The 57,265-nt window shown below is 62.3% G+C and carries 53 protein-coding genes and 1 tRNA gene (2 of these 54 only partly in view); 31 read left to right on the forward strand and 23 right to left on the reverse strand.

Translation table 11 applies throughout. The features are described from left to right. From thiL to L0963_RS12065, 3 genes are all read left to right on the forward strand, one after another. Window positions 1-919, forward strand: the 3' portion of a protein-coding gene (gene thiL / locus L0963_RS12055) for a thiamine-phosphate kinase (RefSeq protein ID WP_234179759.1). The gene continues 14 nt to the left of window position 1, outside the view; only the last 919 of its 933 coding nucleotides appear in the window; its start codon lies off the left edge, out of view; it ends in the stop codon at window positions 917-919. Window positions 920-1,094: 175 nt separating this feature from the next. Beyond that, window positions 1,095-3,197, forward strand: a complete 2,103-nt coding sequence (locus L0963_RS12060; protein WP_003039517.1) for a sodium-translocating pyrophosphatase — start codon at window positions 1,095-1,097, stop codon at window positions 3,195-3,197. Window positions 3,198-3,331: 134 nt separating this feature from the next. Next, complete coding sequence (locus L0963_RS12065; protein ID WP_202988338.1) at window positions 3,332-5,389, forward strand: alpha/beta hydrolase family protein; 2,058 nt, start codon at window positions 3,332-3,334, stop codon at window positions 5,387-5,389. Between the two features lie 17 nt (window positions 5,390-5,406). Here the strand turns inward: L0963_RS12065 and L0963_RS12070 are convergent, their stop codons facing one another. After that, the gene (locus L0963_RS12070; protein WP_234179761.1) at window positions 5,407-6,228 is read right to left on the reverse strand and encodes an SDR family NAD(P)-dependent oxidoreductase; all 822 of its coding nucleotides are present in this window, start codon (window positions 6,226-6,228) and stop codon (window positions 5,407-5,409) included. 312 nt (window positions 6,229-6,540) lie between these two features. Here L0963_RS12070 and L0963_RS12075 point away from each other — a divergent pair, with 312 nt between their 5' ends. Then, the gene (locus L0963_RS12075) at window positions 6,541-7,071 is read left to right on the forward strand and encodes a CarD family transcriptional regulator (RefSeq protein WP_003039510.1); all 531 of its coding nucleotides are present in this window, start codon (window positions 6,541-6,543) and stop codon (window positions 7,069-7,071) included. A 56-nt stretch (window positions 7,072-7,127) separates the two neighbouring features. Here L0963_RS12075 and truA read toward each other — a convergent pair whose 3' ends face one another. Next, window positions 7,128-7,868, reverse strand: coding sequence for a tRNA pseudouridine(38-40) synthase TruA (truA, locus tag L0963_RS12080; protein ID WP_234179764.1), 741 nt, complete (start codon window positions 7,866-7,868; stop codon window positions 7,128-7,130). Next, complete coding sequence (fmt, locus tag L0963_RS12085; RefSeq protein ID WP_186402409.1) at window positions 7,865-8,785, reverse strand: methionyl-tRNA formyltransferase; 921 nt, start codon at window positions 8,783-8,785, stop codon at window positions 7,865-7,867. The genes truA and fmt overlap by 4 nt, the downstream gene beginning before the upstream one ends. Window positions 8,786-8,906: 121 nt before the next feature. On the opposite strand from fmt, the gene recR reads away from it, so the two are divergent. Both recR and def read left to right on the forward strand, forming a co-directional pair. Further along, window positions 8,907-9,503 (forward strand): recombination mediator RecR, encoded by a 597-nt coding sequence (gene recR, locus L0963_RS12090; RefSeq protein WP_186402408.1) that lies wholly within the window; start codon window positions 8,907-8,909, stop codon window positions 9,501-9,503. A gap of 31 nt (window positions 9,504-9,534) precedes the next feature. Then, window positions 9,535-10,068, forward strand: a complete 534-nt coding sequence (gene def, locus L0963_RS12095; protein WP_062900349.1) for a peptide deformylase — start codon at window positions 9,535-9,537, stop codon at window positions 10,066-10,068. Window positions 10,069-10,192: 124 nt separating this feature from the next. Here the strand turns inward: def and grpE are convergent, their stop codons facing one another. The 5 genes from grpE to L0963_RS12120 are packed head-to-tail and all read right to left on the reverse strand — an operon-like array spanning window position 10,193 to window position 14,153. After that, complete coding sequence (grpE, locus tag L0963_RS12100; protein ID WP_062900348.1) at window positions 10,193-10,744, reverse strand: nucleotide exchange factor GrpE; 552 nt, start codon at window positions 10,742-10,744, stop codon at window positions 10,193-10,195. Window positions 10,745-10,748: 4 nt separating this feature from the next. Continuing rightward, complete coding sequence (hrcA, locus tag L0963_RS12105; RefSeq protein ID WP_062900347.1) at window positions 10,749-11,792, reverse strand: heat-inducible transcriptional repressor HrcA; 1,044 nt, start codon at window positions 11,790-11,792, stop codon at window positions 10,749-10,751. Between the two features lie 9 nt (window positions 11,793-11,801). Continuing rightward, window positions 11,802-12,989 carry a glycosyltransferase family 4 protein gene (locus L0963_RS19825; RefSeq protein ID WP_234179766.1) on the reverse strand — a complete coding sequence of 396 codons (1,188 nt, stop codon included), beginning with the start codon at window positions 12,987-12,989 and terminating at the stop codon, window positions 11,802-11,804. Between the two features lies 1 nt (window position 12,990). Continuing rightward, window positions 12,991-13,461 (reverse strand): GtrA family protein, encoded by a 471-nt coding sequence (locus tag L0963_RS12115; protein ID WP_186402407.1) that lies wholly within the window; start codon window positions 13,459-13,461, stop codon window positions 12,991-12,993. Further along, complete coding sequence (locus tag L0963_RS12120) at window positions 13,458-14,153, reverse strand: ferritin-like domain-containing protein (RefSeq protein WP_186402406.1); 696 nt, start codon at window positions 14,151-14,153, stop codon at window positions 13,458-13,460. Before L0963_RS12120 ends, L0963_RS12115 begins: the two co-directional genes overlap by 4 nt. A 186-nt stretch (window positions 14,154-14,339) precedes the next feature. On the opposite strand from L0963_RS12120, the gene L0963_RS12125 reads away from it, so the two are divergent. The 5 genes from L0963_RS12125 (at window position 14,340) to L0963_RS12145 (ending at window position 18,831) form a co-directional block, all read left to right on the forward strand. Next, window positions 14,340-15,140, forward strand: coding sequence for a dienelactone hydrolase family protein (locus L0963_RS12125; protein WP_186402405.1), 801 nt, complete (start codon window positions 14,340-14,342; stop codon window positions 15,138-15,140). Between the two features lie 45 nt (window positions 15,141-15,185). Beyond that, on the forward strand, window positions 15,186-15,902 hold the full coding sequence (rph, locus tag L0963_RS12130) for a ribonuclease PH (RefSeq protein WP_186402404.1): 717 nt from the start codon (window positions 15,186-15,188) through the stop codon (window positions 15,900-15,902). 1 nt (window position 15,903) lies between these two features. Next, complete coding sequence (gene rdgB, locus L0963_RS12135; protein WP_186402403.1) at window positions 15,904-16,527, forward strand: RdgB/HAM1 family non-canonical purine NTP pyrophosphatase; 624 nt, start codon at window positions 15,904-15,906, stop codon at window positions 16,525-16,527. A gap of 155 nt (window positions 16,528-16,682) precedes the next feature. Beyond that, window positions 16,683-17,828, forward strand: a complete 1,146-nt coding sequence (gene hemW / locus L0963_RS12140; protein ID WP_234179769.1) for a radical SAM family heme chaperone HemW — start codon at window positions 16,683-16,685, stop codon at window positions 17,826-17,828. A 109-nt stretch (window positions 17,829-17,937) separates the two neighbouring features. Then, entirely contained in the window at window positions 17,938-18,831 is an 894-nt protein-coding gene (locus L0963_RS12145; RefSeq protein WP_234179772.1) for a tyrosine-type recombinase/integrase, read from the forward strand. Here the strand turns inward: L0963_RS12145 and L0963_RS12150 are convergent. The 4 genes from L0963_RS12150 to rsmI are packed head-to-tail and all read right to left on the reverse strand — an operon-like array spanning window position 18,828 to window position 21,628. Continuing rightward, the gene (locus tag L0963_RS12150; RefSeq protein WP_003039464.1) at window positions 18,828-19,436 is read right to left on the reverse strand and encodes a DedA family protein; all 609 of its coding nucleotides are present in this window, start codon (window positions 19,434-19,436) and stop codon (window positions 18,828-18,830) included. The genes L0963_RS12145 and L0963_RS12150 overlap by 4 nt on opposite strands. Window positions 19,437-19,458: 22 nt before the next feature. After that, window positions 19,459-20,409 carry a glutathione synthase gene (gene gshB / locus L0963_RS12155; protein WP_234179774.1) on the reverse strand — a complete coding sequence of 317 codons (951 nt, stop codon included), beginning with the start codon at window positions 20,407-20,409 and terminating at the stop codon, window positions 19,459-19,461. Window positions 20,410-20,420: 11 nt separating this feature from the next. Beyond that, window positions 20,421-20,771 (reverse strand): YraN family protein, encoded by a 351-nt coding sequence (locus L0963_RS12160; protein WP_234179776.1) that lies wholly within the window; start codon window positions 20,769-20,771, stop codon window positions 20,421-20,423. Beyond that, entirely contained in the window at window positions 20,768-21,628 is an 861-nt protein-coding gene (gene rsmI, locus L0963_RS12165; protein ID WP_217372463.1) for a 16S rRNA (cytidine(1402)-2'-O)-methyltransferase, read from the reverse strand. The genes L0963_RS12160 and rsmI overlap by 4 nt, the downstream gene beginning before the upstream one ends. 10 nt (window positions 21,629-21,638) lie before the next feature. Between rsmI and L0963_RS12170 the strand changes: the two genes are divergently transcribed. Then, window positions 21,639-22,826, forward strand: coding sequence for a penicillin-binding protein activator (locus L0963_RS12170; protein ID WP_186402550.1), 1,188 nt, complete (start codon window positions 21,639-21,641; stop codon window positions 22,824-22,826). Window positions 22,827-23,011: 185 nt separating this feature from the next. Continuing rightward, complete coding sequence (gene infC / locus L0963_RS12175; protein ID WP_003039450.1) at window positions 23,012-23,548, forward strand: translation initiation factor IF-3; 537 nt, start codon at window positions 23,012-23,014, stop codon at window positions 23,546-23,548. 10 nt (window positions 23,549-23,558) lie between these two features. Here the strand turns inward: infC and L0963_RS12180 are convergent, their stop codons facing one another. Continuing rightward, the gene (locus L0963_RS12180) at window positions 23,559-24,254 is read right to left on the reverse strand and encodes an NRDE family protein (protein ID WP_234179779.1); all 696 of its coding nucleotides are present in this window, start codon (window positions 24,252-24,254) and stop codon (window positions 23,559-23,561) included. Between the two features lie 128 nt (window positions 24,255-24,382). Between L0963_RS12180 and L0963_RS12185 the strand changes: the two genes are divergently transcribed. Beyond that, window positions 24,383-24,820, forward strand: a complete 438-nt coding sequence (locus L0963_RS12185; RefSeq protein WP_234179781.1) for a hypothetical protein — start codon at window positions 24,383-24,385, stop codon at window positions 24,818-24,820. 104 nt (window positions 24,821-24,924) lie between these two features. On the opposite strand, the gene L0963_RS12190 is transcribed toward L0963_RS12185, so the two are convergent. Beyond that, complete coding sequence (locus L0963_RS12190; RefSeq protein ID WP_217372460.1) at window positions 24,925-26,430, reverse strand: S10 family peptidase; 1,506 nt, start codon at window positions 26,428-26,430, stop codon at window positions 24,925-24,927. Between the two features lie 97 nt (window positions 26,431-26,527). Continuing rightward, complete coding sequence (uvrB, locus tag L0963_RS12195; protein ID WP_186402549.1) at window positions 26,528-28,714, reverse strand: excinuclease ABC subunit UvrB; 2,187 nt, start codon at window positions 28,712-28,714, stop codon at window positions 26,528-26,530. A 50-nt stretch (window positions 28,715-28,764) separates the two neighbouring features. Here uvrB and L0963_RS12200 point away from each other — a divergent pair, with 50 nt between their 5' ends. From L0963_RS12200 to L0963_RS12240, 9 genes are all read left to right on the forward strand, one after another. Next, window positions 28,765-29,328: a DUF3617 domain-containing protein gene (locus L0963_RS12200; RefSeq protein ID WP_186402394.1), complete on the forward strand. Its 564-nt coding sequence runs from the start codon at window positions 28,765-28,767 to the stop codon at window positions 29,326-29,328. A 519-nt stretch (window positions 29,329-29,847) separates the two neighbouring features. After that, on the forward strand, window positions 29,848-31,608 hold the full coding sequence (locus L0963_RS12205) for a tetratricopeptide repeat protein (protein ID WP_234179783.1): 1,761 nt from the start codon (window positions 29,848-29,850) through the stop codon (window positions 31,606-31,608). A 222-nt stretch (window positions 31,609-31,830) separates the two neighbouring features. After that, on the forward strand, window positions 31,831-32,067 hold the full coding sequence (locus tag L0963_RS12210; protein ID WP_003039428.1) for an acyl carrier protein: 237 nt from the start codon (window positions 31,831-31,833) through the stop codon (window positions 32,065-32,067). A 169-nt stretch (window positions 32,068-32,236) separates the two neighbouring features. After that, entirely contained in the window at window positions 32,237-33,496 is a 1,260-nt protein-coding gene (fabF, locus tag L0963_RS12215; protein WP_058811978.1) for a beta-ketoacyl-ACP synthase II, read from the forward strand. A 129-nt stretch (window positions 33,497-33,625) separates the two neighbouring features. Further along, the gene (gene mltG / locus L0963_RS12220; RefSeq protein WP_234179785.1) at window positions 33,626-34,558 is read left to right on the forward strand and encodes an endolytic transglycosylase MltG; all 933 of its coding nucleotides are present in this window, start codon (window positions 33,626-33,628) and stop codon (window positions 34,556-34,558) included. 2 nt (window positions 34,559-34,560) lie between these two features. Beyond that, complete coding sequence (locus tag L0963_RS12225) at window positions 34,561-35,322, forward strand: alpha/beta fold hydrolase (protein WP_234179788.1); 762 nt, start codon at window positions 34,561-34,563, stop codon at window positions 35,320-35,322. A gap of 230 nt (window positions 35,323-35,552) precedes the next feature. After that, window positions 35,553-36,038 (forward strand): 2'-5' RNA ligase family protein, encoded by a 486-nt coding sequence (locus L0963_RS12230; protein ID WP_234179792.1) that lies wholly within the window; start codon window positions 35,553-35,555, stop codon window positions 36,036-36,038. A gap of 59 nt (window positions 36,039-36,097) precedes the next feature. Further along, window positions 36,098-36,174 (forward strand) — tRNA-Met (locus tag L0963_RS12235). Between the two features lie 158 nt (window positions 36,175-36,332). Next, window positions 36,333-36,665, forward strand: a complete 333-nt coding sequence (locus L0963_RS12240; RefSeq protein WP_186402386.1) for a DUF4102 domain-containing protein — start codon at window positions 36,333-36,335, stop codon at window positions 36,663-36,665. A gap of 2 nt (window positions 36,666-36,667) precedes the next feature. Here the strand turns inward: L0963_RS12240 and L0963_RS12245 are convergent, their stop codons facing one another. From L0963_RS12245 to L0963_RS12255, 3 genes are all read right to left on the reverse strand, one after another. Further along, the gene (locus L0963_RS12245; RefSeq protein ID WP_234179793.1) at window positions 36,668-38,569 is read right to left on the reverse strand and encodes an AsmA family protein; all 1,902 of its coding nucleotides are present in this window, start codon (window positions 38,567-38,569) and stop codon (window positions 36,668-36,670) included. Between the two features lie 165 nt (window positions 38,570-38,734). After that, the gene (locus L0963_RS12250; RefSeq protein ID WP_234179795.1) at window positions 38,735-40,549 is read right to left on the reverse strand and encodes a DUF885 domain-containing protein; all 1,815 of its coding nucleotides are present in this window, start codon (window positions 40,547-40,549) and stop codon (window positions 38,735-38,737) included. 92 nt (window positions 40,550-40,641) lie between these two features. Next, window positions 40,642-41,883, reverse strand: a complete 1,242-nt coding sequence (locus tag L0963_RS12255) for an NAD(P)/FAD-dependent oxidoreductase (RefSeq protein WP_234179797.1) — start codon at window positions 41,881-41,883, stop codon at window positions 40,642-40,644. A gap of 427 nt (window positions 41,884-42,310) precedes the next feature. Between L0963_RS12255 and L0963_RS12260 the strand changes: the two genes are divergently transcribed. The 4 genes from L0963_RS12260 to L0963_RS12275 all read left to right on the forward strand — a co-directional run bounded on the left by L0963_RS12260 (window position 42,311) and on the right by L0963_RS12275 (window position 45,723). Continuing rightward, window positions 42,311-43,573, forward strand: a complete 1,263-nt coding sequence (locus tag L0963_RS12260; protein WP_267960660.1) for a phage integrase — start codon at window positions 42,311-42,313, stop codon at window positions 43,571-43,573. A 90-nt stretch (window positions 43,574-43,663) separates the two neighbouring features. After that, the gene (locus L0963_RS12265) at window positions 43,664-44,278 is read left to right on the forward strand and encodes a T4SS efffector SepA family protein (protein ID WP_234179801.1); all 615 of its coding nucleotides are present in this window, start codon (window positions 43,664-43,666) and stop codon (window positions 44,276-44,278) included. Window positions 44,279-44,433: 155 nt separating this feature from the next. Further along, window positions 44,434-45,030, forward strand: a complete 597-nt coding sequence (locus L0963_RS12270; RefSeq protein WP_234179803.1) for a DUF6088 family protein — start codon at window positions 44,434-44,436, stop codon at window positions 45,028-45,030. Window positions 45,031-45,156: 126 nt separating this feature from the next. After that, the gene (locus tag L0963_RS12275) at window positions 45,157-45,723 is read left to right on the forward strand and encodes a nucleotidyl transferase AbiEii/AbiGii toxin family protein (RefSeq protein WP_234179805.1); all 567 of its coding nucleotides are present in this window, start codon (window positions 45,157-45,159) and stop codon (window positions 45,721-45,723) included. A gap of 68 nt (window positions 45,724-45,791) precedes the next feature. On the opposite strand, the gene L0963_RS12280 is transcribed toward L0963_RS12275, so the two are convergent. Both L0963_RS12280 and L0963_RS12285 read right to left on the reverse strand, forming a co-directional pair. Then, window positions 45,792-46,181: a DUF3768 domain-containing protein gene (locus tag L0963_RS12280; protein ID WP_234179807.1), complete on the reverse strand. Its 390-nt coding sequence runs from the start codon at window positions 46,179-46,181 to the stop codon at window positions 45,792-45,794. After that, window positions 46,178-46,366, reverse strand: a complete 189-nt coding sequence (locus tag L0963_RS12285; RefSeq protein WP_234179809.1) for a hypothetical protein — start codon at window positions 46,364-46,366, stop codon at window positions 46,178-46,180. Before L0963_RS12285 ends, L0963_RS12280 begins: the two co-directional genes overlap by 4 nt. Window positions 46,367-47,005: 639 nt before the next feature. Here L0963_RS12285 and L0963_RS12290 point away from each other — a divergent pair. From L0963_RS12290 to L0963_RS12300, 3 genes are read left to right on the forward strand one after another with little or no spacing between them, the layout of a single operon-like run. After that, entirely contained in the window at window positions 47,006-49,807 is a 2,802-nt protein-coding gene (locus L0963_RS12290) for an SNF2-related protein (protein ID WP_234179811.1), read from the forward strand. Between the two features lie 5 nt (window positions 49,808-49,812). Further along, a complete protein-coding gene (locus L0963_RS12295) occupies window positions 49,813-51,627 on the forward strand; it encodes a site-specific DNA-methyltransferase (protein ID WP_234179976.1) in 1,815 nt (604 codons plus the stop codon). Continuing rightward, window positions 51,620-54,316: a DEAD/DEAH box helicase gene (locus L0963_RS12300; protein ID WP_234179813.1), complete on the forward strand. Its 2,697-nt coding sequence runs from the start codon at window positions 51,620-51,622 to the stop codon at window positions 54,314-54,316. Before L0963_RS12295 ends, L0963_RS12300 begins: the two co-directional genes overlap by 8 nt. A 136-nt stretch (window positions 54,317-54,452) precedes the next feature. Here L0963_RS12300 and L0963_RS12305 read toward each other — a convergent pair whose 3' ends face one another. The 3 genes from L0963_RS12305 to L0963_RS12315 form a co-directional block, all read right to left on the reverse strand. Further along, a complete protein-coding gene (locus tag L0963_RS12305) occupies window positions 54,453-54,965 on the reverse strand; it encodes a sigma-70 family RNA polymerase sigma factor (RefSeq protein ID WP_234179816.1) in 513 nt (170 codons plus the stop codon). Further along, the gene (locus tag L0963_RS12310) at window positions 54,962-55,453 is read right to left on the reverse strand and encodes a hypothetical protein (RefSeq protein WP_234179818.1); all 492 of its coding nucleotides are present in this window, start codon (window positions 55,451-55,453) and stop codon (window positions 54,962-54,964) included. Before L0963_RS12310 ends, L0963_RS12305 begins: the two co-directional genes overlap by 4 nt. Before the next feature lie 449 nt (window positions 55,454-55,902). Next, a complete protein-coding gene (locus tag L0963_RS12315; protein ID WP_234179821.1) occupies window positions 55,903-56,823 on the reverse strand; it encodes a nucleotidyltransferase and HEPN domain-containing protein in 921 nt (306 codons plus the stop codon). Window positions 56,824-57,155: 332 nt separating this feature from the next. Here L0963_RS12315 and L0963_RS12320 point away from each other — a divergent pair, with 332 nt between their 5' ends. Beyond that, window positions 57,156-57,265 carry the beginning of a HipA family kinase gene (locus L0963_RS12320; RefSeq protein ID WP_234179824.1) on the forward strand. Its footprint extends 628 nt past the window's final position, so 110 of the gene's 738 nt are visible here — the first part of the coding sequence; the start codon lies at window positions 57,156-57,158; its stop codon lies beyond the right edge, outside the window.

The following is a 57,265-nucleotide window of genomic DNA, read 5'->3' on the forward strand; positions in this document are numbered from 1 at the left end:
TTTCATCGCCCGTCTGCGTGCCATCGCGACCGATCCTGCGGCGCGCGGGCTGGCCGATGACACGGCGCTGCTCGGCGACCTTGTGCTGACGCACGACATGATCGTCGAGGGCGTCCATTTCCTGCCCGACGACACGCCGCAGGACATTGCGTGGAAACTGGTTGCGGTGAATCTGTCGGACCTTGCGGCGAAGGGCGCAGCGCCGCTCGGCGTGCTGCTCGGCTATAGCCTGTCGGGCGATGCGGCGTGGGACGCCGCCTTCGTCGCGGGGCTGGACGATGTGCTGCGCCGGTTCGACGTGCCGTTGCTCGGCGGCGACACGGTGCGCCCGCCCGCCGGCGCGCCGCGCAGTTTCGGCCTGACCGCAATCGGCCGCGCGCCCGCGACCGGAGCGCCGGCGCGCAGCGGGGTAAGGCCGGGCGATCAGATCTGGGTGACGGGGACGATCGGCAACGCGGGCGTCGGCCTCGCGATGCGGCTCGGCGAGATCGAACCGGGCGCAACCTGCATGGCCGCCTATGCCCGGCCCTTGCCGCAACTGGCGCTGGGCGCGGCGCTTGCGCCGCATGTCCATGCGATGATGGATGTTTCCGACGGCCTGCTGATCGACGCCGAGCGGATGGCGGCGGCAAGCGATTGCCAGATCGCGCTGATGCTGGAGGTGGTGCCGCTGTCGGCGGCGCTGCTCGCGGTGCGTCCCGACGTTCTCGACACGCGGCTCGCAGCGGCAACGGCAGGCGACGATTATCAATTGCTCTTCGCGGCGGACTCGGGGCAAGCCGATGCAATCCGGGCGCATGCGGCCGCCGAAGGCGTCGCCGTGACGGCGATCGGCCATGCCGCCGTCGGCGCCGGATTGCTGCTGACGCACCGGGCGCAGCGCGTCGCGCTGCCGGAGCGTCTCGGTTTCGCGCACTAGGCGCGGAAAAGGGCGAAAAAACCGGGCTTGCCAAAGGGCGAGGTTTCTTCCCATAACGCGGCGTCCAGAATTTGGGGCGGTCGCATCAGGGGAGAGAGCGAACCGGCATCAATAAGTCGGACGTTCGACAGCTATCCTGTGTCCGCCCCCTTCATTGGGGAAGGAACAGACACGCATGAATCCGGTTTTGATCGCGATAGCGTGCGGCCTATTGGCCGTGCTCTATGGGTTCATTACCTCGCGGCAGGTGCTCGGCGCCTCGGCGGGGAATGACAAGATGCAGGAAATCGCCGCCGCCATTCAGGAAGGCGCGCAGGCTTATCTGAAACGGCAATACAGCACCATCGCCATCGTCGGCGTCGTCGTCGCGGTGATCGTCGCGGGGGCACTCGGACCCGTTTCGGGGACGGGTTTCGTCATCGGCGCCGTCCTGTCCGGTGTCGCCGGATTCATCGGCATGAATATTTCGGTACGCGCGAACGTCCGTACCGCGGCCGCTGCGCAAAAGGGGCTGCAGGCCGGGCTGACGCTCGCCTTTCGCGCCGGTGCCATCACCGGCCTTCTCGTCGCCGGGCTCGCGCTGCTTGCGATTGCGGTATTTTATTGGGTGCTGACGGTCCAGATGGGCAAGACGGTGGGCGGCGATGACCGCACGGTCGTCGACGGGCTCGTCGCGCTGGCCTTCGGCGCTTCGCTGATTTCGATCTTCGCGCGTCTCGGCGGCGGCATCTTTACCAAGGCCGCCGACGTCGGCGCTGACCTGGTCGGCAAGGTCGAAGCGGGCATCCCCGAGGACGATCCTCGCAACCCCGCGGTCATCGCCGATAACGTCGGTGACAATGTCGGCGACTGCGCGGGCATGGCGGCCGACCTTTTCGAAACCTATGTCGTCACCGTCGGCGCCACCATGGTGTTGACCGCGCTGCTGCTGAAAGGGGCGGGCGATCTGCTGCCCGGCCTGATGTCGCTGCCGCTGCTGATCGGCGGGGTGTGCATCATCACCTCGATCATCGGCACCTATTTCGTCCGCCTCGGCGGCTCGAACAATGTCATGGGCGCGATGTACAAGGGCTTCCTGGTTTCGGCGATCCTCGCGGTCCCCGCGATCTGGTTTGCGACCAGCCACGCGCTGGGCGGGATGGAAACGGCGGTCACCGGCACCGACTTTACCGGGCGCGATCTTTTCTATTGCTCGCTGCTCGGTCTGGTCATCACCGGCCTGATCATCTGGATCACCGAATATTATACCGGCACGGGCTTCCGTCCGGTGCGGTCGATCGCCAAGGCCTCGGAAACGGGCCATGGCACGAACGTGATCCAGGGCCTCGCGATCAGCCTCGAAGCCACCGCGCTGCCGACGCTGGTCATCGTTGCTGGCATTATCATCGCCTATCAACTCGCGGGGCTGATCGGCATTGCCTATGCTGCGACTGCGATGCTGGCGCTCGCCGGCATGGTCGTCGCGCTCGACGCTTATGGCCCGGTGACGGACAATGCGGGCGGCATCGCCGAAATGGCGGGGCTGGACGACAGCGTGCGCGAAAAGACCGACCTGCTCGACGCCGTCGGCAACACCACCAAGGCGGTGACCAAGGGTTATGCCATCGGTTCGGCGGGCCTCGCCGCGCTGGTGCTGTTCGCGGCCTATACGACCGACCTTCGGGAATTCTTCCCGAGCCTGACGGTCAATTTCAGCCTCGAAAACCCCTATGTCATCGTCGGGCTGCTGCTCGGCGCGCTGCTTCCCTATCTGTTCGGTGCGATGGGCATGACCGCCGTCGGCCGCGCGGCGGGGGACGTGGTGAAGGATGTGCGCGATCAGTTCGCGGGCGATCCCGGCATCATGGCGGGCACGTCGAAGCCGAACTATGCGCGCACGGTCGACCTCGTGACCAAGGCAGCGATCAAGGAGATGATCATTCCCTCGCTGCTGCCGGTGCTGGCGCCGATCGTCGTCTATTTCGTGATCTCGGCGGTTGCGGGTCAGGAGAACGGCTTTGCCGCGCTCGGCGCCCTGCTGCTCGGCGTGATCGTCGGCGGCCTGTTCGTTGCCCTCTCGATGACCTCGGGCGGCGGCGCATGGGATAATGCCAAGAAATATATCGAGGACGGCAATCATGGCGGCAAGGGCAGCGAAGCCCATAAGGCAGCCGTGACGGGCGACACCGTCGGCGATCCCTACAAGGATACCGCGGGTCCGGCCGTCAACCCGATGATCAAGATCACCAACATCGTCGCGCTGCTGCTGCTCGCGGCGCTGGCGGGACACGCGATGTAAGCATCGCATCCCTCAGGGTGAAAGAATGGCCTCGCCGGAACGATCCGGCGGGGCTTTTTCGTGGTGGCACGAGAGGGGGGCTTGAGTCACGCAGCGACTGCGCTAGAGTTCCGGTAGCAACAGGAGATTGTCCCTTGAAAAGAACGCTGTACCGCAAATTGGCCGTTTCTTTGATCGCGGTGGCCGCGTTGACGGCGAATGCTCCCGGTGGTGGCAATGTCTTCGCCGCCGAACCGCGAGCGCAAGATATTGCGGATATGCAGGTTCCGATTACGCAGTTCGCGACGCGTGCGTCGTTACAGCAGCCGCGTCTCTCGCCCGATGCGACGAAAATGGTCGCCAAGGTCGGGTACAAGGGAGTCGAATATCTTGTGGTATTTGATCTTACAGGCAAAGCGCAGCCGGATTATTTTCTGAAAACCGAAGCGTATCAGGAATTCGGCGATCGACGAATTATTAGCTGGCAGTGGGTCGGTAATCGTACCTTGGTCATAACAGCTGCATCTGGCGAAATAGGAATGTTTGAAGGCGAGATGGGGCGTCTTTTCAGCTATGATATTGAAGGAAAGAAGCTCAAGCCGCTAGGTTGGGAAGATGCTGCAGGCAATGCAAGTGACGTCATTCATGTAGATCACCGCAACGAGCACATTCTTTTATCGAGAACTTCCTTGGCCTACGGCTACGAGCTTATCGGCCGTCCTGAAGTGATGGATATCGACGTGCGCACCGGTCGAATGAAACTGGTGCAGAAGCCGAACATATTGGTTGGACAATGGGCGTCGGATGGCAAAGGCGTGGTGCGGATGGGTGTTGGATACGACCGGGATTCAGGTAAGACACGGGTGCTGTATCGCGAAAAAGACGGCGATAATTTCAAAACGATTTATGACAAGGCAGACCCGAGCTTTTCGGGTGAATCGCTCGTGCCCGAGATTTTTCTTGATGAACCCGGTAAGGCCATAGTTACGAGCAATCAGGACGGTTTCAACAAAGTTTACAAGGTTGATCTGTCGACGATGGAACTTGGTAAGCCGCTATTTGAAATCGAGGGTTACGATGTCGGGGGGGTTGGCTGCAACGAAAGTTGCGACAAATTGCAGTCGGTGTGGGTTACCGAGGATCGGTTGAAGATTTATTGGATGGATGACCGCCTGAAAGAAGTGCAGGCGATGTTCGAGGAACAGTTCGGCAAAGGGAACGCACGGATCGTTTCTACCGATCTTGGCGATCGCAATATGTTGATATGGGTTGGTAAAGCCGATCAGACCGGAACCTATTATTCATTCAACACCGACAGTGGCAAGGTTGTGCGTGTTGGCTACGCCAACGAACTGTTTGGTGATACGGAAATGAATCCTACCCACACGATAGTCTATCCGGCGAGCGATGGCCTCCGGATTCACGCGGTGGTCACCATGCCGCGACATCGTAAGGCGCAAGGCAAACTGCCGGTCGTAATGATTACGCACGGCGGTCCGTTCGGCGTCCGTGACGAAGAGGGGTTCGGTCCATTTCCTTGGCATCAAGCCATAGCAGAACTCGGCTACGTCGTCGTTCAGCCAAATTATCGTGGTTCGGGCGGCTATGGTCGCGATTTCATTAAAAAGGGACGCGACGACGGCTTTGGCCTTCGCATGCAGGACGACCTTAATGACGCCATCGACTATCTTGCAGCGCAGGGCATTGTGGATCCCAAGCGTGCTTGCATGATGGGGTGGTCCTATGGAGGCTATGCGTCCGCGCGCGCGGCTCAGCGGGATGCCGCGCGCTGGCGCTGCACGATCGCCGGTGCGGGCGTTTATGATCTTGGCGAAATGCGCAAATATGACCGCAATTATCTCGGTAGATTTGGCGCAAATTATCTATCGAAGGGCGTCGCGGACCTGGATACGGTATCTCCCGCGCAGAACGCGAAAGGCAGCTGGTCTCCAATATTGATTGTCCATGGCGAGAAGGACCAGCGCGTGCCGCTGGCGCAGGCCAAGCGGTTGGTCAGCGCGCTGGAAAGCTCTGGCAAAGTGAAGGGCAAGGACTTCGACTATCTTTACCAACCGGATAATACGCATAATTTTCCGGCGCCAAGCGACGAGGCGCAATTTCTCTCGGCAGCGGAAAAATGGCTTGAGCGCTTTAACCCCGCGTACGTGCCAGGCGATGCTGACAGGGCTCCGCCGACCATGGATGCCCCATAGGAAGGCCGGGACCGAGTTCAGTCGGCGCGGACTGTAGCCTCCATCTGCTTGGCATAGCCCGCCTGCACCATAGCGTTCATCCGGTCGAACAACGCGTTCGGGTCGCTGCGACGAAGGGCGGCGATGGCGGCTTCGGCGCCTTCGGCGACCACCAGTTCGCGCGTTCCGGCATCGACTGCGGCGAGCATCTGTGCCGCAGCATCGTCGGGCGACAGGCCGTTGTCGATTGCCGTATCGCTCGCGCCGCGGACGCTGCCGTCGGCGTTGAGCGCGTTGCGGCTGACGTTAGTGCGCACCGATCCGGGTTCGACCACCAGCACCTTCAGCCCCAGATGCTCATTTTCGGCGCGGACGCTGTCATGATAGCCGATGATGCCGTGCTTGGCCGCCGAATAGGCGCTGCGCAGCGGCACGCCGGCAACCCCCGCGACGCTCGATATGGCGATGATCTGACCGCCGCCGGCCGCAATCATGCGCGGAAGCAGCGCCTGGGTGAGGGCAATCGGCGCAAGCAGGTCGACGGCGATGATCTTTTGATAGACAGCAAAATCGGTTTCGACCGCCAGGCTGCGCTGCGAAATACCGGCATTGTTGACGAGACCGTCGATGCGGCCGCCCCAGGCCCAGGCCTGTTCGACAAGCCCGGGAATCGCGTCATAGTCGGTCGCCTCGAAGGGCAGGATCATCGTGCCCGCGCCGCAATCCTTCGCCACCGCTTCGAGCGCGGCGACGTTGCGACCCGACAGAATCAGCCGCGCGCCGCGCGCCGCAAGGCCGCGCGCCAGCGCCGCGCCGATACCCGACGAAGCCCCTGTAACCCACCAGATTTGATCTTTCATCTTGGCATCCCCATCTGTGTTTCCGTCTCAAGGTGAAACGCGTTTTAGGGGGCGTCAAGCCGCCGACCCGCGGATTTCCGTGCGGGGTGGCAATTTTGTTGCGAATCTGATATAATAAATATCAACGCGTCGACAGCTTGCCTCTTTCCATCGCCGGAAAGGCACCCTGCGGCGTCCTGATGGAGCCATATCCCTTGTCACTTTGACTGGCTAGCGCCGACCGCCTTGCTTCGATCCCCCTCCGACGAGGGCGGACGTACCCGGCCTTTTCGCGCTTTTCCGGTCCCGACGGGGCAAATGAAAGGAACCTGCATGTCCGCAAACACGCTCGTCTTTGAAGTCGGTGACTATGTCGTTTATCCCAAACATGGCGTGGGGCGCGTCATTGAACTGCAGAAGTCGGAAATCGCCGGCATGCAGCTCGAACTTTATGTCCTGCGCTTCGAAAAGGAGAAAATGACCCTGCGCGTCCCGACCAACAAGGCCGAGGGCGTGGGGATGCGCAAGCTGTCGTCGGACAAGACGCTGAAGGAAGCGCTTCAGGTCCTGACCACGAAGCCGAAGGTGAAGCGCACCATGTGGTCGCGCCGCGCCCAGGAATATGAAGCGAAGATCAACTCGGGCGATCTCGTGTCGATCGCCGAAGTGACCCGCGACCTGTTCCGCGCCGACGATCAGCCCGAACAGAGCTATTCGGAGCGTCAGATCTTCGAAGCGGCGTCGAGCCGCCTCGCGCGCGAACTCGCCGCGATGGAAGAAAGCGACGAAAAGACCGCGCAGGCGAAGATTCTTCAGATCCTCAACGAGCATGCGCCGCTCTATTACGCCGAAAAGGCGCTCTGAGCCTTTCTGCCGAGACGTGAAGGGGGCGGTCCGCAAGGGCCGCCCTTTTTCGTGGGTCAGGGATATCTTGCTTCGATGAAATAGAGGCCGTCGGGCGGTGCGTTGAGGCCGAGAGCCTGCCGGTCGGCGGCATCGAGCGCGGCTTTCAGGTCGCGCGCCGACCATTTGCCTTCGCCGACGAGGGCGAGGCAGCCGACCATCGATCGAACCTGATGATGCAGGAAGCTGCGCGCCGCGGCTTCGATGACGATTTCGTCGCCATGGCGGCTGATCGACAGGCGGTCGATCGTCTTCACCGCGCTTTCGGCCTGGCAATGCACCGAGCGGAAGGTGGTGAAATCGTGCCGCCCCACCAGCGCCTGCGCCGCGCCGTGCATCGCTTCGGCGTCGAGCGGCTTTGCAAATTGCCAGGCGAGTCCCTTGTCCCAGGTCAGCGGCGCGCGGCGGTTGACGATGCGATATTCATAGGCGCGGCCGATGCACGAAAAGCGCGCGTGCCAGTCGTCGGCGACCGTCTCGCACGCAAGGATGGCCACCGGCGCGGGGCGAAGCTGGGCGTTCAGCGCTTCCATCAGGCGAAAGGGCTGGATGGCCTTTTCGATGTCGACATGCGCGCGCATCGCGATCGCATGGACCCCGGCGTCGGTGCGCCCGGCGCCGTGAACGGGGGCCGTTTCGGCGGTGATGCGGGTGACGGCTTCCTCGATCGCCTGCTGAACGCTGGGGCCATGCGACTGGCGCTGCCAGCCCATGAACGGGCGGCCGTCATATTCGATGGTGAGGGCGAAGCGGGTCATGCCAGCCGCGTCCCCGCAGCTATCGGTCGACCGCGCAGCAGTTCGGCCGCATCCATTGCCGGCTTGCCCGCGCGCTGCACCCGGGTGGCGCGGATCGCGCCGGGGTTGCAGGCGATGGTCAGCGTATCGTCGAGCGTGACGCCGGGCGCGGCTCCGGCGACGGTGTCGGCGGGATGCACGACATCGGCCGCGAGAATCTTGTACCGCTCGCCCTCCAGCTCGAAAAAGGCGCCGGGTGCCGGGTTGAACGCCCGTATCTGGCGTTCGGTCTGGGTCGCGCTGACCAGAAAATCGAGCCGCGCCTCGCTCTTGTCGATCTTGGCGGCATAGGTGGCGCCGTCATCGGGCTGCGGCGCGGGCGGACAGGCGGACAGGTCGGCCAGCACCTTGACCATCAGCGCCGCGCCCATTGCGGCGAGTTCGTCGGTCAATTCGCCCGCGGTCTTGTCCGCGACCGGTGTGCGGCCGATCAGGCGCATGCCGCCCGTATCGAGCCCGGCATCCATCTGCATGATGGTGACGCCCGTTTCGCTATCGCCCGCCAGAATCGCGCGCTGTACCGGTGCCGCGCCGCGCCAGCGCGGCAGGATCGAGCCATGGACGTTGAGGCAGCCTTCGCGCGGCGCGTCGAGGATCGCCTGCGGCAGAATGAGGCCGTAGGCGGCGACCACCGCGACATCGAGGTCGAGCGCGGCGAATTCGCCCTGCGCTTCTTCGGTCCGCAGGCTCTTCGGCGTGCGGACGGGCAGGCCGTGCGCCTCCGCCCAGAGATGCACCGCGCTCTGCCGAAGTTTCTTGCCCCGCTGCGCCGGGCGCGGCGGCTGGGTGTAAACCGCCACGATCTCATGCCCCGCCGCGTGGAGCGCGGCGAGCGTCGGCACCGCAAACGGCGGCGTTCCCATGAAGACAATGCGCATGGGCAGCGCCTTTGGCGGAGGATGCGATGTTGTGCAAGGTCGATGGCTGGAGATTGCTTTGTCGCTGCGCTCACAATGACGAATGTTGCGGGCCACGCTGTGGGTCATTACCACCCTACCCATGGCGTCCACCGAAATCGAAGCCCTCGTCCAGCAACTCGCCCGGCTCCCGGGCCTTGGCCCGCGGTCGGCGCGGCGCGCGGTGCTGCATCTGATGAAAAAGCGCGAGAGCAGTTTCGCGCCCTTGCTCGCGGCGCTCCAGACCGTGTCCGAGCGGCTGGTGACGTGCGGTATCTGCGGCAATGTCGATACCAGCGACCCCTGCGCGATCTGCGCCGATCCGCGCCGCGACCCGCGCAGCCTGTGCGTGGTCGAGGAAGTGTCGGACCTGTGGGCGCTTGACAAGTCGCGGCTGTTTCCCGGCAAATATCATGTGCTGGGTGGCCGCCTGTCGGCGCTGGAAGGCGTGCGGCCGCAGGATCTGAGCATCGACGCGCTCGTTGCGCGCGTCGCCGCGGGCGGCATCGACGAGGTGGTCCTCGCGATGAACGCGACGCTGGAGGGGCAGACGACGGCGCATTATCTCGCCGAGCGACTGGAGGGCTATTCGGTGCGGCTGACGCAGCTCGCGCATGGTTTGCCGGTGGGCGGCGAACTCGATTATCTCGACGAGGGAACGCTGGCGCAGGCGCTGAGGGCGCGGAGACCGGTCTCTTGACGGAAGCGCCGTCAATCCATACCTCGCACCCATGGCCATCCTACCCATCATAGAGACCCCCGATCCGCGGTTGCGCGTCATTTCAAAGCCCGTCGAGACGTTCGACGCCGAGCTGAAGCAGCTCGTCGCCGACATGTTCGAGACGATGTACGACGCGCCCGGCATCGGGCTGGCGGCGATTCAGGTCGGGGTGCCGAAGCGCATTCTCGTCATCGATCTTCAGGAACCCGATCCCGAGGACGAGGAAGGCAAGAAGGTGATCCGCGAGCCCCGCGTCTTCATCAATCCCGTCTTTTCGGACGAGAGCGAGGAGCATAGCGTCTATCAGGAAGGCTGCCTGTCGGTCCCCGAACAATATGCCGATGTGACGCGTCCCGCCGAAGTCACGGTCGATTGGCAGGACGTGGACGGCAAGCACCACCAGGAGCGCATGACCGGCCTGATGGCAACGTGCATCCAGCACGAGCATGACCATCTGGAAGGTATTCTCTTCATCGACCATCTGTCGCGGCTGAAGCGCGACATGGTGCTGAAGAAGCTCGCGAAGCTGCGCAAGGCGGCCTGAGTGCCCGCGTCGCGATAGTGTGTCCCCGCGAAGGCGGGGACCCATCTTCTGACGGCGCAAATCTGAAACGGTCGGCGATGGACCCCCGCCTTCGCGGGGGAACACGTTGTAATTATACGCGGGGTTATTCCGCCTTCTTCGCGACCCCCACCATCGCGGGGCGCAGCAGGCGGTCCTTCATCATATAGCCAGCCTGCATTTCCTGCACGATCGTGCCGGCGTCCTTGTCGCTGGGGATTTCGAGCATCGCCTGATGCTGGTTCGGGTCGAGCGGCAGGCCGATCGCGGCGATGCGCGTGATGCCGTGGCGTTCGAACACGCTCATCAGTTCGCGCTCGGTCGCCTCGAGCCCCGTGAGCAGCGGCTTGATCGCCTCGTCGGCGCGCTGTTCTTCGCTGAGCGAAGCGAGCGCGCGGCCGAGATTGTCGGCGACCGACAGGATATCGCGCGCGAATTTGGTCGCGGCATAGGCGTGCGCGTCGGCGACTTCCTTTTCGGCGCGGCGGCGCACATTCTGCGTTTCGGCGCGCGCGTAGAGCAGATCCTGCTGCACCGCGGCGAGTTGTTCGGCGAGCTTGCCCGCTTCGTCCTGCGCGGGGGCCTCGGCAGTCGCTGCCGCTTCGGTTTCCGGGGCCTGGCCGTCTTCGACCGGCGTTTCGTTTTCGATGTTCGTCATAACCCTATCGTATCAGTCTTGAGAGCGATTGTGCTGTAAAATCCACCATGGGAACGATGCGCGCATAGTTCAAGCGGGTCGGGCCGATAACCCCGACGACGCCGACCACCCGTCCATCCGATCCGCGATAGGGCGCGGCGATAACCGACGATCCCGACAGCGAAAAGAGCTTGTTCTCCGACCCGATGAAAATGCGCGTCGCGCTGCCTTCGCGCGCGCTGTCGAGCAGGCCGGCGATGTCCTGCTTTGTTTCGAGCTCGTCGAGCAGCTGGCGCACCCGGTCGAGATCGCCGACCGCGCTGTCGTCGAGCAGATTCGCCTGCCCGCGAACGATCAGAACCGGCCGATCGGCGCCGTCGACCGACCAGATGGCCAGCCCGCGCGCGACCAGATCGGCGGCGGCGCGGTCGATCGCGATCCGTTCGTCCTCTATCTCGCGCCGCACCCGCGCCATTGCCTCGGCCAGCGTCAGGCCGCCGAGCATGGCCGAGATATAATTGCCTGCTTCGACCAGCGCCGACGGCACCAATCCGGCGGGCAGGTCGATGACGCGGTTTTCGACCGATCCATCGCCCGCGACGAGGACAACTAGCGCCTGACGGTCGGCCATCGGAACGAAGGCAACCTGTTTGAGCACGCGTTCATGCTTGGGGACGAGGACAAGGCCAGCGCAGGCCGAGAGGCCGGACAGCGTGGCCGTCGCCTGCGCCAGCGCGCTTTCGATCGGGCCGCCTTCGGCGAGGCTCGCCTCGATCTGCGCGCGATCCTCGGCCGAGGGTTCGGCGACCTGCATCATCCCGTCAACGAACAGACGCAGCCCCTGTTCGGTCGGCAGGCGTCCGGCGCTGGTGTGCGGACTCGCGAGCAGACCGAGCTCTTCAAGATCCTGCATGACATTGCGGATCGACGCGGGTGACAGGTTGAGCGTCGCCAGCTTCGAAAGCGTACGCGACCCGACCGGCTGCCCATTTTCCAGATAGGCATCGACGACGAGCCGGAACACATCGCGCGCGCGCGTCGTCAATTCGGTGATCGGCGGGGTCGTCATGGCATGGATTTAGGGATGCGAAGGGGCGGGGGCAAGGATGGCGCTGACGCCGTCGCCGTCCGGCCGGGCCTGCCGAGGCGGCGCGAGGATCGTGCGATAGAGGCGCGCGACGCTTTCGGATGCGGCGTGCCAGGAAAAGGCGGCGCTTCTTGCGCGTGCGGCGGCGCCCATTGCGCGCCGCGCGTCGCCGTCCGCAATGAGCCGAACGAGCGCGTCCGAATAGGCGCGGCGGTCGCCGGGCGCGCATAGATGACCCGTTTCGCCCTCCGCGATCAGCGCGCTCGCGCTCGGCGCGTCGGCGCTGACCACGGGCATGCCCGACGCCATCGCCTCGAGCACGACATTGCCAAAGGCTTCGGTCGTGCTCGGGTTGAGCATGATGTCGGCGCTGGCAACCGCGTGGGCGAGTTCCTGCCCATCAAGATGACCGGTCAGCACCGCAGAGGGGAGCGCAGCAAAGGCCTCGGCCGCCGGTCCTGCGCCCACCACCAGCGGCGTGACTGGGTGGCTGGACAGCAATTCGCGCAATATCGCGACATATTCCTCGACGCCCTTTTCCAGCACCAGGCGGCCGAAGAAGAGGATGACGATCCGGTCGTCGGCGATTCCATGCGCGCGGCGCCATTCGAGACTGCGATGCGACGGCGAGAAAAGGTCGCGATCGACGCCGCGACTCCACAGGCTGACTCGGTCATCGCCGCGCAGCGTGCGCATCTCGTCGACAAGGCCCGGAGTTGGGGCGAGCACATGATGGGCGCGGCGATAGAAACGATGGATGTGACGGTCGACCACCGGCCGCAGCCAGTCGAGGCCGTAATAGCCAAGATAGGTTTCGAACCGCGTGTGCAGGCTGACGACAAGCGGCGTGCCGCGATCGAGGGCGAAGGTCTGCGCGCGGGTGCCGAGAATATCGGGGGTCGCGACATGGATGACGTCGGGAGCGAACCGCGTCAGGTCGCGGCGGGTCGCGCGGGGCAGGCCGAGCGCGAGCCGAAATTCGCTGCGCACCGGCAGCGCGATCGACGGCACCGGGACCAGGTCGCCCGCCGGTTCGAACGCCGGCGTGTCGGTGACGGGGGAATAGACCCGTACCGCGGCGCCCGCATGCTGCTCGAGATGCGCAACAAGGCGGTTGAGCGCCTGGTTCGCGCCTTCGCGCACATAATTGTAATTTCCCGTAAATAGCGCGATTCGCACCTTACACCTGTCGAAAATTGAGCACCGCGTTCAGCACGAACATCGCGAGCCCGGCAAAGACGGACACGATCACGCGGGCGACGAGATAGTGGATGGCGGTCCATTTGAGCAAGGCGGCAAAGAGCAGGATGGTGATCGCCATGCCCACCCCCGCATTGACCAGAAAGATCAGATAGCCCGACCCGATGGCGCGATCGGTGCCGCGAAATATCCACGAACGGCCGAGCGCATAGTGCAGGCTGTTCGAAGTCAGAAAGCCGATCGCCGCCGCGGGGACCGCCTGCATCCTGCCCCATTGCACCAGGCCCCAGAGCACGGCGAGCCCGACCAGAAAGACGGCGCTGCTGACCGCCGTGTTCTTGAGCAGCATGCCGCCGACGCGGCGATTGAACAGGCGCGACGCCAGCCCGGCTTCGCCCGCCGGAGCCTGTCCGTTGGCGGGCAGTTCCACCCCTCCGCTATAGTCGGTCATGCAGCAGCGTGGGCGCGAGCGGGGAGCGGGTGATCGCCATAGGCTTCATCATCGCGCGCATCGGGCCAGGCGGTGCGGCGCCCCACCCAGGGGTTGAGGAAAAGCCACGGCAGCTTGATGAACAGCAATTCGGAATGGATGAAAGCATCGATCGCCCGTTCCCACCAGCGCGGGCGCCGGCGCCCGTGCGCGACGAGCCACGCCTCATAGGGGGCCCAATGGCTCGGTTCGTCCTTGTGGATGATCCGGAAAATCCGCGTCAGGATCGGATCGTCGAGCACGAAACGGTTTTTCAGCAGGGTTTCGACCTGTTTGTAACCGCGCCGTTCGGTCAGCGCGATAACGCGGCAAAGGCGTTCGAACAACTCGTCGCGATCGATGACCGCCTGCGTATCGAGCTTGTCGATCGGCGTGCGAAAAATGATTTCGACGAAGCGGTCGATATGCCCGAAGGTGCGATCCACATCGAGCGGCATTGAACCGCGCCGTTCGAACCAGCGGCGAAACATCATATAATGTTTGCGCTCGTCGACGCGGTGGCTTTCGATCGCGGCGATCAAGGCCAGATCGTCGGGCGTCCGCGCGCGAACCGCTTCGATAACCCGGTCGATCGCCGTATAGCCACGATGTTCGTTATAAATATAGATCGACCCGAGTACGAGCAGATAGCGTTCGCGCAACCAGCGCAGCATAGGCATCTCCCACCAAAGCGACTGATTATCACCCTTCGCGGCGCTAGTCGAATGGCGCTACGACGCCTCACCGTATTGCGATACCGAAATTGGGCCGAGCGCGCGACGAAAACAGGTGCATCGGGCGCATCTTCTGCCTAGCCTTTGCCCAGACCCAGGGGGCGACCGGGGGGGGGGGAGAGAAATATGACCACACGACCGCTCGATCGCGACGATCCGCTCGACGATTTCGACCGGCGGATGATCCGCCTGCTCGGCACCGACCGGCTCGTCTATGTGACGGGCGGCGGCCCGGCGGTGATCGTGATGACCGAAATGCCGGGAATCAGCCCGCATGTCGCGCGGTTCGCGCGCTGGGTCCGCGATGCGGGCTTCACTGTCTATATGCCGCATATCTTCGGGAAGGACGGCGCCGTGCCGCGCATGCCGGGCGCGCTGCTCACGATGATCGGGGGTTGCATCAGCCGCCAGTTCCGCGCCTTTCAGGCGAATGAAAGCTCGCCCGCGACGCGGTGGCTGCGCGCGCTCGCGGCGCTGGCGCATGAAGAATGCGGCGGCAAGGGCGTCGGGGCGATCGGTATGTGCTTCACCGGCAATTTCGCGCTGTCGATGATGCTTGAGCCCGCGGTGCTGGCGCCGGTGCTCGCGCAGCCTTCGCTGCCGCTGAATGATCCCGCGGGGATGCATATCGCACCCGATGAACTGGCGGCGGTGAAGGCGCGGATGGAGGCCGAGGATCTGACCGTACTCGCCTATCGCTTTGCGGGCGATAAGTTCTGCAAAGCGGCGCGCTTTGCGGCGTATGCGGACGCGCTGGGCGAGCGCTTCGTCGGCCGCGTCCTGCCCGACGAGGCGGCGAACCCCGACAGTCCGATGAAGAACCCGCACAGCGTCGTCACCATCCACCTGATCGACGAGGCAGGCCAGCCGACGGTGCAGGCGCGCGACGAAATCCTCGATTTCTTCAAGATGCGGTTGAGTGGATGACGGCGCGCGCCTAAGAGCCGCGCCTTCAAAGATGAAAGGAATATCATGCGACCCTCCGGCCGCGCGCCCGACCAGATGCGCCCCATCGCCATCGAAACCGAATTCACCATCCACGCCGAAGGCAGCGTGCTGGTGAGCTTCGGCAACACCAAGGTGCTTGTCACCGCCAGCGTCGAGGAAAAGGTGCCGCCCTTCCTGCGCGGCAAGGGCCAGGGCTGGGTGACCGCCGAATATGGCATGCTGCCCCGCGCGACGCACACACGCGGCAGCCGCGAGGCGGCGAAGGGAAAGCAGTCGGGACGGACGCAGGAAATTCAGCGGCTTATCGGGCGCAGCTTGCGCGCCGTCGTCGATATGAAGAAGCTCGGCGAGCGCCAGATCGTGATCGATTGCGACGTGATCCAGGCCGACGGCGGCACGCGCACGGCGTCGATCTCGGGTGCGTGGGTCGCGCTGCGCCTCGCGGTCGACAAGCTGATCGCGGCCAAGGCGATTGCCGAAGATCCGATCGAGGACAAGGTCGCGGCGATTTCGTGCGGCATGTATCAGGGCGCCGCCGTCCTTGACCTCGATTATGACGAGGATTCGAACGCCGAAGCCGACGGCAATTTCGTGCTGACCGGCAAGGGCCAGATCGTCGAAGTGCAGGCGAGCGCCGAAGGCGCGACCTATGACGAGGAAGGCCTGCTGCGCCTCCTCCGCCTCGCGCGCATCGGCTGCGGCGAGATTTTCGCGGCGCAGGCGAAGGCGGTGGGACGCTGACATGACGCGCCAGCTCGCTCCCGGCAAACTCGTCATCGCGAGCCATAATGCGGGCAAGGTGCGCGAAATTCGCGCGCTGCTGTTGCCTTATGGCATCGAACCGGTGTCGGCGAGCGACCTCGGCCTTCCCGAACCCGCCGAAACCGGGACGACCTTCGCCGAGAATGCGTTGTTGAAGGCGCATGCGAGTGCGTCGGCTTCGGGTCATCCCGCGCTTGCGGATGACAGCGGGCTAGAAGTAGCGGCGCTGGGCGGGCGGCCCGGCGTCTATACGGCCGACTGGGCCGAGCGGCAGTGGTTCGAGGGCGAAAAGGGCCGCGACTGGTATATGGCGATGGGCAAGGTCGAGGGGTTGCTCGCCGAGCAAGGACCGGACGTCGACCGCAGCGCCTGTTTCGTTTGCACGCTGGCGCTCGCCTGGCCCGACGGGCATGCCGAGATTTTCGAGGGGCGGGCAGGCGGCAGCCTGACCTGGCCGCCGCGCGGTACGCTGGGGTTCGGTTATGATCCGGTCTTCGTGCCGACTGGCAAGTCCCTGACTTATGCCGAGATCGATCCGGCCGAGAAACATGCGATCAGCCACCGGGCCGATGCTTTTGCGAAGCTGGTGGCGGGGGTGTTTTAGAGCGCTGGCGTCCCGAGTTTCGTCGTCCTGAACTTGTTTCAGGGTCCATGGGCCACCCCTGTCTTTGAACACCGCACGAAAATCGAGCTCGGGCCAGGGATGCTGAAACGAGTTCAGCATGACGAAGTGAGATGGGCATCGCTATATTCCTTGGTATGACCGAACCGCTCGCCCTGTATGTCCATTGGCCCTTTTGCGTCAGCAAATGCCCCTATTGCGACTTCAACAGCCATGTCCGCGAAAGCGTCGATCAGGCGGTCTGGCGCGATGCGTTGCTTGCCGATTTGCGGCATGAGGCGGCGCTGTTGCCGGGGCGGCGGGTGTCGTCGATCTTCTTCGGAGGCGGCACGCCCAGCCTGATGCCGCCTGCGACGGTGGCGGCGGTGATCGCCGAGGCGGCGGCGCTGTGGGGCCTGACCGACGACTGCGAGATCACGCTGGAGGCCAATCCGAACTCGGTCGAGGTTGCCGCCTTCGCCGATCTTGCGGCTGCGGGGGTCAATCGGGTGTCGATCGGGGTTCAGAGCTTCGATCCGCAAGTGCTTGAATTTCTGGGGCGCGCGCACGGCGGCGACGAGGCACGACGGGCGATTGCGGCAGCGCAGGCGCATTTCCGCCGTGCCAGCTTCGACCTTATCTACGCGCGGCCGGGCCAAGGGCTTGCCGATTGGGAGCGCGAACTTGCCGATGCGCTGGGGTTCGGCACCGGGCACCTTTCGCTCTATCAATTGACCATCGAACCCGGCACGCGCTTCGCGACGCTCGCTACCAGGGGCGAGCTTCTCCTGCCCGACGGCGATGCGGCCGCGGACCTGTTCGACGCGACGCAGGCGATGACGCGCGCGGCGGGGCTGCCGCGTTACGAAGTGTCGAACCATGCACGGCCGGGCGAGGAAAGCCGCCATAATCTGACCTATTGGCGCTACGGCGATTATGCTGGGGTCGGGCCTGGCGCGCATGGACGGCGGCTTGCCCAGGCGAGCGAGCGCCACAAGAAGCCCGAGAATTTCATCACGGCGGTCGAACGCAACGGCCACGGCCTGAAGGTCGAGACCGACCTGCCGCCGCACGAACGCGCGACCGAGGCGATGCTGATGGGCCTGCGGCTGAGCGAGGGCATCGATCTGGCGCGGATCGAGGCACGGAGCGGGTTGGGGCGCGACGCGTTCGTCGATGCCGCCGCGGTGGCGCGGCTGATCGGGCAGGGGCTGATGCGGCAGGCCGGCGACCGGCTGGGCGTGACCGACGATGGTATATTGCTGCTCGACTCGATCCTTTCCGAGGTGGTGCGAACAGGCTAGACGACTGCAAAGCCCGTTTGCCCTGAGCTTGTCGAAGGGCCGTTCTTCTCTTTTGAAGGCTGAAAGAAGGGACGGGGCTTCGACAAGCTCAGCCCGAACGGAGTGGGTTTTGGTTGACCTCCTGATCCGCGACTGGGACGCCCATCTGGCGCATGAAAAGCGCCGGTCGGACCATACGCGGCGCGCCTATATTGCGACCGCCGAGCGCTTTTGCGGCTTTCTGGCGCATCATCGCGGCGGGGCAGTCGATGCGCGCATGCTGAAAGGCCTGACCCCGAACGATCTGCGCTCCTATCTTGCCGATCGCCGGGCCGACGGGCTGGGCAATGCCTCGGCCGCCCGCGAATTGTCGGCGCTGCGCAGCTTTCTGCGCTTCGTCGGCGGGTCGAACGCCAGCGTACCGCAGGTGCGCGGCCCGCGCGTCAAAAAGGGACTGCCGCGCCCGGTCGCGCCGGCCGAGGCGATGCAGCTTGCGCAGGATGTCGAGGACAATGCCCGCGAAGCATGGGTCGGCGCGCGCGATTTTGCCTTGCTGCTGCTGCTCTATGGCGCGGGTCTGCGCATCGGAGAAGCGCTGTCGCTATCGGGCGCAGCGCTGCCGCTCGGTGAAACGCTGCGCGTGACCGGCAAGCGCGGCAAGACGCGGATCGTGCCGATCCTGCCTGCGGTCGCGGCGGCGGTCGCACGCTATGCTGCGGCCTGCCCCTGGCCGATGGGCAAGGATGCGCCGCTGTTCGTCGGCGCGCGCGGCGGGCCGCTGCAACCGGGTGTGGTGCGCGCCAGCGTGCGGCAGGCGCGCCGCGCGCTCGGCCTGCCCGAGCGCACGACGCCGCACGCGCTGCGCCACAGCTTCGCAACGCATCTGCTGGCGGGTGGGGCCGATTTGCGCAGCCTGCAGGAACTCTTGGGCCATGCGAGTCTCGCATCGACGCAGATATACACCGCAGTCGATGCCGCGCATCTGCTCGACGTCTATCGCAGCGCCCACCCGCGCGCCGGTTAGTCGCGGCGGTGCTTGGGTTTCCAGGTGAAGACGCGCCAGAAGTAGAGAAGGACCAGCGAGCCGATCGCGACGAGCGCGAGCGGGCCAACGAACTGTTCGATATCGGCGAACTGCTTGCCGAACCAGTTGCCCGCACCGGCGAGCGCGGCGATCCAGATTGTCGATCCGGCAGCGGTCCACAGCAGGAATTTCGCCTGATTCATATGGACCATGCCCGCGGGCAGCGAAACCATCGTCCGCGCGACGGGCATGAAGCGCGCGACGAAGACGATGCCCGGACCATATCGGACGAAGCCCGCGTGCAGCCGCTCGACCTCGTGCCAGTCGAGCGTCAGCCAGCGGCCGTGGCGGTCGATAAAGGGCTTCAGCCGCTTGTAGCCGATCCAGCGCCCGATCGCATACCACACCCAATTGCCAGCAGTGGTGCCGGCGACCGCGACCGCGACGAGGGTCCAGAAGTCGAAGCGCCCTTGCGCGACCGCAATGCCGCCCAGTCCCATGATGACTTCGGACGGGACGGGCGGGAAGACGTTTTCGAGGAACATCAGGACGGCAATGCCCCAATATCCCCACGCCTGAATCAGATCGAGGATGAATTCGGTCATGGATGGCAAACGCGGTGGCGGCTCAAGCGATCCGGCGTTCTATCGCATCCCAGATCATGCCGGCCGTATCGCTGTTGTTGAAGCGGTCGATCGCGACGATCCCGGTCGGCGAGGTGACGTTGATTTCGGTAAGCCATTCGCCGCCGATCACATCGATGCCGACGAAGATCAGGCCGCGTTCCTTGAGCTGCGGGCCGAGCGCGGCGCAGATTTCCTGCTCGCGCGGCGTCAATTCGGCCGCTTCGGCATAGCCGCCGACGGCAAGGTTCGACCGGAATTCGCCTTCGCCGGGCTTGCGGTTGATCGCGCCGGCCACGTCGCCGTCGACCAGAACGATCCGCTTGTCGCCTTTGGACACGCTGGGCAGGAATTGCTGGACCATGAAGGGTTCGGGCCAGACCTGACCGAAAAGTTCGACCAGCGCGCCCAGATTGCTGCCGTCAGCGTCGATACGGAACACCGCCTTGCCGCCGTTGCCGTGCAGCGGCTTGACGACGACGGCGCCGTGGCGCGCCTGAAAATCCTTCACCGCGTCAAGATCGCGCGTAACCATCGTCGGCGGCATGAATTGCGGGAAATCGAGCACGAAGACCTTTTCGGGCGCGTTACGCACCGAAACCGGATCATTGACCACCAGCGTCTCGCCCCGAATGCGTTCGAGCAACCAGGTGCCGGTAAGATAGCCGAGGTCGAAGGGCGGATCCTGCCGCATCAGCACGACATCGACATCGCGACCAAGGTCGATCGTCACCGGATCGCCGAAGCGGTAATGCGCGCTGGTCTCGCGCTTGACGTCGAGCACGGGGTGCGCCCGTGTCGTCAGCCGTCCGGCCTCCCAGGTCAGCCCGCGCACATCGTAGTGATAGAGGGTGTAGCCGCGTTCGAGCGCTTTCAGCATCAACGCGAAACTGCTGTCACCGCCTATATTGATGCCATCCATCGGGTCCATTTGAACCGCCGCGCGCAGGGTCATTCCGTCTTCCTTCAGGGCTGCCAGACGTGGACCAGATGGCGAGGCAAGCGCCCCGGCGCAAGGAGCATCACGTCGATGCGAATATCATCATCGGGTCGCGCAAAGCGCGCGCTGAGCATTTCTGCGGCTGCCGCGACGCGGCGCAAGCGAAATTCGTCGATCGCCATATCGAGGTCGGCGGCGTGGTCGCGCCATTTCACTTCGACGAAAGCGAGGGGGCGGCCGCGCCGCGCCACCAGATCGACTTCGCCCGCGGGAACGCGCAACCGTTCGCCCAGGATACGCCAGCTATGCAGGCGCAGCCACCAGGCGGCGCGCCGCTCGGCCCGGCGTCCGCGCGCTTCGGCGGCGGCGCGGTTCAAGCGCGATCCCTAAGCGCGAGCGCGCGCGCATAGACGGCGTGACGGTCAAGCCCGAAGCGCTTGGCGACGGCCTTGGCGGCTTTGGCCACCGGCTGCTCGTCCAGCGCATCGCGCAGCGCCGCGTCGATCGCTGCGTCGTCGGCAGCTTCGACGGCCTGCTCCTGGGGCGGGCCGACCATCACGACGATTTCGCCTTTTGGCGGTGCGTCGGCGTAGCGCGCGACGAGATCTTCGAGCGAGCCGGTGACACATTCTTCGTATAATTTGCTGATTTCGCGCGCGACCGCCGCCTCGCGATTGCCGAGGCCGGCGGCGAGCGCGGTCAGGGTCGCGGCGAGACGTGGCCCGCTTTCGTAGAAGACGAGTGTAGCGCGCAAAGCGGCGAATTCGGCGATCGTGTCGGCGCGTGCCTTGGCCTTGTTCGGCAGGAAGCCCGCAAAAAGAAAGCGATCGCTCGGCAGGCCCGACAGGGTGATGGCGGCGATCGCCGCGCAGGGACCGGGCAGGGTGGTGATCGCCCGTCCCGCTGCGCGCGCATCGCGCACCAGCTTGTAGCCGGGATCCGAAATCAGCGGGGTTCCCGCGTCAGACACCAGCACGACGACTTCGTCCGCCATCCGGGCAACCAGCGCCGCACGGGCGCGTTCGTCGCTATGATCGTGATAGGGGGTCATCGGAACACGCAAACCCAGATGTGCGAGCAGCTTTGCCGTGACGCGCGTGTCCTCCGCCGCGATCACGTCGGCGCGCGCAAGCACCGCCGCGGCGCGCGGGGTGATGTCGCCAAGGTTGCCGATGGGCGTCGCGACGATATAGAGACCGGGCAAGGGAGATATAGAGATGGTCGAATCCGGCATGGCGTCAGAGATGGCAGAAACGACGCGCGAGCGCCAAGGGAATGCGTCGCCGCGGCGGCAATTGCTGCGCGGTATCGCGACGCTGGCGCTTGGCGGGCTGCTCGCCGCATGCCAGGTGGTGCCGAAGACCAGCGGTCCGGCGACCCCACCGCCGCCCGACAAGCCCGCCGACAATGTCGGCCCCGGCCTGCCGACCGATACCGACCGCCACCGCGTCGCGCTGCTCGTTCCGCAGACGGGAACCAACGCCGATGTCGGCATGGCGATCGCCAATGCGACGACGATGGCGCTGCTCGATACCAAGGCCGACAAGGTCCGCATCACGACGTATGACACCGCGCTGGGCGCCGCCGCGGCCGCGAAGCAGGCAGTGGCCGACGGCAACAAGCTGATCCTCGGCCCGCTGCTCAGCGAGGATGTGACAGCAGTGGCGCCGATCGCGCGGGCGGCGAAGGTGCCCGTCATCAGCTTTTCGAACGACAGCAGCGTCGCGGGCAACGGCGTCTTCATCATGGGCTTCGTTCCCGGCCAGTCGGTCGAGCGGGTCGTGAGCTTTGCCCGCGCCAAGGGGCAGCAGCGCTTCGGCGCGCTGATTCCAAAGAATCTTTATGGTGAGCGTTCGATGGCGGCGTTCAAGGCGGCGGTCGCCAATGCGGGCGGAACGCTCGTCGCGACCGAAACCTATGACCGCAGCGCCGCGGCGTTGACGGGTGCGGCGCGCCGTCTGGCGAGCGCCGGTGCGATGGACGCGGTGCTGATCGCCGATGTCGGCGGCAATGCGGTGCGCGCGGTTCCGATCATCAAGGGCGCGGGACAGCGCCAGATCCTCGGCACCGAATTGTGGAACACCGATGCCACCTTGGGCGGCAATCCGGCAATGCGCGGTGCGTGGTTCGCCAGCGTTTCAGACGGCCTCTACGGCCAGCTTGCCACCAAATATCGCACACGGTTCGGCAAGGCGCCCTATCGCCTGGCCAGCCTCGGCTATGATTCGGTGCTGCTGACCGTGCGTATCGCACGCGACTGGAAGCCGGGGACCAACTTTCCAGCCGGGCGCCTGATGGCGGCGGACGGGTTCGGCGGCATCGACGGCATCTTCCGCTTCAACGACCGCGGCATCGCGATCCGCGCGCTGGAGGTCAGCGAGGTTGGGGCGGGCGGCTTCCGCGTGATCGACCCCGCACCCGCCAAATGGTAGGGGCCTGATCCAAGGGGCAAGGTGCGTGGCATAGCCGCCACAGTCGGACGAAAACCGCCCGCAAATTGCGCACGGCAACCTTTACGCCGCGCCAATGTTCATTATATGTGCACCGCGCGCGCGGTTGCGCGCCTGCTGCGCATACGAACTGAAACGACACAGGAGATACAGCTATACGCCCGCCCATGACCCGCCGCCCGCTGGCGCCAATGCCGCCGAAGAACGGCCCGCGATACAATGAATTCATCGCCTCGCCCAAGGTCCGTGTGATCGACGAGGAAGGCGAAAATCTGGGCGTAATGCTGACTGCTGAAGCGATCGAACAGGCGGCCGAAGTCGGCCTCGATCTGGTCGAAGTATCCCCCAACGCCGATCCGCCGGTGTGCAAGTTCCTGGATGTGGGCAAGTATAAATACGAAGCCCAGAAGAAGGCCAATGCGGCCCGCAAGACGCAGAAGACCCAGGAAATCAAAGAGATCAAGATGCGTCCGAACATCGACGATCATGATTTCGAAGTGAAGATGAAGAAGGTCTTCGACTTCCTCGAGGAAGGCGACAAGGTCAAGATGACCATGCGCTTCCGCGGCCGCGAAATGAGCCATACGCAGCTCGGCCTCAACGTGCTGCAGCGCGTGGCGGAGATGACGGCAGAGATCGCCAAGGTCGAGGCGCATCCGCGCACCGAAGGGCGTCAGATGCTGATGGTGCTCGCGCCTAAATAGGATTTGCGGCTCAGCCGATACGAAAATCGAGGGCGGTCGTTCCACCGGAGCGGCCGCCCGCTTCGTATCGGCGCTCGACCATGCGGGCATCGCCGCTCGCGCCGATCATGACCAGCGTCGAGGCGCGCGTGCCATAGACCTCGCCGCGCAGGAACAGCGCCGGGCCTCCTTCGGCGGTCAGCGTATCGAGCAACCCTTCGGGATCGGCGCCGGCCTCGACCGTGGCGGCCAGTGCAGCGCGCAGCCGTTCGGCGCGCGGGCAAGAGTGGTCGACGGGTTCGTTGGCGAGGGCATGAACGCCGTCCGCCAGCGCCGCTATCAGCGGCTGCGGCCGGTTGGTGAGCAGGCGGGCACGTCCATCGGCGGCGAACAGATTGAAGGCATTGAACCGGTCGAGATCGGCTTCGGACGGATCGGTGAAACGCCCATCGCCGCGCAACATGTCGACCACCAGCGCGCCGCGCGATTCCTTCGCCAGATCGGGCATCGCGCCGCGGACATTGGTCACCACGACGACGCGTCCGCTCGGTCGATGCACGCCGAGCCACGTCCCGCCGGCTTGCAGGTCGCGCCCAGCAACGATGCCGCTGCCATCGTCCCATTCGGCGAGCGCCGCCGCCGGCCGGGCGTGAAACTCGTCACGGTTGCCGATCAGGATCAGCGGCCAGTCGGGATGGACGCGGCGGGCAAGGGCGACGACACACATGCGCTGCCTATCGGAGAGCGCGACGGATTTGCCAAGCGTTCATGGTGTGTTGCGCGCGTAAATCACCAATTGTGCAGCGCGCGAATGGATGATAGTCTGCCCCCATCTTTCTGGAGGGGGAGATCAACATGAATGTAGCCGTCAAAACGCCGTGGCACCTGTGGGTTGTCGGGGCCGTGTCGCTCGTCTGGAACGCTTTCGGCGCGATGGACTATGTGATGACCAAGATACAGAATCCCGATTATCTGGCCGCTTTCACGCCCGAGCAGCAGGCGTGGTTCACAGGCTTTCCCGTCTGGGCGAACGCCGGATGGGCGCTCGGCGTTTGGGGATCGGTGCTCGGATCGCTTCTGCTGCTCGTTCGCAGCCGCCATGCGGTCACGGCGTTCCTGGTATCGCTCGTCGGGCTCGCCGTCAGCTGTATCTACCAGTTCGGCATGCATTATGGCGACCTGATGCGGATGTTCGGGACCTTCCCGATGATCTTCACTGCGGTTATCTGGGTCATCCTGATCGCGCTGTTCGTCTATGCGCGCAAACAGGCGGCAGCCGGGGTGCTGCGCTAGATGGCGCGGATAAGCCGATAAAGCGTCGCCCCCGCGAAGGCGGGGGCCGTTTTTGGCCTTGCCTTCGCGGTGCGACGCTATCGATTCGTCGCGTCCCGTCCTGCCTACCGCGCGCGAATGAACGCGCGGATGTCCGACGACAATTTGTGGCGATCCTCGTCGCGAATATACATCATGTGTCCGGCGTCATAATATTTATATTCGATCCGGTCCTGCGGGATGCCGGTGCGCGACAGCGAATATTCGGCGGCGAAAAAGGGCGTCGCGAAATCATAATAGCCCTGACCGACAAAGACTCGCAGTCCGCTGTTTTCGCGCAGCGCCTGCCCGATATAGGGCGCGACGTTGAGATAGGCATTGGTGTCGCGGCCTCCGATGCGCCAGTCCCACTGGCCGCCGATGCCGCTGATCGATTGATATTCGCGGTCGGTCTTGAACCCCAGCGTATCGCGCGCCCAGCTGTTGATCGCGGCGGTGTAGCCCGCGTCGATGCCATAGAAGCTGGGATCATTGTCAGGCTCTTCGCCCGCATTGTCATAGTCCTTGCCCGTGTAGCGGCTGTCGAGCCGGCCGACGGTCAGGCCGCGGTCGCGCAGCAGTTCCTTGTAGAAGCGGCCGGGCGTGACGCGCAGATCCGCCTGTTCGAGATAGGTTTCGGACAGGCCGGTGAAGCGGGCAAGCTCGCGGCGGATCGCGGCGCGTTCCTCGCCCTGCAGCTTCTGTCCCTTGAGCAGCGCCGCGGCATAGGGGCCGATCGCCCACCGCCGCGCCTCTTCTGCGAATTGTTCGACCGACGGCGCGCTCGCCTTGCCGTGATAGAGGGCGGTCGTCGCCATCGACGGAAGGTTGGTGATGTAGCTGAGTTCATTGCCCGGCGTATCGGACCCGGCCGCGAAATCGAGCACGGTCGAGATGAGGATGATGCCGTTGAGGCCGACATCGTTGAAGGTGACATTCATCAACTGGTTCGCGACCGCCGCCGAGCGCGTGGTGCCATAGCTTTCCCCGCCCAGGAATTTGGGGCTGTTCCAGCGGCCATTGTCGTTGAGCCAGCGGCGGATGACTTCGGCGACGGCCTTCGCGTCCTGCGTCACGCCGTAATAATCCTTGGGATCGGCCTTGCCTATCAGGTGCGAGAAGCCGGTGCCCGGCGGATCGATGAACACGATGTCGGTCACGTCGAGCAGCGAATCGGGATTGTCGACGATGGGGTAGGGCGGGGCGCCGTCATCCTTGGCATCGCTGGGGATCGCGACGCGCTTCGGCCCGAACGCACCCATCATCAACCAGACGGTGCCCGACCCGGGCCCGCCGTTGAACAGAAAAGTCACGGGGCGGCCCGGATCGCGCGGCTCCTTGATATAGGAGGTGGTGACGATCGTCGCTTCGGGCACGCCATCCTTGTTCTTGAGGATCGTCTCGCCGATCGTCGCGGCATAGCCGATCTTCTGTCCGCCGAACGTGCCCGAAAGGCGCGTCGTGTGCACCTGCGGCACGATGTCCTCGGCCTTTTCCGGCTTGGCTTTTTCGGCCGGCGCGTCCTGCGCGGCAAGCGTGGCAGGAACCGCAGCGGCAAGCGCCAGCGCGATCAGCGACAGACCCGTTTTCATAGATATTCTCCCCGTTTGCGGAGCGGACGCTAGGCCGCGCGTAAGGGGGAGACAAGGCTACTTGTCGGTTACAATCGGGCTTTGGTCGAAGGGGGCGTTAACGCCCCCACTTCGTCTTGCTCTGCTTCCCGAAGCGCCCCTTGCGCGTACCCGGCTTGCCCTCGTTCGAGCGGCCGACGCGCGGGGCGACCTGTTCGTCCGCGGGCAGGCCGAGTTCGTCGGCTTCGAGGCGGCGGATTTCGTCGCGCAGGCGACCGGCTTCCTCGAATTCCAGGTCGGCGGCGGCGTCGCGCATCTTCTTTTCCAGCTCCTGGATATAGGCGCGGAGGTTGTGGCCGACCATGTGCTGCGGCTTGTCGTCGCCGAGGTCGATGGTGACCTGATCCTTCGACGCGACATGCGCGATGATGTCGCCGATGTTGCGCTTGATCGTCGTCGGCGTGATGCCGTGTTCTTCGTTATACGCCTGTTGCTTGGCGCGGCGGCGGTCGGTTTCGCGCAGCGCGCGTTCCATGCTGCCGGTGATGCGGTCGGCATAGAGGATGACGCGGCCATCGACGTTGCGCGCGGCGCGGCCGATCGTCTGAACGAGGCTGGTTTCGCTGCGCAGGAACCCCTCCTTGTCGGCGTCGAGGATCGCGACGAGCCCGCATTCGGGAATGTCGAGGCCTTCGCGCAAGAGGTTGATGCCGACGAGCACGTCGAACACGCCGAGCCTGAGGTCGCGAATGATCTCGATGCGCTCGAGCGTTTCGACGTCGCTGTGCATGTAGCGGACCTTCAGTCCCGCTTCGTGGAGGAACTCGGTCAGATCCTCGGCCATGCGCTTGGTGAGCGTGGTGACGAGGGTGCGATAGCCCGCCGCGGCAGTTTTCTTCGCCTCGGCGATCAGATCGTCGACCTGCTCCTCGACCGGCTTGATCTCGACCGGCGGATCGATCAGCCCGGTCGGGCGGATAACCTGCTCGGCGAAAACGCCCTGGGTGCGGTCCATTTCCCACGTCCCCGGGGTTGCCGACACGCTGACCGTCTGGGGCCGCATCATGTCCCATTCGGCGAAGCGCAAGGGCCGGTTGTCGATGCAGGACGGCAGCCGAAAGCCATATTCGGCGAGAGTGATCTTGCGGCGATGGTCGCCCTTCGACATTGCGCCGATCTGCGGAATCGTCTGGTGGCTTTCATCGACGAACAGCAAGGCATTGTCGGGGAGATATTCGAACAAGGTCGGCGGCGGCTCGCCCGGCAGGCGGCCGGTCAGGAAACGGCTGTAATTTTCGATCCCTGCACAGCTTCCGGTCGCGGCTATCATTTCGAGGTCGAAATTTGTCCGCTGTTCGAGCCGCTGCGCTTCGAGCAGCCGGCCCTCGGTTTCGAGTTCCTTCAGCCGCTCGGCGAGTTCGTGGCGGATCGCTTCGGTCGCCTGCTTCAGCGTCGGACCGGGTGTTACATAGTGGCTGTTGGCATAGACGCGCACATAGTTGAGGCTGGCGATCTTCTTGCCGGTCAGCGGATCGAATTCGGTGATCTCCTCGATCTCGTCACCGAAGAAGCTGACACGCCACGCCATGTCCTCATAGTGCGACGGGAAAATTTCGAGGCTATCGCCGCGGACGCGGAAATTGCCGCGCGCAAACGCCTGGTCGTTGCGCTTGTACTGGAGCGCGACGAGCTTGCGGATAATCTCTCCGCTGTCGACGACCTGCCCCTTCTTCAAATCGAAGATCATCGCCGAATAGGTCTCGACCGATCCGATGCCGTAAAGGCAAGACACCGAGGCGACGATGATCACGTCGTCGCGTTCGAGCAGCGCGCGCGTCGCCGAGTGGCGCATGCGGTCGATCGCCTCGTTTACGCTGCTTTCCTTCTCGATATAGGTGTCGGACCGCGGCACATAGGCCTCGGGCTGGTAATAGTCGTAATAGCTGACGAAATATTCGACCGCATTGTTCGGAAAGAAGCTCTTGAACTCGCCGTAGAGCTGCGCCGCGAGAATCTTGTTGGGGGCGAGGATCAGCGCCGGGCGCTGCAATTCCTCGATCACCTTCGCCATGGTGAAGGTCTTGCCCGATCCCGTGACGCCGAGCAGCACTTGATCGCGCTCGCCCTCCCTGGCGGTATCGACCAGCTCGCGGATCGCGGTCGGCTGATCGCCCGCCGGGGAGTAGTCGCTGACCAGTTCGAACCGCTTGCCGCCCTCCACCTTGTCGGGGCGGGCAGGACGGTGCGGCACATAGTTCTGCGCCGTGTCGATTTCGTCGAGCGAGGTGCGAATCTGAATTGCCATCGCTGCCAATATGGTGAGGATGCCGCGCATCGGCAACGGCGGGAGTCTGGATGATGTTCAAGCGCAATATTCTGTTGGTGACGGGCGCGCTGCTCGGGCTGTCCGCATGCGACAGCGGCAAGGGCGTGTCGGCCAAGAATGAATCGGTCGAATCGGTGCAGAACAAGGTCGCCGATGCCGTCGCTTCGGGCGAGTTCATGAAGCCTGGCCAATGGGCCGGCACGGTGAAGATCACCGACATGACGATGCCCGGAATGGAAAAACTGCCGCCGCAGATGCAGGAGCAGATGAAGGCGCGGCTGGCACAGGGACACAGTTTCGAAAATTGCCTGACCCCCGAGGACGCGCGCGATCCGAAGGCGCGGATGGCGGAAAATTCGGGCGGCAAATGCACCTATGATCATTTCGAGATGGCGCATGGCGTGATCGACGCGAAGATGAGCTGCACCAGCGAAGCCGGTCCGCGCACGATGACGATGAAGGGCACCTACAGCGGCGACAGCTATGAGATGGAAATGGCGAGTACGGGGCAGGGCGAAGGGCCTGCGGGCATGTCGATGAAGATGCAAATGTCGGCCAAACGAACCGGCGCCTGCAAGGCCGGCGAAGTCTGACGTGACGAGCGCAGACTCCGGCCGACGGCCCCATCTGGATCGCACTGGCGTGACGCTTGGGAGCGACCATTCTGCAGAATAGGGTAAGTGCGGACTTGCCGGGCGAGGTGCAGGTGGGGCTACAATCCCGCCCGGCGAAGTCACTTGTTCATGAGGCCTCGGGATATACCGGAGTGCGCCAGGGACCAGCTCGCGCGCTTCGATCCTGAAACCTCAATTGCCCGGCAGGCAAAGCCCGAACCGGGCCGTGACCGCGCAAGCGCGCATCACGACAATCGAACGATCTCATGGCGACGGGGAAGATGACAGTAACATGGGGTCACATTGCGGCATGTCGCCCAAAATTAGGATTTCCTTAATCTTTTCGTCCTGTTCTTTCACCTCTCCGAGGCGGGTTAAACCCGGCGAAATATGGCCAATCCGGGCTGTTACCGTTACATTGAAACAAATATGACTGGCCGCATTCATCGATTTGCGTATCTAGCGGACAGACCCCGCCAGAGGGTATAAGAGGGTTGCATGGACCGCGCGAAAGCGAACAAGACACTCGAGGCCGGCGAAACCGACCAGATCATCGCCGAGGAGTTCGAGAGGCTCCGCGAGTCCCAGTTGTTCCTGCGCTCGCCGGTCTTGTCACGCCTGCTGCAATATCTGGTCGAACACCGGCTTCGCGGCGGCCGCAGCGCCCCCAAGGCCTATGCGATCGCGACCGAGGCGCTGGGACGTAACGCCGATTTCGACCCGGCGGTCGACAGCTATCCACGCGTGATGGTGGGCCGCCTGCGCAATCTGCTCGACCGTTATTATGCTGAAACGCCGTGGGTTCATCGCCTGCGCGTGCCGCAGGGCAGCTACGAGATCGTGGTGCAGCACCGCACCGCACCGCCGGCACGTAGCGCCGCTGTAACCCCTGGTGTCGGCGAAGAGGCGGTGGCTGCGGAGGCGGGCGGGGCCGGTGTGACGTCAATGCGTCATCCCGGCGTTGGAGCGCCATCGTCGCGGGCGCGCTGGTGGACGGTGCTGGTCATTGTCGCGGTTGCCATGCTGGCGGGCGGTTGGTGGCTTGCCGGCAACTGGCAGCGGATGTTCGCGCCTTCGGCGGTGCCGCCGCCGCTGCTTGAGATTGCGCTTCCGCAATCGGGGAGCACTCCCGTTTCGCGCGCGCTGGCCCGCGCGCTCGACGGCCGGCTGCGCGACGGCTTGCGCCGTTTCGACCTCATCGATCTGCGCAGTGCAGCGTCGGCGGGCAAGCCCGATACAGCTCAGCGCCCCGATTATCGCCTCGATGTTTCGCTCGTCCGCACGCTCGCGGGGCCGGCCGATGTCACTCTGGTCCTCAACCGCGTTTCCGATCAGCGTACCATCTGGTCGCAGCAATTTCACCTGACCCAGGATCAGATGCCTGGATTCGAGGCGATCGACCCTGCGATTGCCCAGATTGCTGGCGATTATGGCGTGATCGTTCGCGATCAGTTGGCGCGGCAGCCGGAGAATTTTGCGCCCGGCTATCCGTGCCTGGCGCAGTTCAACCGGCTGCGGCAGTTGCGCAACAAGGACACCGCGAAGAAGGTCGATGCTTGCCTGCGCGCGACGATCTTTCGCGATCCGCGCAACGCCGCGGCGCTGTCCGCGCTGTCGCTCGTCCGCTTCGGGGATTGGCAGCCGCTGCGCGGCAAACCGGCGGGCGACAAGGCCTATGCCGAAGCCGTCTCGCTCGCACAGCGGGCCTATGACAGCGGCGCCGAAACCGCGGCGGCGACCTTCGCGATGGCGCGCGCACAATATTATGGCGGCAATTGCCGCGGCGGCGTTGGCATTGGCGATGCCGCGGTACGGCTCAACCCCTATGACGCCGACACGGCCGGATTCCAGGGAGTGTTCAAGATTGCCTGCGACCAGCCCTTAGAGGGCATTGCGCTGCTCGAACGGTCGCTGGCGCTCGACGCGTCGGCGCCAGGCGTCCCGGCGGTCACGCTCGCCTTCGTCTATTCGCAGCAGGGGCGGCAGGACGACGCGCTGGCTGTCCTCGATCATATGCCATCGCCCAGCACCATGGAGCCGCAATATGCGATGGTCCGGGCCATCGTTTTTGCGCGGCAGGGAAAGGTCGATGAAGCGCGCGGCCTGTGGCGGCATCTGCTCGATTATACGCGCCAGCCGCAGGATGCGCCACCCGAAAAGGTGCTGCGCCAGTTCATGATAAATCCCGAAGTGATCCGGCGTGCGTCGCAGGCTCTGCGGGAATCGGGGGTGGTGGCACCGCAGCCGGTCGCGCGATGAACGGTGCGCCTGGCGCTTGAAGGCCGCGGTGCCGTTTCCTATTTATGCGGTGGTTGCCCAAGGGACGAAAGGGGGAGGCGCCTGCACCCGCCGCGCGGCAGGAAAGGGCGGGTTGATGCGAGCTTCGGCGCCCACAACGCGCCAGCCCTCTTGCCAGCCCCGCCGACGGACACTAGGGCAAATCCCAACATTCACGAGACAGTCAGAAAAAAGGAACTGTGCATGAGCGATTCGGCCGAAAAGGTTAAAAAGATCGTCGTCGAACATCTGGGCGTCGAAGCCGACAAGGTCACCGAAGAAGCGAGCTTCATCGACGATCTGGGCGCCGACAGCCTCGACATCGTCGAACTGGTGATGGCGTTCGAAGAAGAATTCGGTGTCGAAATTCCCGATGACGCGGCGGAAAAGATCGCCACCGTCAAGGACGCGATCGACTACATCGAAGCGAACAAGGGCTAAAGCGGTCCGGTCCGGCACAGCCGGACGCGGCGGCGACGCTGCCCACGCGTTTCCGGCTTCCCGGTCCCGAGCGCTCGCGCGCAGTGGCCGGGAAGCTTTTTTTATGGGCATGCCCCGACAAGAATGATGCCGGGTTCCGCAAGGGCCGGAACCGACGAAAGGAAAGTCTATGCGCCGGGTTGTGGTGACGGGTTTGGGATTGGTGACGCCGCTGGGCGGAGACGTCGAAACCAGTTGGGCCAATCTGCTTGCCGGGAAGTCGGGCGCGGGAACGATCACCCGCTTCGACGCCTCCGACCAGAAATGCACGATCGCGTGCGAGGTCAAGCCGGCCGACCATGAATATGGCTTCGACGCCAACAAGCGCGTCGACCACAAGGTGCAGCGGCAGGTCGATCCCTTCATCATCTATGGCATCGACGCCGCCGGACAGGCGCTCGAAGATGCCGGGCTGACCGAGATGGACGATGAGACAAAGCTGCGCGCCGGCTGCTCTATCGGGTCGGGCATCGGCGGCCTGCCGGGGATCGAGAGCGAAAGCCTGCTGCTCGCCGAAAAGGGGCCGGGCCGTGTCAGCCCGCACTTCGTCCACGGCCGCCTCATCAACCTGATTTCGGGTCAGGTCAGCATCAAATACGGCCTGATGGGGCCGAACCATGCGGTCGTCACCGCCTGCTCGACGGGCGCCCATTCGATCGGCGACGCGGCGCGGATGATCAAGGATGGCGATGCCGACATCATGCTCGCCGGCGGATCGGAATCGACCATCTGTCCGATAGGCATTGCAGGCTTTGCACAGGCGCGCGCGCTCAACATGAGCTACAACGACCGCCCCGAACAGGCGAGCCGCCCCTATGACAAGGATCGCGACGGCTTCGTCATGGGCGAAGGCGCCGGCGTCGTCGTGCTCGAGGAATATGAACATGCCAAGGCGCGCGGCGCCAAGATCTACGCCGAAGTCGTCGGCTATGGCCTTTCGGGCGACGCCTATCATGTCACCGCGCCGCACCCCGACGGTTTCGGCGCCTATCGGTCGATGGAAATGGCGCTGAAGAAGGCGGGAATGACGCCCGCCGACATCGATTATATCAACGCCCATGGCACGTCGACGATGGCCGACACGATCGAACTCGGCGCGGTGAAGCGCCTGTTCGGCGACGCGATCGGCGATGTATCGATGAGCTCGACAAAATCGGCGATTGGCCATCTGCTCGGCGGTGCCGGCGCGGTCGAGACGATCTTCTGCATCCTCGCGATCCGCGACCAGATCGTGCCGCCCACGCTGAACCTCGACAATCCCGACGAGGGGACCGAGGGCGTCGACCTGGTGCCGCACAAGGCGAAGAAGCGCGCGGTGAAGGCCGCGCTCAACAATAGCTTCGGTTTCGGCGGCACCAATGCGAGCGTGATCGTCAAGGCACTCGACTAACCCATGTCGTCATGCTGAACTTGTTTCAGCATCCATGACCCGCACTCTCCTTTGGCGCTGCGTCGATGGATGAGGCAGGCCGTGGACCCTGAAACAAGTTCAGGGTGACGAAAGAAGTGAGGTTGGAATTTGGCTCGGATAATCCTCACATTCTTTCTCGCGCTGCTGCTTGCGGCCTGCTCCGGCGGCGCGCCGCGCGATACCGTGGTCGTTATTCCGCCCGGTGCCAGCATCGCCAAAGCGGGCGAAATATTGGAAAAGGCGGGCGCAACCTCGGCCTCCGGCTTTCGCAACCGCGCGCGCCTCTTCGGTTCCGACGCTCCGATCAAGCCCGGTGAATATGAGGTGAAGAAGGGCATGGGCGCCGGCGACATCCTGCGGATGATGCAGGAAGGCCGAACCGTCCAGCGATTCGTGACCGTCCCCGAAGGCATGCCGTCGATCATGGTGTGGGAGCGGCTGATGGCCGAGCCGCGCCTGACGGGAACGGTCGCGGTGCCCGCCGAGGGCAGCGTGCTGCCCGACACCTATGCCTTCACCACCGGCGAGAGCCGTGCAGCCGTGGTTGCGCGGATGCAGGCGGCGATGACCAAGACCTTCGACGCGCTCTGGGCCAAGCGGAGCCCGCGCACCGCGGCAAAGGACCGCAACGAAGCGATCACGCTGGCGTCGATCGTCGAAAAGGAAACCGGGGTTGCGGCGGAGCGCCGCACGGTCGCCGGCGTCTATACCAATCGCCTCGCCATCGGGATGCGTCTGCAGGCCGATCCGACGATCATCTATCCGATCACCAAGGGCAAGCCGCTCGGCCGCCGCATCCTGCGCTCCGAAATCCAGGCGGTGAACGGTTATAATACCTACGCCATGGCCGGGCTTCCCGAGGGGCCGATCGCCAATCCCGGCAAGGCGTCGATCGCCGCAGTGCTTGACCCCGAGCCCAATGAGTATCTCTATTTCGTCGCGAAGGGCGATGGTGGCCACATCTTTGCGCGCACCTTGTCCGAGCATAATGCCAATGTGCAGAAATGGTATGAACTGCGCCGCGACAGGGGGGAGATGTAGCGATGACCGGGGGGATGACCGCAAAGCTTTTCCTGCACGGCGTTCCCGACAGTCCGGCGATCTGGAGTCCGCTGCTGGATGCTCTGGCGCTGGGTGATATACCGGTTGCCGTTCCCGCGCTTCCCGGCTTCACCGGGCCGCTTACCGCCGGTTTCGCTGCGACGAAGGAGGCCTATGCCGATTGGGCGACCGGCGAGGCCGCGGCGCTTGCGGCCCAGCATGGTCCCATCGATATCGTCGGTCACGACTGGGGGGCGCTGATCGCGCAGCGCGTCGCGATGCTGCGCCCCGACCTGATCCGGAGCTGGGCGGTTTCCAATGCGGTGATCGATCCCGACTATCGCGGTCACCGGGTCGCGCGCATCTGGAACACGCCGCTGCTGGGCGAAGCTTTCATGGCGATCAGTCGTCCCGGCGCGCTTGCCCGCGGACTAATCGATCAGGGCGTTCCAGCCGATATCGCGCAGGAAGAAGCGGCGCAATGGGCGCTCAAGGACAAAAGGCGCGCGATCCTGACACTCTATCGCTCGGCGCATGGGCTCAGCTTCGCGCACGACTGGGCGCTCGACCTGGGCCGCCTGCCGCGCGCGGGGATGCTCGTCTGGGGGGCGGGCGACCCCTATGTCGAGCTTTCGGTGGCACAGCGGTTCGCGGCGAATTGGGCGATGCCGCTGACGATCATAGCGGATGCGGGACATTGGGCGATCGCCCAGCGGCCGCACGCGGTTGCGGCGGCGCTTCACGATTTCTGGAACAGCCTGTAAGCGCCCGCGATTTTTCCTGATCGTTTCGGGCGATCATTCTGAACCAATTAATCGATTGGATGCCGGGCGCGCTTGGGCGCAGAGGCTGCTGCAGCGAGAAAGGGCGTCCCATGGACGACAGCGAACTCCCCTCCCGAGCTCACCGTCCATCCCATCTCGCAAGCGGCGGCGCGGACACCCCCCCTCCCGCTCGCGTCGCTGGCGCCGCGCCCATCGTCATCACTGGAACGATGGGCGCGGCCGATCAGCGCTACTTCGATGCGCTGCGCCGCGCGCATTTCCCGCCCGAACGCAATTACCTCTCGGCGCATATCACGCTTTTCCATCATCTGCCGCCGTCGCTGCTCGAGGAACTTGCGGCTCTGTTCCGCGCCATCGCCGCTGATACGCCGCCGCCGCGCGCCGTCGTGTCGGCCGTCTATTCGCTCGGGCGCGGGGTTGCGTTTCGGATCGACAGCCCGGACCTGATCGCGATCCGGGCGCGCATTGCCGATCGCTTTGCGGCACTGTTGACGCCGCAGGATCAGGCGACGCCGCGTCTGCATGTCACGGTGCAGAACAAGGTTTCTCCGGCCGAGGCGCGCGCCTTGCTTGCCGACCTCGCGCGCAACTTTCGTCCGCGGCCGGTCGAAATCACCGGAATCGCGGCCTATCACTACCGCGGAGGCCCGTGGGAGGCGGCATTCGCAAGGAATTTTCGCGGGCCGCGCGCATGATATTGACCGGACGCATGGTGCATCCTATAGGCGCCGCTCGCCCACGGGCGGTCTTTCGGGGCGGAGTAGCTCAGCAGGTTAGAGCAGCGGAATCATAATCCGCGTGTCGGGGGTTCGAGTCCCTCCTCCGCTACCAAGTCCGAATCATCTTCAAACATAGCATTTCCGGCAGTTTTCTGCCATTCGTCGAAGTGCTGCCAATGGCGACACATCTTCGTCCAGAAGCGAGTTGCCTGGGCAAATCACCTCGGATTTGAACCTGCTTGGACACATCTTTTCCGAGAATTCTTGCGAATGTTCCATGGCCTCGATTCCTTCGAGGTCATCATGGACAAACCCGTGAAACTGACTTCCGCTCATATCGAGCGGCTCAAGGGGGGCGCGCTAGCCGACCGGGAAGTCCCGAGCCTGTCTGTCGTTGTCGCTGCACATGAAAGAAAGCAGCGGCGCTTCAAGCGCCTTGGGGCCGGAACGAAGAAAACCGTCGAACTGATCTTGGGAGCTCACCCGGCATTTTCAATCGACGAAGCTCGCGAATGGGCCGCGTCGCTCAGCAGGGTCAAAATGGTCTGGCTCCTTCGCCGTCTTGGTACGCCGTTGGGTTGCGTTCCGAACCCGGAGTCCTGACCCTAGCGTAGCGCCTCGGCGGCAAGTGCGCGGCAGTTGACCGTTCCGGGTTTGGGAAGCGTCGCGTCGCGCTGCGGGTCCTTATGCAGACCGAGCGCCGCGCCGATCGACCGCGTCACAGCCCCGAACACCCCGCCGCCCGATTTCTTACCGGGCGGCGCGAAACCGATGGTGGGCTGCGAGAGCGTTCCCTCGACCTTCACCGGATCGACGAGCTTGAGATCCGGCTTTTCGCTCCCCGCGCCATTCATGGCCAGCGCGATGCGTTCGCCATCAAGATTTATCTGGCCGCGACCGCGCGCCCGGGCGATGGTGGTGTCGATGACCAGCGGGGCGGGCGTCAGCAGCCCGTCCTTGGCCGAGAAGGCGAGGATCGCGCACCGGATCGGTGTCATTGCCTCGTCGTCGCCTAGTTTCTGTCCGATCGCTCCGCCAAGATCCTGCGCCATCACATAAGCCGCAGCGCGGTTCATCGCGCCGCCACTGGCAACGAACGCGATCTTCCCGTTCCCCGAAGCGAAGGCCTGGCGGACGGTGTCGCCGCGTCCCGAAATCCGAACCAGCCCGCGCACGGGGCCGCGGATCATGTCTGGCTGACCGATAAAATCGTCGAAGCTGGCTCCGTCGATACGCAATTCGGTCGTCAGCAGGGGAACCTTGCCGCGGGAATCGACCCTTACCCGGCCGCTCATAGTGCCGCGCCCAAGCTGTGCGACGGCCTTGTCGAGCGTCAATATCCGATGGTCGAGCGACAGCTGGCCCTTGAGGCTTTTGAACACCGACCCGCCCTTCACGAGCAACTGATGGATCGTGATGCGGATGACACCGTCGGTCGGCCCCATTTTCGCAAGATTGATCCGCGTGTCGGGAAAGATGCGCGGGCCGATGCGCGCTTCCTGCGCGCGTGCTGCCGCAAGTCCGGCGTCGTCGGCCAGATCGTCGAAGTCCAGCCGGGGCGCATCGATGCTGGCGTCGATCCTGGTGCGACCGTCGCGCTTCAGTATCTTCGCGGTGGCGGCAATCGTCGAACGACCGATGCGCCCGTCGAGCTTGTCGATAAACCAGTCGGTCCCGTCGCGGCGCACCGCGCCGTCAAGGTCGATCGCCTGGGTACCGAACAGCCCCGCCTCGATAATATAGTCGAGTTGCTTGAGGCTGGTACCGCGCGCCGCCATCCGCATGGTCATATGCGCGGTGTCGAGGGGGGCGGCCATCGTGCCCGACGCGCGTAGCCGGAGCAGGTCCGACGTCAGTTCGGCGGAAAAGGGCCAGCGGCCATCGGCGTCTGGGGTCCAACGCGCCGCCGCGCCAAGCTTCGCGGCGGCACCGTTGAATTGCCCTTCGGCGGCGATTGCGAGACCTTTGGCGTCCTTGGCTTCGATCGTTCCGGCGATATCAAGGCGGCGCTTGGCATCCTTCAGCGTAAAGCGGCCCTCATTTATCCGAACGGTGCCGATGGCAGGCGGCGGCGAACTGTCCGAACCGCCGGGCCGAGGGCCACCCCAATTGCTCCGCCCTTCGGCATCGCGCACCAGCGCCAGCGACAGCCCGTCGATATCGATCGAGCGCGGCGCAATCGTCCCGGTCAGAAGCTTAAGGATGGGCAGACGGATGCGCAGGCGTCCTATCGTCGCCATGTCGCCGCGTCCCGCCCAGGCGGGCTGCCCGATGCGGACGCTGCGGGCTTCGATCTCGGGGGAGAAGGAGAAAACATCCTTTCTCTCCAGCGCCCCGATATGAACGGGCGCGCCGAATTTTTCGCTCAGGCGCGCCTCGGCCGTCCCGCGCAGCATTCCCACCGGAAAGGTCGCGAGCAGCAAAGCGGCGAGAAGAACCACTCCCGCGGCGACGACAAGGGCCACGCGCGCTTTGCGCGACAGGTGCGGCAGGGCGGGGCGGTTCACGCGGTTCGCTCGCAAGCGCGAACGGTCGGGGAGGTTATCGAAAACATGCGTCTTCGATATGCGGGAGCGAGCGCAAGGTTCCTTGCGCGCCATTGATGGTCGTTCGCGGGCGCCGGCGCCGTTCCCCACGCGCCGCGGTGAGGCGAGGCGCGCGGGGAGGTGCGACTATTGCTTGTGCGCGGCGATGTAGCGCTCGACCTGTTCTTCCAGGATGTCGAGCGGCAGCGCGCCTTCGCTTAGAACGGCCTCGTGAAAGTCGCGAATGTCGAAACGCGGGCCGAGTTCGGTTTCGGCGCGTTTGCGAAGTTCGGCGATCTTGAGCTGGCCGACCATGTAGCTCGTCGCCTGGCCCGGCCAGTTGAAATAGCGATCGACTTCGCGCGCAATGTCGGTGTCCGATACCGAGCTGTTGGCCTTGAAATAGGCGATGGCCTGTTCGCGCGTCCAGCGCTTCGAATGGATGCCGGTGTCCAGAACCAGCCGGATCGCGCGCCACACCTGAAGCGACAACATGCCGAAGCGGTCATAAGGCGTCTTGTAAACGCCCATCTCGTCCGCAAGCCGCTCCGAATAGAGGCCCCAGCCTTCCATATAGGCGCCATAACCGCCGAATTTCCGGAATTTGGGTATGCCGGTCAGCTCTTGCTGGCGCGCGATCTGGAAATGATGGCCAGGTGCCCCTTCATGCGCGGCGATCCCGGCGACCTGCACCTTCTGCGTCTGGTTCATGTCGACAAGATTGACATAATAGATGCCAGGCCGCGTCCCGTCCGCCGACGGCGGGTTGTAGAAGGCGGTCGACGCCGTGCCCTCACGCCATTTCTCGACCGCCCGCACTTCGAGCGGCGCCTTGGGCAGAACGCGGAAATAGCGCGGTGCGGCCTCCATTACCGAGGAGATGACGGCGCGCGCGTCGGCCAGATAGGTTTCGCGGCCCGCATTGGTATTCGGATATTTGAACTTGGGGTCGGTGCGGATGCTGTCGAAAAATTCGGCGAGGGTGCCCTTGAAGCCGACCTCGCGCATCACGGCTTCCATTTCTTTGTGGATAGCCGCGACTTGTGCGAGGCCAAGTGCGTGAATCTCGTCCGCGGTAAGATTTGTCGTCGTCGAGCTCTTGAGGCGGTCCGCATAATAGGCCGCGCCATCGGGAAGGTGCCAGGCACCGAAATTGCCTGTCGATTTGGGTTCGATCTCGTCGATCGCGGCGATCAATGTCTCATAGCCATGCTTGAAGGGGCCGGTGAGGGCCGCGCTGGCATCCGCGAGCAGTTTTTCCTTCGTCGCCACCGGCGCATCGAGCGCGCTGACTTTTTTGCGGAAGTCGGCCATCAGCGTTGAATCGCCGCCGCCGTCGAACGGGGCACCGGCAAGGATTTTGAGTGCATCAGCGCGGGCGGGAGCGAAATTGACCTTGTTGGGGATGATCCCCGCTGCCGCCTGGTCGCGCATTCGCGCCGCGACTTCGCGCATGACGCGGTCGGTGTCGCGCAGTCGTGCGATATAGGCTTCGGCGTCTGCCACGCTGTCGATCTTGTGATTGTTGATCAGCAGAACGGGGATGTCGCCCGCGGGGCTGCCATTGGTCGACACGGGAAAACGCAGTTTGCGGAAGCGAAGCGATTCGCGGCCGCGCTCGACTTCATACTCGAACAGTCGATAGCTCACCCGCGCGCTTTCGCCGAGCTGGTCGGGCTTGAAATGGGCGTGCATGGCTTTGAGCTGCGTTTCGGCCAGCGCCTGCTCCCGCAATGCCGCCGCATCGCTATAGTCATCGAGCCGGTCGTAGTTGGTTTTGAGGCCAAGCTGCGTTTGCGATTCCGGGCTGAGCGCCAGGCGCGCGTCGAAAGCCTGATCGAGAAATTGCAACAGCGCGGCATCCTGCGCTCGGGTCTGTGACGCGGTTTGCGCAAATGCCGGGGCGTTGGCGGCGATCGGGACGACGGGCAGCAGCATCAGGGCAACGGCAAGGCGCATCATATTCTCCTTTTGAACGAAGGACCTTGTTGCCCAAGGTCCGAGGATGCGCAATTATATTTCCGTTGGCGGTGAAGCGGTGCAGGTGTTGGCGTTCAGAAAGATCGGTGAAAGCTGAACAGGTCGGCGTCGGGATCGCGATCGCCGCAGATGGTGCTGCGCAGGATTTGAGCCGCCACCATCGAAAAAGTGATTCCGTTGCCGCCATAGCCCATCGCCGCATAGCAATTGGGCATGCGCGGTATGCGTCCCACCGTCGGGATACCGAGCGGACTGTTGCCGAAGCTTCCGGCCCAGGCATAAGCGGGCGTGGGGTCGATAGCGGGAAGCAGCGCCCCGAGCTTGCGGGCGAGCGTTTTCGCCTTGTCCGCAATCTTCGCGTCGCGCGCCGTCGCATCGGAAATATCCTCGTCTTCCCCGCCGCAGATGACGCAGCCGTCAGGGGTTGTGCGAATGTAGAGATAGGGGTCGGACGCCTCCCATATCATGGCCGCGTCGCGCCAGATCCGCTGCGGTTGCGGACGCGTCGCGATCGACCAGGTCGACATAATGTAATTTCCCTTTTTCGAGATGCCTTTCAGCATCTCGTAGCCGGTTGCGAAGACGGCGTGCGCCGCGGTGATCGTGGCCCCGCCGTCGATCTGAAGCTGGACGCCGCTGTCGTTGCTATCCACGCCGATCACCTCGGCAGGCGCGTATAGGCGCATCCCGCGCTCCTGCGCGACCTGCAGATAGGCCGCGGCCAGGCGCCGCGGATCGGCCGAGTAATTGCCGTACCCGACGATCGCATGGCGCCTGCTGATCCCGTAGCGTCGCTCGACCTCGGCAGGGCCGATATATTCGATCTCGAAACCCGCATTGCGCCGGGCATCCGCTTCGACGGCGAGCGCGGCCGGGTCGAGAATATTGCCGTCGAGATACAGCGTCGAGCGCGTGGCAGCGCCGACATCGAGACCAAGGCGTTCGGTTCGTTCGCGCAAGGCGTCGACCGCCAGCCGCGAGCGGCGCCAGATCCGCGTTGCGCGTTCCGTGCCGATCCGCCGGGCCATTTGCGAGAGCGGGAGGTCGATCTCATATTGCAGCATCGCGGTTGACGCGGCGGTCGATCCTGCGGCGGGGCCGCGACGATCCACGACCACCACGCCGAGCCCGGCGTCGCTGAGCGTCTCCGCAATCAGCGCGCCCGATATGCCGGCGCCGACGACCGCCACGTCGCAGCGCAGCGATCGTGCAAGCCCTTTGATTGCAAGCGGGAGGCGACGGTGGCGGAGCCAGATCGGGCGCCCCGTTCGCAGATCGCGATGCTGGGTGACCGAAGGCTCGGACACGCGGGTCATCGCGCCATCGCCCTGAGTGGTTGGCCCTTGATGGGGAAGGCGACTGCCGAACGGAGGTTGACCAAGAGTCCGACGAGGCGAAGCGAGGGGTGCATAACCGTCGCATACTCGCGGCCGCGCGCGCTGGTTCCCACGGGCGGAGCAATGGCGCGCAGATGCAGCGAGCGCTTTGCGATATGGTTTTGCAGTAAATTTGGTCGGGACGAGAGGATTCGAACCTCCGACCCCCACACCCCCAGACCGTATTTTCGGGTGATCGCGTTGCATCCGGATGCACCCCAAAATTGTTGATTTTACCGCAGTTTTCTGCCATTTTTACGGTGTCATCGACGTTGCGTCTGGTGCCCTTTTGTTCCGTCCTAATTCATCAAGTTGCACCACCAGTGCACCACCAGATCGAAATTTGGACATGCGCGAGTGGTAAATCATGCAAACAGCTTTAACCCAATTGGCGGTCGATAAATTGACCACCCCGACCACCAAAATCGATTATCGCGACACTCGGTTGAAAGGGCTCGTTCTTCGAATGATGCCCAGTGGGACCAAGTCTTACTACTGCGAATATGCGCGCGGCAAGCGGGTATGGCTTGGCCGCGCCGACGTGCTCGGCGTGAGCGAAGCACGCGAGAGCGCGAGAGCTATTCTCGCGGATTTCTATCGTGGCATCGATCCCATCGAGGCGCGCAAGCCGAAGGCTGTCATTCCAACCTACCGGGAGTTTCTTGATGGCGATTATGCGGCATGGGCCAAGTCGAACCAGAAGGCGCATGAACAGAATCTCAAGCGCCTCGCCACGGCGTTCAAAACGCTTCTCGACAGGCCACTCGATAAAATCACCGGTCTCGATATCGAGCGGTGGCGGGCAGTCCAGGTCGAACGCGGCTTGAGCAATCAGACGATCAACCGCGATCTCGCCTCGATTAAGGCGAGCTTTAATCGCGCCGTCGATTGGGGGCTGCTAATCGCTAATCCACTAGCAAAGATCAAAAAGTCTCGCGTCGATGATTGCATGAAGGTGCGCTTTTTGAGCGAGGCCGAAGAACCTCGGCTTCGCGCGGCAATCGAGGCCCGTGAAGAGCGCCGACGCGTCGAGCGCGATTCCGCCAATCGGTGGCGCGCCGAGCGCGGCTACGTCCTTCTACCCAGCCTGCGTGACTTCGTGTTCACCGATCATGTAAAACCCCTGATCCTGCTGTCGATGAATACCGGGTGCAGGCGTGGGGAACTTTTCGATCTCACATGGTCGAACGTCGATCTGGACCGGCGCATTCTGACGGTGACCGGGGCAACCGCGAAATCGAGACGCACGCGGCATATACCCCTCAACCGCGAGGCAACTTCTGTGCTGCTCAACTGGCGAGCGCAATGCGAAGATTCCTCCGGCCTTGTCTTCGTGAATGAACAGGGAGAGCGGTTCGACCGCGTCAATTCGTCATGGCGCCGGTTGCTTAAGGACGCAAAAATCACCGAATTCCGTTGGCATGACATGCGCCACCATTTCGCATCGCGCCTCGCGATGGGCGGTGTAGATCTCAACACCATCCGCGAACTGCTGGGACATAGCGATTATGCGATGACGCTCCGCTATGCCCATCTTGCTCCTGAATTCAAACTCAAAGCAGTGGAAGTGCTGGACGAGGCGCGGGAGACTGCGCGCGGTGGCAACAATGTGGTCGCCCTCGTTGGCTAGCAGTGAACGCATGGCCTGCGCTGATTCGACTGAACGGGGGAAGCTGAAACTGCGTTAGAGAATATGTAACATATCTCCCTTGTGCCTTTCGTGAAATATGTTACATATTTCTCTATCGACTGCTTGGTGGAGATCGTTATGATGCCGGTTATACGAATAGACGATGCGACGTTTGCGGGGTTGAGCACGCTGAAGACATGGCTCGGAACGAAAACACCGAGCGAGACAATCGAGCGCGTGGTCAGGGAGGCAATGGAGCAGCTTGGCCTTGAGCGCGACGATGAGCCAGATTGCGACGTTGTGGTCAGTGATCAGGGGACGATGGAGTTCGCCGACGCCCCAGGTCTTTCTTTCACCAAGCCGCTAGTCGCATCGGTGAATGGCAAAGCTATCAAGAGTCCTCGGTGGTCGTCCATCCTTCTAGCCATAATCGCCCATTTGAAAGCGTCAGGTCTAGAAGGTGAAAACCTCGTGCGCGAATTGCATATCCCAGCGCGGGCAGGAAGCTACGTAGGGGAGGGCTTCCGCTACCACCACAAACTCGGCGTCTCGTTGCAGGGGCAATCTGCCTCTGACGCGTGGAAAGAGATCGATCGGATTGCAAAAAAATGGCGCATTCCTGTTACGGTGGAGTTTTGGTGGAGGCAGAACAGCAAGGCCCAATATCCCGGCCGCACGGGAGTCCTACGCTCGGGTAATGCCTGACGCTGTGTGGTCCGGCCTGCGCCAAACGGTGCAGGCCGTAGCAGGCGTCGTTCCAAGCCATACCAGACATTGTGCGACCTTGAGCTTTGCTGCGATCTGGATCGTAATTGATTTCTGTCAGAAACTCGCTTGTATTCCTGACAGGAGATTAAACCATGTCGAACGAGTCCCTCGCCGAACAGATTATGATTCATGCGCACGCCCTGCCGGAAGGCCAGCCGCTGTTCACCAAACAGCTGCTCGGCTTGGGCACGCGCGCAGGGGTCGATCAGGCCCTTTCTCGTCTCGCCAAAAGCGGCGCGCTCTTGCGTGTCGGCCGCGGTATCTATGTGCGTCCGATTGAAGGCCGGTTCGGCACCCGCCCGCCCGAGACCGGCAGGCTGGTCGAAGCGATTGCTGAAGCGCGCGGCGAGACCATTGCTTCGCACGGCGCGGCCGCCGCCAATGCGTTGGGACTTACCACCCAGGTTCCGACGCGCAGCGTCTATCTGACCTCGGGCCGCAGCCGGACGCTCAATCTCGGCAAGCTCAGGGTCGGATTGCAACATGTGCCCGCGTGGCAGTTGACGCTTGCAGGCAAGCCCGGAGGCCAGATTGTACGGGCTCTGGCTTGGCTCGGGCCACAGCGCGCGCAGGAACTGTCGCCCCTGCTCAAGCGGAAGGCGCCGCGTGGCGCGATCGAGGAGGTTGCCCGCGCGCGTATGCGCTTGCCTGATTGGATGGCGCGGCAAGTGAGTGAACTTGCTGGATGAGCGATGCCTTTCTCGATCTTCCGGCAAGCGAGCGGGGTGAAGCGATAAGCTTCGCCGCAAGCGAAAGCGGCCGACCTCCTCATCTTCTTGAAAAAGATGTGATGGTGGTCTGGGCGCTGTCGGTGCTTGGCGCCTCCGCGCGTTCTCCTCGAATTCGGTGCCCGCGCGACCGGCGAGCCTGCCGAGCGCCGAACCATTATTTGCGACGCCGCGACCTATTTGCCGCAGCTCGCGTTTCCGGCCGCCGAGCCGCGCGTGATGCTCGCGACGCGTACCTTCTGGGAAAAGGCGACCGCGATCCATGTCTTCTGCCGTCAGGGCCGGTTCCGGGGCGGCGATCGGTTCGCGCGCCATTGGTATGATCTCGTCCGGCTCGATGATGTAGGCATTGCCGACGAAGCCATCGGAGACACCAAACTCGCGCGGGACGTTGCCCATCACAAACAGCTCTTCTTCGCCGAAAAGGGCGAGGACGGGGCGGCGATCGAATACGCCCAGGTCGTGAGCGGCGGACTCATGCTGGCGCCGGGGGGCGCAGCGCGAGAGGCGCTCGGCGACGATTATTCCCAGATGGTGGCTGACGGGCTAATCCTCGGCGAAGCGCCGACTTTCGATGCGCTGATGGGTCGCTGTGCGGCCATCGCCGAAAAGGCGAATGCCACGGTACCGCATTTCGCGAACGATCAGGGCTGACGTCCCGATGGTCGTAATGGACGGACGAAGATCGGAAACCAAATCAAGCGCCCGACGCTATGGTGTCGTCAATATTCGCTGGCCAGCATTATGGTCAGTACCCGGCGCGTAACGGCGGGATCGGCCGGGTCTTCGCTGCCGAACCGCAGGTTGCGGTCGTAGGCGTCAATCTTCCAGAACACGGTTTCCAAGGGTTTGCCGTCAGCAGGCTTCGCCGCCGTCCACTTGCCATCCCGGGTCAGATAGATCGCTCCGAAATCCCGTTCGCCGTATGGGTTGTTGTCGGGGGTGAAGGCATCATAGGTTTCGATCAACTCCCGTATTGCCGATTGATCGAATGAAGGGAGCGACCGAAATCCCCGTGTCGCAACCGCCGTGCAAGCCACTCCCATCGCTTGCCGGGTAAGGTCATTGAGCCGCGCTATGCGGTCCGACGTGGAAAGGGCGGCGGTGCTCATTGCATTGCCTTCCCGCGCTGCTCGCACATTTCCAGTAGCGCCCCGAAATCTTCGCGCTCTCCCAAATGATCGGCCAGCTGCTGCACACAGGCAAAGGGCAGGCCATTTTCATGCGCTACCTCGCGCAGATAATCGTCGCGGGTTTCCGCCCCGCATTCCCGGTACTTCAAAAGCAAATCCTGCATCTGAACACTCCTTCCTCGGCTGAAAGCCGCACTGCCTGCGGCCATGCGGCCTGCCTTCCGGCGAGGATGGGAGGGGGAGGGTAAGCGGAATCGACGCCCTGGCGCGGGCCAGCGGGCACAGCCCGCCACACGGGGGCGGCTATTCCGCTTCGGGAAACGAGAGGGCAAAGCCCTTGGCGTTCCCGTTTACATGCAAATAGAGGCGATCAGCCTCTCGCCCTCCGCAACGCGGAAATCGACGGTGCCCTTGCACGGTGCGACGCCAGCCGGACGCCCTGCGCGCGGACCTGTGGGCCAGCGGGTGTCCGGCAAGGAGAGAGGCAAGAGCGCCAGCGGGTCAGTCCAAAAGGGCCGCACCCTCAAGGAGCGCAGCGGGAAAGAGTGCGACCGCAGAATCTCCCGCTCATCTTATACCCGCTCCTGATCGTCACCGGATGGCCAAGACTCTAGGCTTGGTTCGCATTAGCGAATAGAGCAGGTTGCCGTGAGGCAGCGCATGCCTCGCTTGACTTACCAGTTACCAAACTATTTCGGATATGGTTTGTACGAAATTGAAGGCCGTTCCAGGAATTTAAGTAACAGAAGTGGACGAATCGAATAGTGTTTACGCAGCTTCACTCACATTATCATGCCCACAAGTTGACCCTAGCGGGTACGGATGACGATGCCTTCACGCGATCGCTCACTTCGGCGCGAGTGGAAATGAACCCACATCAGGTCGATGCGGCACTATTTGCGCTCAAATCTCCACTATCAAAGGGCGTCCTACTGGCTGATGAAGTGGGTCTTGGAAAAACGATCGAAGCGGGGCTAGTTATTTCGCAGCGCTGGGCCGAGCACAAGCGCCGCATCATATTGATCGTACCCGCCTCACTGCGTAAGCAGTGGCAGCAGGAACTATTCGAAAAATTCTCGCTCCGCAGCACGATCATCGAAGCCGCGACATATAAGGCGATGAAAAAGGACAAGATCGGCCGCCCGTTTGAAGCGGCCGATGGCATCGTGATCTCATCCTATGAATTTGCCGCGCGGAAAGCTGATGAACTGCGCGTCGTGAAATGGGATCTAGTGGTTTTTGACGAAGCGCACCGTCTCCGGAACGTCTACAAAAAGGGCGGTTCTCAGCGCGCGAAGGAGCTGAAGGCTGCGCTACAAGACCCCTTTAAAATCCTGCTGACGGCAACACCGTTGCAGAACTCTCTCATGGAACTTTACGGCATCGTCTCGGTGATCGACGAGGAGCATTTTGGCGGCGAAAATGCGTTCAAAGCCCAGTATTCTGGTGCTTCGGCTAGCCCCAGCGCGCTTGATGTTCTTAAGGAACGCCTTGCGCCAATCTGTCATCGGACGCTGCGGAAGCAGGTGCAAAAAGCTGGGCATATCAATTTCAAACGGCGCAACGCTCGCACGTTTACGTTCGATCCGTCGGCTGACGAGCTGATGCTTTACAATAGTTTGTCGGCGTTTTTGCAGCGGAAAGACAGCATCTCCTACGGTGACAAGGCCAACCAGCTTGTCGTCCTGCAAGTCCGCAAAATCCTTGGGTCATCGACCTTTGCGGTTGCCAGCTATCTCGACAAATTGATCGAACGGCTGCGGCGCAAGGAACGCGCGACGCTGGATATTACAGATGATTTGGAAGACATCGAAATCTCTTTCGAAGAAGCGGACATCGATGATGAGGCCGATGAGGCTGAAGCGATTGATCCTGTAAAACTGGCGGCAGAAATAGCCGAGCTGGAAACCTATCTGGACCTGGCCCGCTCGATCGGGAGTAACGCCAAGGGCGAAGTACTGCTCCACCAACTGCCAACGGTGCTCGATGAAATCGCCAACAAGGGCGGCAAACGCAAAGCGGTGATTTTCACCGAAAGCGTCCGTACCCAAAGCTATCTGAACGAGCTGCTCAGCAAGCACGGATATGCGGGGCAGATTGTCTTGATGAATGGCTCCAATGCTGACCTTGCGAGCAAGGATGTCTATGCCGCGTGGAAAGAGCGCCACAAGGGGACCGACAAGATTTCGGGTTCGAAATCGGCCGATATGAAGGCCGCGATAGTCGAAGCGTTCAAAGGAGATGACAAGGCGATCCTGATTGCGACTGAAAGCGGGGCAGAAGGCATCAACCTTCAATTCTGCTCGCTGATCGTGAACTACGATCTGCCGTGGAATCCGCAGCGCGTCGAACAGCGTATTGGGCGTTGTCACCGCTACGGACAGTTGATCGACGTCACCGTGGTCAACATGCTCAATCTCAAAAACCAGACAGAGCAACGCATTCACGATCTTCTTGCCCACAAATTCCATCTTTTCGAAGGCGTTTTCGGCGCAAGCGACGAAGTTTTGGGTACATTGGTCAGTGGACTGGACTTTGAACGCGAAGTGCTTCGCATTGTGCAGGATTGCCGTACGCCCGAACAGGCAGAGTTTGAATTTGGCGTCCTCAAATCGTCGATTGAGGATACCATCAATGCCGATATGGAAGCGGCGCGTGCCAAAGTGTTGGGCGCGCTGGACGCTGAAGTTATAGCCAAGCTCCACCATCGCGAAGCGGAATTGGCCACCAGTGTCCCAGAATTCCGGCAAAGGCTCCTGACTATCGCGAAAGCGGAATTGCCCGGCGCTGCGTTCCCCGCGCCAGACAGCCAGCGGTTCGATCTTGACGGACTCACGTTCACGACCGAGTGGCCGATTGCCGATGACAATGACTGGCAATTCCTGCGCGTGTCGGATGGCCTGGGGTTGGAAATCGTCGAAGCCGCCAAGGCGCGCGATCATGCGAGCCAGTCCGCCGCTCTGACCTTCCGGCCCGATGATTTTCCCTATGCGGGGCAGATGGGTGCGGTGAAGGATTTGGCAGGGCAGTCAGGCTGGATGCGGGTGTTTCGGGCAGTGATGCCGACGCCCGATGCCCTGCGCGAAGACCTGCTGATCGCGTGCACCAGCGATGCAGGGGCGCTTATTTCGGGCGAAGTAGCCGACAAGATGTTCATGGTTCCCGCCAAAGGGACGCCATCCTTCGCGCAGACCGCTCCGGATGAAGCGGCGTTAAAGGTCATAGAACAAACGCAGTTTGCCGCATTTTCGGACAAGATCAAAAACGAAAATTTCGCATGGATTCAGGCTGAAGAAGACCGGCTGGATCGCTATGCTGCGGATATTGAAATTGAGCTAGATGCCCAGATTGACGCGTTGGAAACCGAGGTCAAGGAACTGCAGCGGCAAAAGCGGTCACCCGACCTTTCAATGGAGGACAAGGTGGCGCTCAGTCGCAAGATCAAAAGGGTTGAGGGTGAAGTCGATGACCTCAAATTATCAAAATTTGAACGGCGCAAGAAAGTTCGGCGCGATGTCGTCGACAAGCTCGACGAATTCGCCGAAAGCCTCAACAGGCAACCCACGCTCGCGCCGCTGATGACGCTGCGCTGGACGGTAGAATGAGCAATATGACCAAAAAGACCAAACTTGAACTGACATGGCCCGGCAAGGAAGATCACCCCAAGCTGGAGCCCCGCATTCTGATCGAGAACCCCGACAAAAGCACCCACGCGGCCGCGCGGCGGTCGGACGCTGATATTTTCGATAATAAGCTCATCAAGGGGGACAACCTGCTCGCGCTTAAGGCGCTGGAAGCGGACTATGCGGGCAAGGTGAAATGCATTTTTATTGATCCGCCCTACAATACTGGATCGGCCTTTACCCATTACGATGATGGGTTGGAGCATTCGCTCTGGCTGTCTCTCATGCGTGATCGTCTAGAGATTATCAAAAGATTGCTAACTGATGATGGAACTCTGTGGATTACCATTGACGACAATGAGGCGCATTATTTGAAAGTTCTCTGCGACGAAGTATTTGGACGCGGAAATTTTATCAACCAAGTTAGTTTAAAAATGAAGCTAACATCTGGAGCTTCCGGCGGCGGCGAGGATAGGAAGCTAAAGAAGAATATTGAGTATGCATTGGTATATTGTAAAAATGCTGACACCAATGGCGGATTTAAGAAGTTCAATGATCTTTATGATGAGGAAGATTTATTTGAACTAATTGAGCAGATGAGAGGGGAAGGGAAGAGTTGGAAATACACGCGGGTAATTCATAATTTTGGTAGTAGGGAGTTCGTATCCGAAATTCGAGATGGATCAGGGGAACCAATTAAAATATATCGTCATTATGATGTTGAAATGGAATCAATTAGCTCGTTGATGAAGCGAGAATCTCTCACGGAGAGAGAGTGCTATATCAAGTATTTCGACAAAATTTTCCGCGATACGAATGCTCAAAGCTCTATTCGCACCCGCGTTATGGAAGAAGTTTCCGGGAATGGAGATTTTTTCAGCATTGAATACATCCCTCGTTCTGGAAAGAGTAAAGGGAAGATTACTACCTTATATTATAAAGGTGCAAATTGCGATTTGATTGCATGGCTTTCTGATGTAGCCGTCAAGAAGCAGGGCCGAGTGGTCAAGCTCGAAAAGGTCGGAACATTTTGGGAAGGATTCCCCCTCAACAATCTTACCAAAGAGGGTGGCGTGCAGTTTCCAAATGGCAAAAAGCCGGAGGCTTTGCTCCTAAAGATATTGCAACTTTCTTCAAACGAAGGCGACCTTGTTCTCGACTCCTTCGCCGGTTCCGGCACGACTGGCGCGGTCGCTCACAAAATGGGTCGACGGTGGATAATGGTCGAAATTGGTGACCACGCGGACACCCATATAGTGCCGCGGTTGCAACGGGTCATCGACGGCAGCGATCAAGGTGGGATTAGCAAGGCGGTCGATTGGAAGGGGGGGGGGGGTTTTCGTTACTTCACCCTCGCACCCTCGCTGCTCGCCCAGGACAAATATGGCAATTGGGTGATCGCTCCGGATTATAACCCAGCGATGCTGGCGGAGGCCATGTGCAAGCATATGGGCTTCTCGTATGCGCCATCGGCGAAAGATTATTGGTGTCACGGGGCGTCGACCGAAACCGACTTCATCTATGTCACCACCCAAAGCCTGACACATGAAGCCTGCGCGAAAATATCGCAGGATGTCGGGCCGGATCGTTCGCTGCTGATCTGCTGCAAAGCCTATAGCGCGGAAGCAGAGGCGTTTGAAAATCTGACGCTGGTCAAAATCCCCACTGCCATCCTGCAAAAATGCGAATGGGGCCGTGACGATTATTCGCTCAATATCGCGAAACTGCCGCTGATGGAAAATGACGGTGCGCCCCCCGCCGATGCCCTCCCGCTGTTCGGCGGGGAGAGCGGCGATGAGTGATGCCGTGAACGACACCCGCATCCGTCGCCAGATTGCACAGCGGCTATCCTTGCGCGGCCCGCAGGAACTGGCGCTGGGCATACTCGGCGATGTGCTGACTCGCATGGATTTCAGCGCGCCGTGTGAGCTTGAAGCATTGCTCGGAGAAATCAGGAAGACCTATCCCAGTGTCGAAGCGTTTGAGCGGGATTTCCCCTCGCTCTGCTTCTCGCTCGCCACCGGGGTAGGCAAAACGCGGTTAATGGGTGCGTTCATTTCTTACCTCTATCTCACTGGCCGCTCCAAAAACTTCTTCGTACTCGCCCCCAATACGACGATTTATGACAAGCTGGTCGATGATTTCTCCAGGCAGTCATCACCCAAATATGTGTTTCGCGGCATATCGCAGTTTGCCCAAACGCCGCCTGTGATCGTGACGGGTGACACATGGCAGGAAGGGCGCGGTATTCGCGGGTCCGATCTGTTCGGCAACGAAGCCATCATCAACATTTTTAACGTGGACAAGATCAACCGCGAAAGCGGCAAAATCCGCAGCTTTCGCGAAACGCTGGGCGACAGCTATTTCGACTATCTCTCCAAGCTGCCCGATCTCGTCATGTTGATGGACGAAGCGCATCGTTACCGCGCGAAGGCGGCCGCGCAGGCGGTGTTTGAACTTGATCCCAAACTGGGGCTGGAACTGACCGCGACGCCCAAGACGGTCGGCGGATCGTCAAAGGATTTCAAGAACGTCATCTACCATTACGGCCTCGGCAACGCGATGGCCGATGGCTATGTAAAGGAACCTGCCGTCGCGACGCGCGCGGATTTCAACGCCAAGGATTATGATGCCGACAGCCTTGAAAAAATCATGCTGGAAGACGGCGCGCATTATCACGAGCATGTGAAAACCGAGCTGGAACTTTACGCGCGCCAAACCGGCCGCAAGCACGTCCACCCCTTCATGCTGGTCGTGGCGAAAGATACGATGGAAGCCAAGCGGCTGCGCGACTGGATCGAAAGCGATGCGTTTTTCAACGCGGCCTACAAGGGCCGCGTGGTTGAAGTGCATTCCAACCAGACCGGCGTTGAAAGCGATGAAGCCTCGCAGCGGCTGGTGACGTTGGAGGACGCGGGCGACACGGACATCGTGATTCACGTCAACAAGTTGAAAGAAGGCTGGGACGTCACCAACCTTTACACCATCGTTCCGCTTCGCGCGTCGGCCTCCGATATTCTCACCGAACAGACTTTGGGGCGCGGCTTGCGCCTGCCATACGGTGAACGCACTGGTAACGATGCGGTCGATACGCTGACTGTCATCGCGCATGACCGTTTCAGCGAAGTGATCAGCAAGGCGAAGGAGGCCGATTCACTGGTTCAATTGAAGGCCTTTACCATCGGTGCGGGCGGCGACATTTCGACCGAACCGCAATCCATTATGGAAGTGACCACGACATTTGAAGCGGCGCTGACTGGCAAGGACGTGCCGGTAGGTGTTCGGGAAGAACGGACCCCGTTCATTTTTGACAGCCTTGAAGATCGCCAGATTGCCCAGACCACCATTGACGTGATCCGCGACAAATATGAGCGGCAGTTGACCGGTGGCCTCAAGGATTTGCTCAAGCCCGAAGTTCGAAAGGCGATTGCGGCTGACGTGACGCGGCTTTCCGCTGCGCTTCAGACGCAAGGGGCTTTCGACGGCATCGTGACAGCGCCCGACATTGCCAAACTGGTCGGTATCGTCACTGCCAGCGTGGCTGAGAATACGATTGAGATTCCTGAAATCGTTGTGCTGCCAAGCCGCGAAGTCAATTTTTGGTTCGAGGATTTTGACCTTGGCAGCATGGCCGACATTAGGTTGCAGCCGATCTCCGACCGACTGTTGATCCGTAACCTGCGCGATCAATCGCAACGCGAATTGGCACGGGCCTTGGAAGGGCCGAAAGAGGCGCGGGTCGAAAATTATCTCGTCAAGCACCTGATGGATTACCCCCAGGTCGATTATGACAGCCAGGCCGATCTGCTTTACAAGCTGGCGGGGCAGATGATCGACTATCTGCGCAGCTATCTGACCTCGGAGGAAGATGTTGAGAACGTCGCGCTGGCGCACGGCAAGATGCTCGCCCAACGGATTTTCTCGCAGATGAAAGCACACTACCGGCAAACGCCCGCCGAATACCGGGCGAGCAAGGTGCGGTCGTTCCGCGCCTTGCAGTCGCAGCAATTCAGCTATTCGCTCGCCAAGCTGTTGCCGATGTCACAGGCGGCGATGCCACTTTCGACAACACCCGGCTTCACCTTCACCGGCAGCAGCAAAAGCCCGTATCAGTTCCACAAATTCCATTCCGATCCCGAACGGCGTTTTGCGGTGATGATCGACAGCGGATTTGAAAAGGACGTGTTGCGCTGGCTCAAGCCGGGACGCGGGCAATTCAGGATCGAGTATCAGCCAGGCAAACCCTATGAGCCTGATTTCGTGATTGAGACCGTGACCGAGAAGCTAATTGTTGAGGTGAAAGCCGATAACGAAATGGCCGATCCAATCGTCTTGGAAAAAGCGCGAGCCGCTTCGGAGTGGGTTAAGCATGCCAATGAATTTGCTGCGGAGGGCGATGGGAAGCATTGGCGCTATGCGTTGATTCCGGACAAAGCCATCACGGAAAACGCTACTTTGGTAGGGCTGTTAGCCGCATTTTCGAATGCATAACCGGGCGTCGGCCTTGGCCTTAACCGCTGCCTTCGGCGAGTTAAAGTCATAGCATCCTTCGGCCGGTTGCCCGCAGGCGGGGGCAACCGTGAGTTCTTTACTCTGCTTCACCTTTGTTGACGGCTACGGTCGTGCGTCATTCCTCTCGCGCTGCAACTGCGCGGCGGCACCGCGCCAACGCGCGCATCATGTGATATTCGACGCCCTTCTCACCGATGCCCAGCCGCTCCGAGATTTGGCGATACGTCATGCCTCGTAGGCGATGCATTAAGAAGACGCGCCGGGTCCTGCGTGGCATCGCGCGAAGCGTTCGCCGAAATATTCGTCGTAGTTCGGCGGCCTCGATCCGCTGTTCCTGTTCGGGGAGGGCGGGGCAATCGCGCTCATCGTCGAAGGGATAGATAACGCCCGGACGCCGCTTCTTTTCTCGGGCCTGATTGATGACGAGATTGCGGGCGGAGCGGAACAGATAGGCTTCGGGGTTTTCCACCCTTTCGAATGCTCCGCAGCGCAGCATCCCGGAAAAGGCTTGCTGGACGAGATCGGACGCTTCCTCCCGGCCGACCCTCCTCCTGAAATAGTGGAACAGACGACGGTTCTGGGACCGATAGAATTCGTCGAATGACGCGAATGAGCCGGTGCTGGTCATGGCCGCGCCTCCCGACGATCGCGGGTGGGAAGCGGCGCGTCCCGCGAGGCGCGGTAGAGCGTGATACCGGCCTCGATCCGGTCGAGAATGAAGGTGTCACGCTCGGCCTTGGCGGTGCGGATATCGGATTTGGAGTAGATCTCGACATCAACCGCGCAGCGGTCGCCAAGCTCACGCCGGATGACATCGCGGGCGCGTCGCCAGCAGCATTCGTCCACGAACAGTGGATGATTGACGATGACCCAGAATTCATAATCGGAAAAGTCGATCGTCCGTTGGTCTTCGTACCAACTTCGCCGCGCATAGGGACCGATCAGGATGATCCGCTTGATGACACCCGGTTCGGGCGCCTGCATCCTGTCCGGGTCGAAACAGCCGCGCAGGATGCGCGTGATGCGTTCGATCTCGCGCTGCTTGCGGCGGATAAGATGTCCGACGCGCGCCATTACGACTTCGCGCGCGTAAACGTCGTTCGTTGGGGTGGTCATGGTAAGCTCGCACAACGGCGGTCCGCGCGTTGATGCGCGGATGTGCAAGCGGTGTCCGCTGTGCCGCTGATGCGGCGTCCAGCAACTGCCCGACCGAAATGGCCGAACCTACATGATGCCTGGCAGGGTTATCCTCGGGATGACCGCCAGTCATTTCATCCCGTGGGCAGGATTATGCCAGAATCTGGGAGTTCCGACAAGTTTCGTGCCGGGAGGAAATTTGGCAAAAGTTGTCGTTCCGGAATCGACCGATTGCGGACCTATCCATCATCGTCACCCTGGACTTGATCCGGGGCCTGCCTTCTTGAAGGAATAGGCGGGTCCCGGGTCAAGCCCGGGATGACGGAAGTGGATGAGGCAACGTCTGCTCCCCACCCCACTTTTGACGCTCTGACTTTTCAACCAGCGTGCCGAAACCTGACGCTCGAATGATACGTATCGCCGAACCCTTATCCGCGCGTGGCAGCTTCAAGTTCGGTGATCTTGTCGGTGCAGACCTGATGGACGATGCGGCCAAGTTCTTCGACGTGCGTACCAAGCCAAGTCAGCTCTTCTTCGCTGATCCGGTAGTGTCTGGAATATCTGGCCTTCGTGTAGGCTTCCTTCAACTTCTGGAACATTGCGCGTTCGCGATGCGTGCTCTGCGGCCAGATGCCGTAGAGGCGTCGATCAAGCCCTTCTGCGAGCGAGCGCAGGAAGGCGATATTATGGTTGTAAGGCGTGTAGTAGGTCAGCGTGAGCAGTAGGCCGGCGTAAAAACGCTCCGTGGCCTGATGGAGCAAAAAAGCTGCCTCTTTGGGGCGCTTCTGAACTGCCAAATCACGCGACGTATTTAGCCAAACGACCGCGCCCGGATAATAATCCTCAAAGTATTCTCGCGCGGTAGAAAGCGCCTGCGAAGCGCTCTTCGGCTTCGGCGTCGCCAGTTCGCGGCCATCCGCGTCGTAAAGGGCCACTCCGTCCTTCGCGACCTCCATGAAGAAGACACGACCATGCGCGAGGCCATCGTTCACCTCGTGCAGCGAATGAACGATGAAATTGACCGGAGTGCGCAGTGTCTTCTCGATTGTGTAGGCGCGGATCAACCGTTCTTCTGCCTTCGCCCAATAGGCGGCTCTGTCGGTCAATTCCTTCTGGCTGACGACGACGAGAATGTCGTAGTCAGATTTATACTGGTTCGCCGATAGCGGCGCATCGACCCAATCGCCGCGCGCGTGACTGCCGAACAGGATAATTTTGAGAATTCGGGCGCCCTTGCGCGGACCGGTCGCATTCTCCGTCGCGCCGCGAAACTCATCGAAAATCGTCTCGACGACGCGTTCGAGCTCGCGCTGCTTGGCGGCCGGAAGATGATCGATATCCGTGTGCATGTCTGAGATTCTTCGGCAACATCGCGAGCTTTGGCAAGAACAATTGCGGGTAATTGCTTTCTCTGTGACGCCAACGCCGGGTGTGTTTTCAAGGCGTAGTCGCCGGTGCGATAACGTAAAACCGCAAATTTATCGCCGGAATATCGTTTCGCCAGTGAAGTTGAGATCAAATCTGGCATGAGAGCGGGGGTTGTCGCATAACGCAGCAAGATGTCTAAATCGCTCAACAAATATGAAGTGAAAGAATAGGGGGCGGCATGCTTAGATGCGGGCTGCATTGGCAACCGACAGCAGTCGATCGCGTGATTGAAATATATCCGACGAGCACGCGCGTGGCGAAGGTCAAAACGAATGCGGGAACAGCATTTCTCAAGGGGATGGGGAATCCAGCAGGAAACCAGAGTCTTGCCATGGAACTCGTGGGAGCCGAAATGGCTAGCAG

Source organism: Sphingopyxis sp. NFH-91 (assembly GCF_021401285.1).
Taxonomy (GTDB): Bacteria; Pseudomonadota; Alphaproteobacteria; order Sphingomonadales; family Sphingomonadaceae; genus Sphingopyxis; species Sphingopyxis terrae_A.

Bases quoted from the DNA above. Each gene is read 5' to 3' on its own strand.
- L0963_RS12120 (WP_186402406.1), bottom strand. From the start codon at position 14,153: ATGCTGCGCTGGTTGCGCGAACGCTATCTGCTCGTACTCGGGTCGATC.
- L0963_RS12300 (WP_234179813.1), top strand. From the start codon at position 51,620: ATGAGTGATGCCGTGAACGACACCCGCATCCGTCGCCAGATTGCACAG.
- L0963_RS12285 (WP_234179809.1), bottom strand. From the start codon at position 46,366: ATGCAGGATTTGCTTTTGAAGTACCGGGAATGCGGGGCGGAAACCCGC.
- hrcA (WP_062900347.1), bottom strand. From the start codon at position 11,792: ATGACGACCCCGCCGATCACCGAATTGACGACGCGCGCGCGCGATGTG.
- L0963_RS12070 (WP_234179761.1), bottom strand. From the start codon at position 6,228: ATGAAAGATCAAATCTGGTGGGTTACAGGGGCTTCGTCGGGTATCGGC.
- L0963_RS12250 (WP_234179795.1), bottom strand. From the start codon at position 40,549: ATGATGCGCCTTGCCGTTGCCCTGATGCTGCTGCCCGTCGTCCCGATC.
- L0963_RS12210 (WP_003039428.1), top strand. From the start codon at position 31,831: ATGAGCGATTCGGCCGAAAAGGTTAAAAAGATCGTCGTCGAACATCTG.
- recR (WP_186402408.1), top strand. From the start codon at position 8,907: ATGGCGTCCACCGAAATCGAAGCCCTCGTCCAGCAACTCGCCCGGCTC.
- L0963_RS12170 (WP_186402550.1), top strand. From the start codon at position 21,639: ATGGCAGAAACGACGCGCGAGCGCCAAGGGAATGCGTCGCCGCGGCGG.
- rsmI (WP_217372463.1), bottom strand. From the start codon at position 21,628: ATGCCGGATTCGACCATCTCTATATCTCCCTTGCCCGGTCTCTATATC.
- infC (WP_003039450.1), top strand. From the start codon at position 23,012: ATGACCCGCCGCCCGCTGGCGCCAATGCCGCCGAAGAACGGCCCGCGA.
- truA (WP_234179764.1), bottom strand. From the start codon at position 7,868: ATGACCCGCTTCGCCCTCACCATCGAATATGACGGCCGCCCGTTCATG.
- L0963_RS12305 (WP_234179816.1), bottom strand. From the start codon at position 54,965: ATGACCAGCACCGGCTCATTCGCGTCATTCGACGAATTCTATCGGTCC.
- L0963_RS12315 (WP_234179821.1), bottom strand. From the start codon at position 56,823: ATGCACACGGATATCGATCATCTTCCGGCCGCCAAGCAGCGCGAGCTC.
- rdgB (WP_186402403.1), top strand. From the start codon at position 15,904: ATGACGCGCCAGCTCGCTCCCGGCAAACTCGTCATCGCGAGCCATAAT.
- L0963_RS12225 (WP_234179788.1), top strand. From the start codon at position 34,561: ATGACCGGGGGGATGACCGCAAAGCTTTTCCTGCACGGCGTTCCCGAC.
- L0963_RS12180 (WP_234179779.1), bottom strand. From the start codon at position 24,254: ATGTGTGTCGTCGCCCTTGCCCGCCGCGTCCATCCCGACTGGCCGCTG.
- L0963_RS12185 (WP_234179781.1), top strand. From the start codon at position 24,383: ATGAATGTAGCCGTCAAAACGCCGTGGCACCTGTGGGTTGTCGGGGCC.
- L0963_RS12295 (WP_234179976.1), top strand. From the start codon at position 49,813: ATGACCAAAAAGACCAAACTTGAACTGACATGGCCCGGCAAGGAAGAT.
- L0963_RS12260 (WP_267960660.1), top strand. From the start codon at position 42,311: ATGCAAACAGCTTTAACCCAATTGGCGGTCGATAAATTGACCACCCCG.
- grpE (WP_062900348.1), bottom strand. From the start codon at position 10,744: ATGACGAACATCGAAAACGAAACGCCGGTCGAAGACGGCCAGGCCCCG.
- L0963_RS12115 (WP_186402407.1), bottom strand. From the start codon at position 13,461: ATGACCGACTATAGCGGAGGGGTGGAACTGCCCGCCAACGGACAGGCT.
- L0963_RS12075 (WP_003039510.1), top strand. From the start codon at position 6,541: ATGTCCGCAAACACGCTCGTCTTTGAAGTCGGTGACTATGTCGTTTAT.
- L0963_RS12060 (WP_003039517.1), top strand. From the start codon at position 1,095: ATGAATCCGGTTTTGATCGCGATAGCGTGCGGCCTATTGGCCGTGCTC.
- L0963_RS12205 (WP_234179783.1), top strand. From the start codon at position 29,848: ATGGACCGCGCGAAAGCGAACAAGACACTCGAGGCCGGCGAAACCGAC.
- def (WP_062900349.1), top strand. From the start codon at position 9,535: ATGGCCATCCTACCCATCATAGAGACCCCCGATCCGCGGTTGCGCGTC.
- L0963_RS12280 (WP_234179807.1), bottom strand. From the start codon at position 46,181: ATGAGCACCGCCGCCCTTTCCACGTCGGACCGCATAGCGCGGCTCAAT.
- uvrB (WP_186402549.1), bottom strand. From the start codon at position 28,714: ATGGCAATTCAGATTCGCACCTCGCTCGACGAAATCGACACGGCGCAG.
- fmt (WP_186402409.1), bottom strand. From the start codon at position 8,785: ATGCGCATTGTCTTCATGGGAACGCCGCCGTTTGCGGTGCCGACGCTC.
- hemW (WP_234179769.1), top strand. From the start codon at position 16,683: ATGACCGAACCGCTCGCCCTGTATGTCCATTGGCCCTTTTGCGTCAGC.
- fabF (WP_058811978.1), top strand. From the start codon at position 32,237: ATGCGCCGGGTTGTGGTGACGGGTTTGGGATTGGTGACGCCGCTGGGC.
- L0963_RS12230 (WP_234179792.1), top strand. From the start codon at position 35,553: ATGGGCGCGGCCGATCAGCGCTACTTCGATGCGCTGCGCCGCGCGCAT.
- L0963_RS12150 (WP_003039464.1), bottom strand. From the start codon at position 19,436: ATGACCGAATTCATCCTCGATCTGATTCAGGCGTGGGGATATTGGGGC.
- L0963_RS12310 (WP_234179818.1), bottom strand. From the start codon at position 55,453: ATGACCACCCCAACGAACGACGTTTACGCGCGCGAAGTCGTAATGGCG.
- gshB (WP_234179774.1), bottom strand. From the start codon at position 20,409: ATGACCCTGCGCGCGGCGGTTCAAATGGACCCGATGGATGGCATCAAT.
- L0963_RS12240 (WP_186402386.1), top strand. From the start codon at position 36,333: ATGTTCCATGGCCTCGATTCCTTCGAGGTCATCATGGACAAACCCGTG.
- L0963_RS12125 (WP_186402405.1), top strand. From the start codon at position 14,340: ATGACCACACGACCGCTCGATCGCGACGATCCGCTCGACGATTTCGAC.
- L0963_RS12270 (WP_234179803.1), top strand. From the start codon at position 44,434: ATGTCGAACGAGTCCCTCGCCGAACAGATTATGATTCATGCGCACGCC.
- L0963_RS12200 (WP_186402394.1), top strand. From the start codon at position 28,765: ATGATGTTCAAGCGCAATATTCTGTTGGTGACGGGCGCGCTGCTCGGG.
- L0963_RS12190 (WP_217372460.1), bottom strand. From the start codon at position 26,430: ATGAAAACGGGTCTGTCGCTGATCGCGCTGGCGCTTGCCGCTGCGGTT.
- L0963_RS12255 (WP_234179797.1), bottom strand. From the start codon at position 41,883: ATGACCCGCGTGTCCGAGCCTTCGGTCACCCAGCATCGCGATCTGCGA.
- rph (WP_186402404.1), top strand. From the start codon at position 15,186: ATGCGACCCTCCGGCCGCGCGCCCGACCAGATGCGCCCCATCGCCATC.